We start from the raw sequence: 57,671 nt of genomic DNA, 5'->3' as shown, positions 1-57,671 counted from the left end.
TTTCTAAAAAAATCAGATGTGATTTTCCAAACGCAGGTTGGTACTGTGTTTTAGAAAGTGAAGAATTTTTTCCCGAAGAGAAATACGCACTTCGCTTATTAAAAGAAAAAAAAATATACGTTCACCCCGGAGAAATGTTCGGTTTCCCGGAAGAAAAAGATCTAGGAAGAATCGTTCTCAGTCTTTTAACGCCAACGGAAATATTTGAGTTCGGCATCAAAGAAATTCTTTAGTAATTTTATTGAAGAAACATTTTTATTTTTACGCAGTTTCAACTGCTTTTCTATTAACCCACAAACTTAAAACTCGCTTTCATAATACACTCTGGCAAGAGCCGCCCAAAGTCGAACGAACATTATGTAAATTCGTATTATATTACGTTTCTTGTATGCAATTTATTGACCAGAGCTAAAGAGCTCGATCTGGTTTTCTTACGCCCTGCTCACGTTAATTAAACTTTTCAAAAACAACAGAATGAATTTTTGAAACTACCACATATCTTTCGGTTTCATAGATCCCAAACGAACAAAGTCCCGGAGAAAACCTCTATATCTTCCTATCGTTTCAATTTTGTTAAACGAAGCCGGATTAAAAATCCCTCGTTTACGAAACAGCTTAGAAGGATCTTCTCTAAGATCCGACCAAGTTCCCACTTCCAAGGTCAAAGGAAGAAATTTAGAATTCCAGTTCAAAGAATTTTTGTGATAGTCCCTATATTGGTCATAGAGTTTATCCCAAAGATCTCCATGTGTAGTGTAGGTTTCACTTTGAGGGCCGTATTGAAAATGAATATGTCCACAATGATGTCTTAAATGTTCTCCGATGTTTTGATACAAAGAAGTATCTGGACAAGGATATTTTGTATATGCGTAAGGCCACCACACGTTATCGATCGTTCCAAAACCAGAATGTAAATCTAAAATCGGAAGTATCGCATTTTTTACTTCGAAAAAAAATTCATGAACCAGTCGTATCAAAGCCCTGGATTCCGGCTCCAATCCGTTTCCGCGAAAGTAAGGCAAACGTTTGGAAATTTTTTGTCCGCCAAAAAAAGGAATCGGTTTTACCGCTTCAATCCCAGAGTTCCTCATCAAGTCTACTCCCGCGGGATTGGATCTTTGTTTTAACGCAACTCCTCCTGGATTCAAAATTGGTAATACAATAATTCCTAATTTACCTTTTTTTAATTCTGGAAGATACCCGGTCGAATTGGGGTGTAGAATGTATTCTAAAAAATCGAGAAGGATCAAAATACCAATCGTCTCTAAACCATGAACTCCCGCAACGATCCCAACCGGATGTTCTTTGATTCCTTTTTCAGTTCCAATTTTCAACGCATGAATCGGAAACCGAAATCCTTCCAAAGTTTTTCTGGAAAACCCAATTTGACTAAAAGAAGCGAGTTTGCCTCCTAATTTCAAAATCTTTAATATTTTCTTATCGTATCGGTTGAGCCTTTTAAGACCGCGTAACATATGTTATTTGGACTGAATCGCTTGAAGCAGCTTACAATCTTCGGAAAGGTCTAGAATTCCTTTTTGAATTTTATCGCAACTTTCTTTAATTACGGTTTGAAAGCACCCTCTTACCGTTTTTTTTACGGTTTCTGGATCTTCATTTGCAAGCAAATACGCGTTTGACTTACGAAATTTTTCCGCACAATTGGCCGGATTTAATCTTTCCTGAATCAACGTTTTCGAAGATTCTTTCAATTCTTTCAAAGACGGTTTCGCACAAATTGAAATTTTTTGGCAATAAACGGAAACCAGTTCGGAAGATTCTTCCCTCCATACTTCGTCTTGTATTCCTTGCGGGAGAGTTTTTTTCTTACAGCCCGATACATTCAAAAATAAGAATATTCCAAAAATTAAAAACAATTTGTTTCGTTCCATAACTTTTCTGATCAGTGTCCCGATTTTTTACGAATAAAAATTTCCACCCTTTCGCCGGAAGCCTTTCCTTCCGGAGTAGAAGAGGAATTCTCCACCGGCTTATACAAACTAGAAGCTTGGATGGAAATTTTTTCCTTGGGAATTTTATAATTTTTAGACAATAAATCCGCAATAAGTTCGGCTCTATAAGAATTGTATTCCCAAACGTTTCTAAATCCTTTTCGAGAGGCTTCGTTTTCATATGGGATTTGTACTTTTAGAATGATGTCCACATCCATCGCAGATGACAATTCAGAGATTCTTTGAAACGCAAATATCATGTCTTCATCCGGTTGGAACCGACCCTCTCCCAAAGAAGAGCCGAACAGTACAATTTTAATTTCTTCCGTTTCTTGTATTCCGATGTTGAGTTTTGCTTTTTCTTTTAACTTTTTTAAAGTATAACTGATACGTTCCCAAAAACGATAAAGCTGAGTTCTAGGTTGGAGCAAAGGATCATTTTCTAATGCAGCCGTACTTCCTTGAAAAAAAGATTCTCCTAAACCAAAACCTCCTCGGATTACATCCGCCACCTGTTTGAGTTTTGTCTGATCTACTTGAGAAATTGAATACATGATGATGAACAAACCCAAAAGAAGGGTAATCATATCAGCATAAGTCAAAAGCCAACGTTCTCTGTTCTCATGTGACTCTTCCTTGCGATGTCCTTTCTCCAAAAGTTGTCTGCGAAGTCGGCTCATGCTTCTTTTCTACTTTCTCCGAGTAACGTTTGAATATATTCCGTTTCCCTTTTTTTCACTTCTTCATAAAAAGAATTGAATATATTGGACGAAACAGGAAGAGTCGCGTTATACGCCTCTTCCACACTTTGAAATAAAGCAGAAACTCCTAACAAAGAAGCCATAAATTTCGCCGGTTTGATCAAATACGCGCTGATGGGTTTATGAGCCAATTCGTAAAAAACTTTCAAATTTCTTAAAACGATTTCCAATTGCCTCATCCTTTCTTCATAATGACCCATTTGACCGTAATAAAAATCGTATTCTTCTCTACTGAGTCTTTTACCGTCCCAACCTCCGTCTACAAGATGTTTGGCGAAAATCGTATCCATTTCCTCAGTAAGATTATTGAGTTCGATCAAATATTCTATGTTTTCTCGTGAAGTCTCCTTCAACATACCTTTCACCTTTTGGTATGTGTCCATCGCAAGATGAAGCCAGACTTCTCTTCCTTCTAAGTTATAAATTTTTTCAAAAAAATATTCCACCATCGGAATCGTTTCTTCCAAATGAAAATAACTCGCATAAAAAACACGGAACCGTTCTACTTGAGCCCGAACGACTTCCGCTCTTGCAGCTTTTAGTTTTTTATTGCCGAGATCGCTCATTCTTGCTTGGAAACCAAACCCAATTTGTAAGAAACGAATCCTTGTTGATCCGTCTGTTTTTGAATCGATCCAAACTGATTTGGAAGATTGACCACTTCTCTTCCCATTCGAGTCGAAGAACGAAATAATACGCTAGGAATTCCATCCTTATCCGGAGTTAAAGTAAATCGAATTCCATATTTATGATTTCTTCCCCAACCTTCCTTTGTAATTTCAACAAGAGGAACCGTAGAACTGATATATTTACCAGAAGATGAAAACACACTCGAACCGGGAGAATACATTCTCTGCCCTTCTTTAGTAGTATCTATGTTTATCTTTCCTCCGTCCGGAAACGAAATCGAAAGATACGTGACCGCAGAATAAGAGCCTCTATTTTTAAACCAAATTACCACTTCTCCCGGAACTCCTTTTTTCCATTCTTTAGGAGCTTCTAAAGAAAGAAGAGAAGGCACAGCCACTCTTGCAATATCCGGAACCATTTCCCAGCCGTTAAAAATAAAGTTTTGCGCATAATTTCTGTTAGATGGAAAGATCGTAATATTTTTTTCGGTTTTATTATATTCAAAATCGATCCGCTTGGACTTAATTAGAAATTCGTGATCTTTTAAAGCCATAAGTCCGTCTAAAATTTTGTGGTCCTTACGAATCACATAAGGCACAGAAAAAAGTCCAAGAGGAGGTTCTTCGCTTAACACTTCCAAAAATAGGGAATTGAATCCGTCTCCCGGAAGTTCATCCATTAGAATTCTCTTAACTATAAAACCAGCTTCTTTTTTTTGGGAATCGGGTTCCCCGGGAAGCCAAGAAGATTTAGAAACATCGTAATGAAGCGGACCTATGTTCAATAAAGAAAAGGAAAATTTTCCGAGTAAATGCCATTCTCCTTTTTGCTTTTTAAATATTCCAAGAACCTCTTCCGTTCCGTTTCTTACCAACGAAAAAGATTCAAGCTCCGGATCTTCATCCAGATTTCCAGCCTTTTTTAATAGAACATCTGGATTCTTTTTTTCATCGGCTGAAAATAAAAGTTCAATGATTTTAGAATCGGGAGGTATTTTAGAAGAACAAACAACAAATAGCGTCTGTATCAAAACGAATATAAGGAAACGTGCTAAAAATGTTGTGTGGAATCGATCAAGTTTAAGCCGAGAAATTTGGACTTTGAAACCAACAACAAAAGAGCCGGGAAAGATCTCCCTTAACAGAAATAAAAGTGGATTCATGATTCAATAACAGAATTCGAGACTGAAAAAAGTTGTCTATGATTTTCCTACACTCTTACTATACAACAAAGTAACTAATATTTTGCGTTCAAACCGTGTTTTCTGACAAACATGGCAGAAAACGGAGAACAGATGAACTTCATTTTGCTCCTTCCTAGTCAAAAGAAACGGCTTTCTTGTGGGAAAAACATGAGGAAAGAATCTTAATCATATTTTTTAGAAATACAATTCAATTCATTATATCGTAATTCTTTTAAATACATAGAAAGAGTGGACTCAGTTATTTTACGCCTGATTGATTACGAAGACGTCTGTAAGTAATAGGGATATTTGTCCGTCATTGGGTTTGGTTCGAACTTTAATTCTCTTGATATGAGATTTTGTCTCCTGTTGATCTTCCAAGTCATTTCGTAAGTCCAGTGAAAGCTAGGAACTCCCCGGTTCAAAGTTTTCACAAAAAAATCACCTTGCTCCTCCAGCCAGAGCATATAATTAAAAAGATAACACCTAGAAACCCCATGAGCAGCAGCTAACACACCTAAGGTCGCCCAAACACCTGTATGAACCCGAATACTAAATTTTTTCATTTTACCTACACCCAGATTATATTTGATTTTCCCAGCTTTATCATGAAGCCGCGTCATAGACGCAATTTGTTTTGAATATTTTCTCAGTAAAAAGGGAAGCCGATTCCTAAGAACCTTTCTTTCTTGAGGACTCAACCGATTCCAATAAACTTCTGGAACCAAAAGGGAATCCGTTCCAACAACACCTTCTATCAAAGTAGATTCAATTTTTTGACCGTCATCGAATAAAAGTATATCCATACTAGAAAACGGTTCTCTCTACCTATCTAAACGGAGCGGTTTATAAAAAAATTTTAGAAAGAAAACATTATATTTTAACGTGAATTTGGGTCCGGGTCTTGAAAACGGAGGGATTGACCCGGAGAAGGGGTAGCGGAAGCCTATTCGGCTGCAGCGAGGGGAAGGCTTTCCCCTTCAGAAAACTGAATTGAAAAACAATATTCCCCAGATTCAATAATAAAGTATATCATAATACTCTAAAATATAAATCCCACAACTCCTGCAAGAAACGCAGAGAACGGTCCAGCCGGTTCCCTATTTCAAACCCTCTAAACTGAAACGAGTGAAAGAACGATTTAAACCAAATTCGAATTTTATGAGGTTTTCTTTTGTTAATTAGAGTTATTGAAAAATTAATTCTCCATCCGTTTGATGGAAACAGTCGTCTGAAACAGTTCTGTTAATCACCACTTGCAACAACTCTAATATTTAAATCCAAAACTTCCTTTAAAATTCTAGAATTAACTCTACTGGTAAGTTCGTCTTCGTATTGTTCTAATTTTTTTACAAACTCTTGCGAAAATCCAGCCCGAATCCTAGTCTCCGGAAAATAATGATACCCTTTTGCTCTTCTAGGGGTAAAGGGAAACTCTATCAAAGAAAGATAATAATCCCATTCATTTTCCGAATTCGGAATTCTCTTTTTGATATAATGATAACCTCTCCTTACATGTTTGATCTCGTCTTCATAAATCTTTTGCATAATTTCCGCTTTCTGAAAATCGCCGAAACGTTTAAATGCCATCGTATAAATTTTGGAAAAATCAAGATTGGCTCCTTCAAAAGAAACCGCCATAATCGCGTAAAACTTTTCGAGGGTTTGCATTTTAGGAATCTGTTTCCAAAAAATATAATTAAGAGGCCGATCCCCTAATTCCATTCCACCTTTTTGCATTTCGGAAAGATACATTCTCAAATGAGTTTGTTCTTCTAAAAGAGTTCTATATAAACCAAACCGAACAGACGAAGGCGCATCCTGAAATTTAAGAATAGCCCAAGCAAAAAGTTCGATCGCCATCAACTCATGATTCGCAAAATGATGTAGAGTGACTATACGATTCTCTTGGTTAAACAATTGTTCCAGTCTAGGAATTTTACTTTTTTGCTCCGAAATTTGGATTTTTTTCTCTCGAGCGGGCAAGGAAGGCACATTCAAAAAATCGAATGAACGAATATCGACCGGATGTAACGATGGTGAAAATAATTTATCTTCCAGCCTAGGACCGAAAAGTACATTTTTGGCGAACTCGTTTAGAGTCATGTTAAATGAGATGTTTGGAAGGATCGAAACCTAGTTCTATGATAGAGCCTTGTATATTTTTTTCTTCCGGGTTGGAGGAAATACTACCACATCCACAATGATACGTAATTTTAAAAGTATCCATCAAAGACTTGATAATCTGTAATCCCCTACCTACGTTTCTGTGTTGAACCTTAGAACCTTTCCAAGGAAGAATCTCGCATTTTTTTTCTTGGTGGCGTTTAACGCAGGTTATATAATCGTCAAGATTGGTAACTCTAATATCAGCGGGTAAAGAATCTAACTTTTTGGATTTAAGTCCAGAACCATAATCCACAATCCACATTTTAAACTTACAATCTTTAATTACCCAACGACAAATGATTGTTTCTTCGGAACCCATTTTTACGTTAGCCGAAATTGAATTTGTAAGCGCCTCGTCCGCCGCAAGTTCTATGTTAGTAATATCTTTTATGAGAAAAGAATTTTCAATCAGAGAATTTTTAAGAGCGCATCTAAGTTCTTTAATGCTAGTTAAATCGACCGGAAGAAACATAACGTAAGAACCTTCATTATGTTTGACTAGCATTGATTCCCTAGAATCTCTCATTTTTGTTCCCGCAAGCGTCTCCAGACTAACAAACTAAAACCAAACGATTTGAACGAAAATACATCTGATTTTTCAATTCGACAACGAAATTCCGGTTTCTTTTGAAGTTTTTTCAATTCTTTGGAGTAGCTTTTCCTTCCCTAAAAGAGGAAATAAAATCGGTAACTCCAATCCGGCCGACTTTCCGGTAGTAGCCGCCCGAATCGGCATATAAAGAGTTTTTCCTTTCTGCCCGGTCGTTTCTCCAACTTTAGACATTAAGTTCTTATAATCCTCATCGGTTTTTGGATCGGAATTCTTCAATGTTTCATAAAATTCCTTTACAACTTTAGGACCTTCTCCGTCTTTTAAAAACCCGATCGCTTCTTCAGACTGGATCCTTAAGTCAGTAACAAAAAATTCCGCAACATAATCCGGGGCTTGTGTTAGATTATCTAAATATACTCTTACAGATTCGACGATAGAAGTAAGGATTGGATTGTTTATATTTTTAACTTCGGAAGGAATATCGTTTCTATCCTTCAAGAAAGGAAGAAGTCCTTCCAGTACTTTGGATATATTCAAATCTCGAATGGTTCGATTGGACAACCAATTGAGTTTAGATTTAGGATTCATCGCTTCCGCGATTTGAATTAAATCCGAAAAGTTAGTAACAACTTCTTCATCATTACCTTTCGGCTTTTTAAATACGTCAAACGTAGAAGGAGATTTAGAACAACGATGAACGTCGAAAATTTTTTCGAGTTCATCTCCAGGAAGAAACTCTCTTCCGTCTGCAGAAGTCCATCCTAGAAGAGCCATATAATTTCGAAACGTTTCAGGTAAATAACCTAAATCCCTAAACGCTAAAATCGAAGTAGCTCCAGCTCTTTTAGAAAGTTTTTTTCCATCCATCCCAACGATTTCGGAAGCATGTGCAAATTCCGGAATATCATAACCGAGCGCTTCATATAATAATATCTGTCTCGGAGTATTAGAAAGATGACCTACTCCTCGGATCACGTGAGTAATTTTCATAAGAGCGTCGTCTACTACAACCGCATAGTTATAAGAAGGAAATCCGTCGGACTTAACGATGATAAAATCGCCGATCAACTTTGTTTCGAATTTCACTTTTCCTTGAATGATGTCGTTGATGATCAAAGTTTTAGAAGGAGTTTTAAATCGAACCGAATAAGGAATTCCTTGTCTGAGTTTTTCTTCCACCTCTTCGTCGGACATATTCGCGTGAAGTCCGTCATAGACGTAGGGAACTCCCATCGCTTCCGATTGTTTTTTTTTGGCTTCTAATTCCTCTTGAGTGCAAAAACAACGATAGGCCTTTTTTTCCTTCAGAAGTTTTTCAGTATATTCTTTATAAATATTCAAACGTTGGCTTTGAATATAAGGACCGTATTCTCCCCCAACCTCAGGACCTTCGTCCCAATGTACTCCCAACCATTTCAAAGATTCTAATATGATTTTAAAAGAATCTTCCGTAGATCTGTTTTGATCCGTATCTTCGATTCTTAAAATGAATTTTCCGCCTTGAGACTTTGCGTATAAATAATTAAAAAGAGCGGTTCGCGCTCCACCTACGTGTAAAAATCCGCTAGGAGACGGTGCAAATCGGGTACGAACTTCTTTGCTTTGATTCATGGGAATTGATTCTTCTCGTTGGAAATTCTTATGATAGGATAATTTTTGAAATTGGCCGCTATGGTAAATGGTTTATTTGCAATTAGATCGTAAAATGAAACGGATTTTTTGATTTCATTCTTAGTCAAAACTGACAAATCAACCTCGGAAGGAAAATCCAAACAATAATATTCCGTATAAATTTCCGTTTTTCGAATGGGAAGAATCGGAATTGTTCCGTTCAATCCAATTCCGAGAGGATACTCAAGAGAATCGTAATCATAATCTCCCGAAGAACTTACCGTTCCGTCTGCGGAAACAAATTCGGTCCGCATCACCTTGACTAAAATTCCTTTCAAACTATGTTTCCACTGCAAAGTTCCAATTCCGGGAATTACCCTCACTTCTTCGGTTTCTCTAAGTCCTACTTTTTCATCCATGACGAATTCTTTTTTTACGTCCTCAAAAACTTCCTCTTTCGATTGAAACGTTTCCGATTTTACGGAAAAAGCCTTCATTCGTTTAGTCACAAACTTAGGAGAAAAACGAATCTTTTGATGATCTCTTGGATTTCGAACCATGGAACCTTTCCATTCGAAAACTTCTAATAAAGCGTTTTCCGGTTCATTTCTTTCGGAGAATTCCAAGTATTTTAAATTTCCTTGAATCATTTCATCTTCACTTCCAGATTCAGATTTTAAAATGATATAACGGACTTGAAAACTAGAAGATTTGTAATACGAAGATACAAATGGAGACAATACGAAAAAAATTCGAGACGTATAACGATCAGAAACAGATTTCGTCCATAAGATCTCTTGCATACTCCCACACTGCAACAGAATCAAAGAAAAACATCCGATAAGTACTTGAACTTTTAAAATCTTGAAGGAACTCAAAAGCAGTTGCAAAAATTTGAAAACGGTTTTCATTGAATTGTAAATCTTGATTTTTCAAAAAACGTGCAAGGAAAATCCCAAAAACGAAACTTTCTTTACAAAAACGAGGGGTCCGATAAGCAAAGTGACCGAAAGCGAATTGTTCAAATATTCGTTTCAAAAATACTGTAATTTAATCCGGTCAATTTTTTATCGTTGACAGGATAGTCTTGTAGAATTTCGTTGGCCAAAACCGTATGAAGAATTCCAATCCACCAAAATCAAAAGAATCGTTTCCAAAACGCCCTTTTGAAGATCAAGTTAATGACGATCAAAGAAAATATTCTCGTTATGTATGTGATTCCCGGGCAATTCCGCACGAAATTGACGGTCTGAAACCAGTTCAGAGAAGAATTCTCTGGGCAATGTGGAACTCGGACGCAAGAAACCGTTATACAAAAACCGTAAAAGTTGCAGGTCTCGCGATGGGATACCATCCTCACGGTGATAAATCCATTCAAGACGCACTTTCTCAAATGGCGCAAGACTTCACTTTTGCGAACAACATTCCACTCGTTTCAGGCGAAGGAACTTTCGGAGACGTCTTAGATCCAAGTGCAATCGCTTCTCCTCGTTATACGGAAGTAAAACTTTCGGACTTTGTAAAAGATTTAGGATTCTTCGAAAGTTTACCGGATATTGATTACGTTAAAAACTACGACGAGACAGAAGAGGAACCGATTCACTTTGTTGGAAAAGTTCCGATTGTTCTTCTCAATAATATTCAAGGAATTGCAACTGGTTTTCGTTGTTTTATTCCGGGTCACAGGCTTGCAGATATTGTTAAGTCTCAAATCAATTATCTCAAAAGTAAAAAACCTCTTTCTCTAAAACCTTGGTATAAAGATTTCAAAGGCGAGGTAAAGATGGCCGAAACCGAGGCGGGCAATATCACGATGTCCACCACATTCGCGTTTAAATGGGAAGGAGACATTCTTTATCTTACCGATTCTCCAATGAACTGGAACCGAGAAAAAGTGGTTTCCTTACTCGATGACATTTTAGAAAGAAAAGATTCCTGGTTAAAGGACTATGTGGATTATTCCAGTGAGACCTTTCGAATTGAACTTCAATATAAAAAAGGCGAAAAACCGAGCCAAAAAGAAATCATGGCTCTTTTCAACAAAGAAGACGTTCAAACTCTTGCGATGAACGTAATCACCTACGACGGTAAGTTAAAAAATTTCAAACCGGAAGAAATCATCAAACGTTTCTGCGATTTCCGCAAAACACATCTTATACGAAGATTCAAACGTCTTTCCGGTTTAGAAGAAGAAAAAATCGAAAGAAACTCAGAACTAATTCGTTTTATTAAAGAGAAATGGAACGAAAAAGTAATCGGGATCAAATCCAAAAAAGATTTTGAGGAAAAACTCAAAACTTCTAAATTCAAATACTTTGAATGGTTATCTACAATCCCAGTCTACAGAATGACCATCGAAGAAGTCAAAAAATGTGAAGAAGCAATCGTAGAAGCGAAAACTACTCTGGCCCGTTATCAAGGACTGGTCAAAGAAGATAAAAAATTGACCGAGTTTATGATCACCGAGTTGGAAGAACTTCAAAACAAATGGGATAAAGTATGAGCAACGATAAAACCAAAGTTAAAGAAAAATCATCCCAAGAAAGAAATTTTAAAAAGTTATCTAATGTAGAACACGTTCGAATGAGAACGGGTATGTGGTTGGGACAAAATTCCGCTTCCACATTTGAACAACATTTCTTTCGTAAAAACAATGAAGATAAATACGAGATCGTTCACGAAGAATTAGAAGACGTTCCTGCCAAACTGAAATGTTTGGATGAAGCTTGTATGAACGCGGTAGACGAATACCGTAAAAATCAAAAAGACAAATCGATTCCAGAAAAAGATAAGATGTCCAAGTTGATCGTTCAACTTTCCTCCGATCGCAAATGTGTAACGATCGCGGATAACGGACGTGGGATTCCAGCCGCAAACGCGGAAGGCGTTTATCTTCATTTAATGTATGGTGAAAATTTTGACGATCACGTTAAACAAGATCACGTAGCAGGTCAAAACGGTGTTGGTATTTCTCTCGTAAGAATGGTTTCCAACTACTTCAAAGTAAAAACGGTGAACAACGGAAGTTCATTCAAAAAACTTTTTACAGTTCATGACGACGTCAAAAAACAAATCCGTTCCTACAAACTTTCTAAAGAAGATACAGAACGTGTATTTCTCTATTTTGACGAACACGGAAAATTCACGGATTGTAATCTCCTTACCAAGGATCAAATTGACAAACTCGCGCCTTTATTAAAGAAAACGAATATGCAGGAATTGATCGAAAAGGCTTCTAAAGAAGACCATGGAACCTCTGTAGAATTCGAACTCAATCCTAAATATTTCAACAACTTAGATATTTCGTTTAACGTAGATTTAATGAAACAATATCTTCAGGATATTGCAATGACCAATCCGGGTCTAGAAGTTCAATTTGTTTTTAAAGGTAAAAAAGAAAAGTATAAGTTCAAAAAAGGACTCGATGAGATTTTTTCCCATTCTGATCTTGTTTATTACAAAATGGACTATGTCGCTCCGGGTTCTGCTTCTCAACTTCATCTTGAAACTTATCTTGTAATCGGTCAGAATAAAAATCTAACTTGGGTAAATTCTATTTTTGCACCTCAAGGTGGTTCTGCGATCGAATATTTAGAAAATAGAATTTGTGACGAAGTCCGTAAAAAAAGTCAGATCGTAGCCCTTGAGAAAAAACTCAAAACTAGCTCCACTCGCAACGATGTTAGAAATTGTTTTCATATGTATGTGAACGCGAGACTTTTAAATCCACGTTTTAAATCTCAGGATAAATCGTATCTGATCAACGACCTAAACGAAGACATTCGAAACGCGGTGGATAAACATCTGGATAAGTTTATCAAAAAGACTGGGCTTTTGGAAGAAATCAAACTTCAGATGGAAAAACGCACTCAACTCAAAGCTTTTGAAGACGCTCAAAAAGGTCTCAAAAAAGCGAGCAGGATGAACATTCCAAAACTTATGCCACCTACTGGAAAACAAGGCGATCCTGGAAGAGTATTGTTCGTTGCAGAAGGAGATTCTGCAATCGCAGGTCTTCGTCCTGCCAGAAATCCTAAATTGCACGGTTTGTTTCCTTTACGAGGGAAACCTCTCAACTGTAAAGGTTTGAGCATTGCAAAAGCAATCGCAAACGAAGAGTTGAAAAACATAGTCGCAATCGTTGGACTTCCTTTAGATCAAAAAGTAAAGTCTTTAGATGAACTGAATTACGAAAAGGTAAGTATTATCACAGATGCGGATTTTGATGGTTATGCAATTCGTTCTTTAATGCTTTCTTTCTTTTATGAATACTGGCCGGAACTTTTTGAACTTGGTTTTATTCATATTTCCAGCGCTCCTCTTTACGAAGTAGATGTTAAATTCGGGGATAAGAAAAAAGAAACCATCTTCTGCATTGATGACAAAGATTACGAAGATCTAATCAAACGAGTGGAAAAAGGTGGCGGAGAAATCACTCGTAAAAAAAGAAACAAGGGTCTTGGTGAAACCGGTAAAGAAGCGATGAAGTTTGCGGTCGAAGAATGTATGACTAAAATCACGATCGGAAACAAAAAAGAAGCCTCTAAAATCCAAAGCCTTTGGTTTCATAAGGATTATGCAGAACAAAGAAGGGACGCAATTTCAGAATATGCGATGAGCGTAATCGAAGACTGATTTCTTGTGCGAATTTAAAAGTATATTCAAATATTTTAATTTATAGAAAGACCTTACTCAATCTATTTTTTTGTATCTAGTTTTTAGGACAGCGTAAGAAAGCTCGGGCGAATCAGGCTTTGTGCCGGACCGCGCTTTCAGCTCCCAATCAAATCTGATTGACCACACGAATCGCAGAGGCAAGAGCGCCTTCGACAGTTCCGTTTAATTCTGCTGTGTGTTCCCCTGCAAAAAAAATACGATCCATCAGTTTTAAAAGCGAAATGATCGATCCGTAACTTCCTGGTGGAAACGTTGCAATTCCAGTTGGAACAAATTTTGATTGAGAAGTTTCACTACTTTGAATCCTAAGAACTTGTAGTTCTTTACCTTGTCCTAAAGATTCCAATGCAAGACGGATGTATTCTACTTTCATCGCGTCGGTAGAAGAAGCTAATACGTCGTATCGATCCCCGGTTGAGATCATTCCTAAAATCTTATCTTCCGAGTTAACCTTGGTTCCAGCGTCGTAGACAAAACCGGCGACAGAATCTGAATACGCAGAAAAATTTCCCCTGATCCAAGGAGCCTCTCGAAGCATTAAAAAAATCTTATATATTCTGGAATATCGAATCCGCAAAGCGGATAATTTTTTTTCCTTATCTAACTCCGGGTCCCATTGAATTGTTGTTAGTTGATTTGCGGGTAACGTAGAAATACAGGCGTTCCCTTCTATTTTTTTTCCGGAGACGGTAGTCACGGTCACCTTACCTTCCCCTTGAGAAACAGAAACTACCGGATCCGAAAAAATGATTTCCGTATTTTCCAGAGAAGACACTAAAGCCCTTGTCAACGCCTCCATTCCACCTTCTACACGAGTATTGTATTTCGGAAAGTTGACTAGATCCGATAAAACCTTTTGCGCTGATAAAGAACGGAGAGAATCCCCATAATATAAAGAATATTTAAAATTTAAAATATTCAAATCTTCTAAACTCATTCCTTGATAATTTAAGAAATTATAAAAACTAATTCGATCTAACTCTTGTTGTTGAGTGGAATTGATTTTAGAATTCATTTGAACGAGTTTGTTTAAAATTTCCTGAGACTTAAGGGATATGTCCCAAGTTCCGAACTTGCGATAAGACCCAAAGAACAAATCCGACTGAACTTCAAATTCGGTCGTTTTTAACCCAAGTTCTCGAATTAAACTTTTTGCAGTTCTATGTTCCGCCTGAATCCATTCGGCGCCTAAATCCAAAAAGTTTCCGCTTACATCTCTTACGGTTCTGATCCTTCCGCCGAGTCGATCGGTTGCTTCGATAAGTTGAACCTTGATTCCGGTTTTACTCAAAAGATAAGAAGCATATAAACCGGAAATCCCGCCTCCCATTACGATTACTGTTTTGCGAGACGATGTTCCTTGAGCACTTAATTTTATTCCTGGAAGGCCGGAGATTCCAGCCGCAGTTAAAACTCCGAGTTTGATAAACTCCGATCTGCTTAGTTTCATTGTTTTGTCCGATTTGAGTGTCGATTCCTTATTTATCTTCGGTCAAAAATTTGTTTTTTTAGGAAAGATTTTAAGAACCTATTCTAAAACTTCAAAATGTAGGAACTACTACAACTACGAATAAATCTTCTCAAAATCAAAACCATTTGAAACTTGTGGGAACTACCACTCCGTTTGATTTAAAACTACAGGATAATTTTTAACAAAATTCATTTTTTTTTAAAGGTTTTGAGACAAACTTTAAATTTTTCAATCCCATAAAGTACATTTTGTCCAACAGATTTTGTTTCAGGATTGTTCGGAATGTAGGAACTGCTGTGATAAATCAAGACCTTAAGAAATTGTGGGAACTCATACATTTCATTAAAAACTCAAAAATGATTTTGATTCTAAAATTTTGGAACAGACTCTTAGTGAAGTTTAGTTATTCTCTTTGAAGTTATTTTAAGTCAATTTCTCAGAAAAAACCTTGCATAGAAAAAGCTTCCATTTTCCTTTGGTCCTTAAAGCTTTCAGGGAGGAAGTTGGGTGTAATTCCCACGCTGACCCGCAACTGTGAATTCGATTCTAAATTGAATCGATCAGCCAGATCTTCCCCGCGAACACGTCCTCGAGGTAGGGACCGTTCGATACTCGCTTCTGCATTTTCTTGCATCCGCGATGGGGCCCCGAAAGACGAAATCGGAGGGGTCCGAGCGGAAATATCCATCATAAAAAAAATCGTTTTCGCTTAGACTGGTTCTAAATTGAATTTGAATATTCTAAATTTAGAATCCGTTTTCTTTTCTACAAAAAAAATTATAGGTGATTACATGAAACGTAAACCATATTGGAAACTTTTAATTTCAACTTTTCTTATTTTAGGATTGTTGAATTGTTCTCAATCAAAAGAAAACAATGACGACGAATTGCTTCTTTTTCTTGGAATTTCAATTCAAAATTATTGGGAAATCGAAGGGACTTGGAAATACTTCAATGGAACCAAGAGTTATGCCGGAGACCTTTTTAACGAAAACGGAACTGTCTTAGTAGGACAATACACTATCACTAAAACTAAAATGACTCGAGAAATAAGAGATACCGGTTTTGGAGCAAGTAAACTAATCGGTGATGTCATCGAAATCGATCGTTCTAAAAAAGTAGTCTATGTTCAATTCACTCAAGATTCTTCTTTTTCAAAAGGAAAATTCGCTTGGTATCGTTGGACTTCAAAAGATGGTTATTACTATATCTGCCCTGATCTTTCCGGTGTAAATAATCAGAATACATTAGAACAAGCTAAAGCAGATAATTTGGATTACTTCTCCGATACCACCAACATTAATGCTGGATGTGGTTTGAACAGTGGATTTGACCCTGCTCCTTGGAGTCGTTTAGAAATTCAAACTAACTAAAGTTTTTAGACAAATGCGAACGATCCGAGGTCGTTCGCATATATTAAATATTAATTTTATCTTTTAAACCTATGAAAAAAAATATCTTCATTTGTAATCTTATTCTGTTCCTACTTTTCTATTCGTGTAAAGAAAGTTCATCTGACGATTCAGAAAAACTTGCCGCTTTACTTTTACTCACTCAAGCCCAACAACAAACTCCTGAAGTAAGCCCTTGCAAAGATAGATTTGCAATCGACCAAGTTGGAATTTATAATGCAAAAGAAATCATAAGTGCGTTAGCACATACTGGTACAGGTTTTCAAGATTCTCACTGCGCGGTCGACGGAGTTCTAGGACTTGGAAATTTTAATGGTTCCCTTGACGTTTTTACTTTGGATACAAGCGGCGCTGGAGCTTCATTAATTTTAGGTTGGAACGGTAAAAAAGTTCAGAACACGGTCGGAACAGATTTTATCGTTTTTGAAAACCCATTCCAACAAGGTGGAAATCCAAACACTGTCTTTTTAGAACCTGTCATTGTGGAAGTAAGTAACGATCAAACTAATTGGTGTGGTTGGAATCCTATTTATACCGGAGGTGGCGCGTTTTCTAGTGATCCGGCTAATTGGTTACGTTTTGCCGGATTGAAATATGTAGATTATAATCAAATTACAAACCCTATGAATTCCGCTTCCTTGTTTAACATAGGAGGAGGAGACGGCTTTGATCTAGGAGATGCAAACTTCGGAAACTCTGGAACAGGCTGTAGTGTAGCGCTCAGAGCAGATATTCAGAACAACGGATTTTTATACGTAAAGTTAACCTCGGCAAAAATAATTCTTCCTGCTCTTCCAATTCCTGGAGCCAATGAAAATCCAGACATCGATGGAGTCATAGCAAAACAACTAAACTAACAATATTAAAAAAATAGGAGTTCCCTTTGAATCAAAACCAACTTTCTACAAAATTACAAAATAAAATTGATCTAAAAACAAAACCTCCAGGTTCTTTAGGAACGCTTGAATCAATTGCACTTCAAATCGGCCTGATTCAAAATACCGATTCCCCAGAATTAAGAAATCCTCATATTCTCGTTTTCGCAGGTGATCATGGTCTTGCCGAATCCGGAGTTAGCGCTTTTCCAAAAGAAGTCACTTATCAAATGGTATTCAATTTTTTGAATGGAGGAGCAGGCATCAACGCATTCTGCAAACAAAATTCCATCCAACTCAAAGTGGTGGACGCGGGAGTGGATTTCAAATTTCCTCCTGATACCGTTTCTCTTAATTCTGATTTTATAGACGCTAAAGTAGGATTCGGAACTAAAAACATACTAATAGAACCGGCCATGACAAAAGAAGAATGTAATCAAGCTTTAGAAAACGGAGCCAGAATTTCCACAAAATCAGTATCAGAAAATTGTAATGTAATTGGGTTTGGAGAAATGGGAATTGGAAATACTTCTTCAGCAAGTCTGATTACTGCAAGTATTTTGAAAAAAGACTTAAAAGAAGTTACCGGAAAAGGAACCGGGTTAAACGATCAGGGATTTCAGAGAAAAATTGAAATTTTAAAAGAATGTTTTGAAAAACATAAAACCAATTTAAAAACCGCTTTTGACGTTTTACAAACGTTCGGAGGTTTTGAAATCGCCATGATGGTAGGGGCTATGATCGATTCCGCAAAAAAAGGAAGAATCATCTTAGTCGACGGATTTATCTCAACTTCGGCTTTTTTAATCGCCCAGAAAATGGAACCCTCCATTCTACAAAATGCGGTCTTTTGTCATAAATCCGTCGAACCCGGTCATTCCTATTTATTAGAAGAATGGAATATAAAACCTCTTCTTGATTTAGGTCTCAGACTCGGAGAAGGAACTGGATGTGCAATCGCGTTTCCGATCCTTGTATCCGCAGTAACTTTCTTAAAAGAAATGGCTTCTTTCGAATCCGCAAAAGTGGATCAAAAACTTTGAATAAATTCCAAGAAGAATGGAACCGTTTCTGTGCTTCTTGGATGTTCAATACGAGACTTCCAGTTCTTCCATTTTACGTTTATTCTGAATCTACACTTTCTAGATCTTCACGTTATTTTCCTTTGATCGGTTGGATCGTTTCTGCGGGAACATCTTATACTACCTATTTTCTTTCTTGGATTTTACCGATCGAAATTTCCATAATCCTTGGAATGATCCTCAGTATTTTGATTACAGGGGGTTTTCATGAAGACGGACTTGCAGACGTTTGCGACGCCTTTGGCGGAGGTTGGAGTAAGGAAAAAATTTTAGAGATTATGAAAGACAGCAGAATCGGAACGTTTGGTTCCATAGGTTTGATTCTATCCTTAGGTCTTAAATATTCATTACTCGTAAATCTCTTTCAAATCTCTCCTGAGATCTTTTTATTTACCTCTTGGTTTTCGCACTCCGCAAGCCGATGGTTTGCCTTACTCTTGATGATGTTAATCCCTTACGCAAGAGACAACTATCTATCTAAATCTAAACCGATGATTAAAAAATTACCTCCTTTTGACTTTGCCCTTTCTACATTTTTTGGATGTTTCCCTGCCATTTATTTTTCGTACCGATTCCAAAACCAAATCCCAAATATACTTTTGGGATTTTTTCTTTCTTCTATATTCGTTTTTTATTTTAAAAACTATTTTAATAAATGGATCGGGGGTTTTACGGGAGATTGTCTTGGATTTATGCAACAAGGAACCGAACTTTTATTCTATTTAGGAATTACAGTTTCATGGAACTTTATTTAATCCGACATACCACTCCAGAAATTCCACAAGGAATCTGTTACGGCCAAACGGACGTCCCTTTAATCTCCGACTTTCATTTAGAATTCCGATCCGTTCTTCAAAAAATTAATGTCGTTTTCGACCAAATTTATTCTAGTCCGAGTATTCGTTGCCGAAAATTAGCCGAATTCCTAAACGACCATTATACAATTAAATTAGAATATTCAAATCTATTGATGGAATTGAATTTTGGCTCTTGGGAAGGGAAGTTTTGGTCCGAAATTCCAAAAAACGAATATTCTTATTGGGCAAAGGATTTTGTAAATTTTAGAGTTCCCGACGGAGAAAGTTATCAAGGGTTATACGAAAGGGTTTCTAAATTCTTAGATAAAATTTTACATTCTTTTTCGGACGAAAAAATCGGGATCGTTACCCACGCAGGAGTCATTAGAACCGTTCTTTGCAAACTTTTAAATATACCGTTAGAACGCGGATTTTATTTTGATCTGAACTACGGTTCCATAAACAAAATTCTCGTAGAAAGAGACGGAATGAATTTTTTTTCCAAATTAATCTTCTGGAATGTTTAAGTCGGCTATAGTTTTTTTTCGAATTACCGATACAATTCTTAAAGTCTGTTCATAAAATTTTAATACCCTTTACCAGTTTACTAAAAAAGTATGACGAACAGAACGAACTTTCGAATTTTAAGATTTTTTATTGATTTTAGATAGAATTTATCTTTTAAATACAAAATTAATGATATTATAATATATTTATTAATAGAGTTGTTGAACGATTAGTTCTTCTTATGTTTCATGGAAACAGTTTTGTCAATCGCCACTATGGAATTTTTTAACAATTCTAATAAAAACTTACAAAACAATTACTTCTGAGATATAGAATAGATGAATTTTTTAACATATAATTTTTTCAAAATTTAGGTTCGATCCATTTTATGACTAAAATACATTTTAAAATTTTGTTCTATTTTTTAGACAAGATCATCTGCCGTAACTCTAAATTCTTAAATTTGATAAAGAAAATCTTACATTTTGCGTTTTTACAAAGGTTACCGAATTTTATCGGATTTATATTTTTTATTTTAGTAACTGGAACAAACATATCTCCAGAAAATCAAACACCGTCCCAATTGTTCATAATAGATGCTTCTGGATCTATGAACGAATACTTGGGAATTTATCAAAAAATACATTTAGCGAAGAAACACGTTAGTCGCTATATCTCTACTCTCCCGCAAGAAACTGAAATCGGTTTTTTAGCCTATGGAAATAGGCTTCCAGGATGTTCGTCCTCAAGATTGTATCAGCCTTTAGAAGTGGGAAATCACGACACTTTCAAAAACCGACTATTTAGTCTGACTCCTTCAGGCGCTACCCCTCTCGCGGAATCAATTCGAATCGCAGGAAACTTGATTTCGCAGAGAAAAAAGGAAACCGAAATTATCTTAGTGACGGACGGAGTGGAAAGTTGTTACGGAGATCCTAAAAAAGAACTTCAAACGCTCAAACAAAAAGGAATCCCATTTCGATTTCATGTCCTCGGTCTCGGGCTCAAGCCCCATGAGGAATTGCAGATGAAAGCTCTCACAGAAGACGGGAAGTATTTCAGTATCGAAGACGATTCTTCTTTTTATACCGCTTTAGATTCTCTTAAGAATCCCTCCTCTACAATTACAAAGGAAACGTTTCAAAGACCGGACGATCCGAACACAAAACCTAACAATGATTTAATGGTATGGTTTGAAAAGATTCATAAAAACCAAGAATCAGATTCGATGATAGAATATACGATCGACTTCGGTTTTAAAGCCAAAAACAATCCAAACAATTGTGTAATATTCAACCTAAAACAGAAAAAGAATTTTTCCCATCAAAGTTTAGGCCCAAAAAGAATCTCCTCTCCCGAAACCCTGATCCTAAATAAAAGTGCGTGTTTTGACGTTTCCGAAAGTAAAGGAACGATTACGATTGAAATTCCGAAACAAAATTCTCTTATCGGAGTTTTAGAACTTTGGGATATGACAGGAATTCCTTCTCCTCTCGAAATTTCAAAAGAAGAAGAAATACGTTAGTCGTCATAGGTTTAAGTCAAATTCCGCTGGAAAACTTACCTTGTACTTAAGTTTAATTTCTTGTTTTTGATTCGGTTTTAAGTCCAGTCTCCATTCTAAAATTCCGGAATCCTTTCTTATTTCCGAATGGCCCGACGTGGTATTAGAATCGATAAAAACCTTTACACTTTCTACTCCGGAAACCGGAATCGATTCTTGAAATGAGATCATCCTGGATTCTTTTCCGAAGTTTTCTAACTCCACTCGGATCGACTTTTCAATCACTTTAGTGCCAGAAAGAATTCCTTCTTTGGTTTGATTAGATTCTTTTCTATAGATCGCTCTAATTTCGTTTTCAGAACCGAATGAAATTTCAGCTTTTTCTCCGGGACTAACATAACCAAAGTTAGACGTTCCCACCATACCAGCTTGACGAAATACTACAACTTCTCCGGGAAGAATAGGAAATCCGGATACGTTTTTAAAAATTCCTTTAATGAGCGGATAACGTTTTAAAGAGGGTACGTATAAAGTTGTAAATGTCGCCTCTGTCATAAATGAAGCCAAGGATATTTTTTTGGATTCTTTCCTTGAAAGAAGAGTAACCGGTTTAGAATAACGAAATAAAAAACCACTTCCAGATTCTTCACTACGTCCGGTCATCTCGGCTTCGGGAGATTCCACTTCCGGCGCTACGTTCAATTCTTCCGTTAAATTTTGACTTTGGACGGCGACAATCCCATCCTTGTTGGTTTGTTTTTTTTGATCGTATAACCTTTGACTGGAAAGACGAGGTCTCCTTCCACTTACGTCTGGACTGGAAGTAGATAATAAAAGATTAATATTCTTCCAATCTTCTCCGCTTTCTTGATTGATTTCTGCGAGATATTCAAATTCGATCTTTTCTTTTCCATCCATACTAACCGAATAAAATGGTTTCCAAGAAACCTTTCCAGATTGATACGTAAGGTTCAATTTTCCTTCCTTTTTTTCAGTTCCTGTAAAACTAACTAGGATCTTAGTAATCCTGGAGGATTTTTCGGATAAGGAGAGAACCACGTTCATCTTATCTTGCAACTCTGAAAGTTTTTTCTTAAGATCTTTGATTGTACGACTTACTTCTTGATTAGAACTCAACAGAGTTTGAATGGCTTGTCGATTTCCGGAAAAAGTCTGAAACCATTTTTTAGAATCGGATTCGTTCTTTTTGTAAAATAGATTTTTGGAAATCATTTCCGTTAGTTTTAATCTAGTATCTATAAGTATCTTTTTCAAATTTTTAAGATTAGAATCGTTGCTTTCGTAAACTTCGATTTCCTTTTCCAAAGCACGTATTTTTTTTTGTAACTCCAAAGCTTCTTCGTTGTGAATGATAGATCCGGTTTCTACCCAAGTACTGGAACCGACAACGGAGGCTCCTGGGACTTCCACCGAAGCAACCAAAGATTCATCTTGAAGCGCAATTGGTAAGTTTCTGATTACGAATTCGTTCATTCCAGGTTCTAAATCTATTTTACCACTTCTTAAAATTCCAGCAGAAGACTCGTATAAGGTTACGTCCTGGATTTTTAATTCTATTTCTTTTGCATTTAAGGAAAAATTTATAAAAATCAAGAACAAAGAAAACAAGAACTTATCTCGAAAAAATTCAATGTTACAACTTCTTGATAAAATAAAACTGAATTTAAAGACAGGAATTTTAAATGTTTTATATATTAAATCTTTCATATTAATATCCTCCGGAGCCAGGAGTTTTAATGAGTCTATTTTCTGACGGATGACCTACAGAATATTCAAATTCTATAATTTTCTTCCCTCCAGAAGGAAGTTCTATATTGTAAGTCAAAATTCCTTCTTCATTTTTTATTGGAATATCCTTTCCAAATTCAAACTTGATTTCAACACTGTCGTCCACCGTGTAAGGAATACGATCGATCAGAGTTAACGTAACATTTCTTTTTTTACGATTTCTAACTTCAATACTCACTTTATATTTAATTTTTGTGCGGGATGAAATCATCCCTTCCTTTTGTTCAAAAGAGGTTTCTCTTCGATTTACAAGAATATCTCGATCCTGACCGAGTTCCATTCGAATCCTTTCACCTGGTTTACTCGTGTTAAGAACAGTATTCCCCAAAAGAGTGTTTCCGGAAAAAACTTCCATAGGACCCGTAAGCAAAGGTTCTCCTTCCGAATTTGAAGTTTCTACCGTCAGATAAGCTCCAGAACCAGAAAGTGGAGATGTGAAATAACCAGGACTTAAAACAAAAGATTTTTTCTTTAGAAAAACCTTATTAAAAGATCGGTCCGAGGGAATTGTCTCTGAGATACCGGAAGTGTATTGATAATCAAAACCTTCTAAAAGAGTAGGTGGAATCAAACCACCCGGAACTTTTTGGGAAGAAAGAATTAGACTTCCTTTGCGAAGAAGTTCTTCTGTATATGTCTCGATCGAACTGAGTTCTTTGCGCGAAAAATCTGAAAGTTTAGAAAATTTTTTCAGGGCTTCTTGTCCGTAGTAGTTTGCTTGATCATATCTACCATCATTGAAGTTATCTTGTTGATTTGCTAAATCGTTTTTAAGTTGATTGAGATTATCTTCAGTTTTAATTGAATTTTGCCGATTGGAATAATTATCTTGAAGGATCTGACGTGATTGTTTAATCGGAGCCTGAACGTTTTTAGCGGATGTATTGTGCGTATAACCGTCCGCTTTGGAAGCGGCTCGTTTGCTTTTTTTCCTAGGGACCTCCTCTTTTTTATATTCACCGCTTTCCTTTGCAGCCGCTATATTTATATCTTCGTTTGAGTAGTCCTGAGCTTCTTGTTGTTTTTCATCTTCAACGGAAACCTGGGTTCGAATTCTCCATTCTCTTACGATCGGAAGATCAATATCTAAATCCGGATTAGAGGCTGTAAAAAAAAGTTTCACCTTTTCCCAATCTTCACCCGTATCATTTCGAACGAGTGCAAACCAACTCAATTGACCGTTTTTGGATTCATCCGTAAGTTGAAGAGAATATTTAGGATACCAACTTGCCCCTGAAATTAAATATTTATATTCGATTGAAGTTTCAGTATCTTCGGAAGTTTCCACTTCTAAATAGATTTCCTTTTTTTGTTTCACTTCCAATCGACCAAGATAATCTAAACGAGCGTCCACTACCAAACCTTCTTCACGAACCCTATCTAAAACTTCTAATTTTTTTTGACGCATTAGAGATAATTGATTTAGATATTCATGATATTGTTTTTGAAATCCGGATAAGAACTCCGGATCAGCAATTTCTTCTTGAGGAGAAGATCCGTTTCTAATTATAGGAGAAATTTTTATGATCGTTTTTTCTTCTGCGATTAACTCTTGAATTTCGAGACTCAGAAGTTCAATTTGATCATTAAGAGTTTCTTGTCTTTTTAAAAGAGAAGCGATTTCCTTCGTTCTTGCTTTTCTTTCGATTCGAATTTTACTCCGAATTCCAAGTATCTTAATTTTTTTAGAAGAATCCGGAAAACGAACCGAAACCGTTCTTTCCGCAACTCTACCTGGAATTTCTCCTAGATAAATTTCGGAACTTCCCGCTTTTATCTTGGTTCTGAGGTTTTTAGTAACGTAAGCAAAGCTGGAATATAAGGTCACGGATTGAATTCGAGAAGGTTCCGTTTTTTCGATAGTCTCAGCGATAGTAGTTCGATCTTCACTTTCTTCCTCACTTTTCACTGAAGAAACCGTTAAGATGAAAAAGACTAAGATCAGATTTAAAAATATTTTTTTTCCAATCGAAGTTTGTAAAATCAATCTTAGCATACTGTTTTCATCTCCTGAAAACGATTTAGAGTTTGTCCTAAAACTTCAAAGAATTTAAACGATCATTCTTTAGAAATTTTTAATAAAATGTAGCGTTCCTAAAAAACCGTCACATTTGGTAATTTGCGAAATTTCAAGCAATTCTAAGATCGTTAAATTTTCGTATGAGTTCCCACATTGGACGGTTTTTGGGACAAGTTTTTATTTTTTATTTTCACAACAACGAGCAAACAAAGTTTACCTGCTTTTGAGCGTTTTTTCAATAGAGTTGTTGAAAAATTAATTCTCTATCTGCTTCTGTTTCATAGAAACGGTCGATTGAAGCAGTTTTGTTAATTTAAACTAAAAAATTTTTCAAAAACTCTGATTATTAAAAGTTATCGCCGAGAACTTCTACAGATTTCGAGTTCGCTCCGGTCTTTCGTAAAAGAAAATTGTTCCTACAAACTTAAAGACTAAGGTTATATCTTTCGAAAAAGAATTTTAGGATTTTATACTTTTCGGAAATATATTTTCAAAATATATTTTCATGAGGTCTGCAAAACGAAAATACCCGATAAACCGATCCCTTTCCACGATCGCAATTTTATCCATATCTCGATCGATTAAAATTTTTAAAATAGAGGTTAACGTATCTTCTGGTTTTCCAAAAGGTACAGATATATCCGTAACGTCTCCTACCGTAATCAAGTTAGAGATAACGTCTCTCGATTCTAAAGTGTGTCTTACTTTTCTAAGAGATAAAATTCCCAAATATCGGTCATTTCGATCTATAACCACATAATCGCTCGCTTGAATCTTCAACGCCTCTTCTTCTATTTTAGAAAGTAAAATATGATCGTGGGTCACCGCAATCGTACGCAATCTACTCTTCCAAGTTTTAACCTGAATTTCTTCTAAAAAGTCCCGATTCATATCCCAAAAATGTGCGGGAGATTGAAATCTATTTTCTTTTTGCGCCCGATATAGACTTAATTTATGACTCAATACGAACGTTAAAATCGAAACCACCATCAAAGGAGGAAGCAACACATAACTTCCAATCATTTCGCATATCATAATCATTCCCGCAATCGGAGCACTTGCCACACCCGCATAAAAAGCTCCCATACCGACTAAAATAAACGAAGTAACCGAAAGATCCGGATAAACGTATATTTTGGCAAGAGTCCCCACACCTCCGCCTAACATCCCACCTATGAACAAAGAAGGTCCAAACATTCCAGCGGAACCTCCGGTGCCGATCGTAAACGACGTGGTGAGAATTTTCATTCCAGCCAAAATAAAAAATAACGCGACCAACCAAAGACCCTTACTTTCAAACATAGAAGAAAGAATTCCCTGATTTCCGACCGGATCTTTTCCATCTAAAACGACTTGAAGTACTCCCGCTCCGCTTCCGATTGTCTCTGGCAAAAAAAGTCCGACCGTTCCTACAAAAATACCACCTAATGCGGGTTTGATGATAGGAGAAATTTTCAAACGTGCAGAGAAATACTGGACCTTCCTAAAAATTCGGATAAAAACGTCTCCGCACAAAAAACAGAGAACCCCTAAACCTAAATAAAAAATTAGATCCGTATATCTTGAAAACTCAGTGTTCGTAACCCGATATACAGTATTAAAACCGTTCAAGGCAGAATATACTAAGTAAGCCGAAACCGAAGAGATGATACAAGGAATCAAAGAATCACTTTCTATATCTTCCCTATAAATCATTTCCACCGAAGTCAAAGCTCCACCCAATGGAGCATGAAATATTGCACCTAAACCTCCCGCGGTTCCGGCAAGTAAAAGAGTTCGTCTCGCTCTTGCTCCCGCTTTTAAGAGAGTTGCAAGCAAAGACCCAAAACCTGCTCCAATCTGAGAAATCGGACCTTCCTTCCCTCCACTCCCCCCACTTGCAAGAGTGAAGACGGTAGCAATCGATTTGATCAATGAAACAACTGGATTCATTCTTCCTTCTAAATTATGAAAAGAATCAATCATTGCATCCGAACCGGTTCCCCCGGACTCGGGTGAAAAACGATTTACGATCCAACCTGTAAGTAGGCCTCCTATGATCGGAAGAAAAAATAAAAGCCAAGGTCTATAATCATCCGAAAAAGGAATTTCCCAATAAGAAACATCGTTTGAATCGATTAAAAATTCTCCTGAAGCGTGTGGAAGAGAAAGACCGGCCGCCCTATCTAAAAATAAATATTCGCATACGGCTAGAATTCTGGAAAAAAGAAACGCCCCCAATCCAGAAACAATCCCTGTAATGATACAGTAAAAGTATAAGGATCTTCTTCCACTGATTTGAAAAATGGGTCGTTTTATTTTGTTCATCGGTAGGCGTCCTATAAAATCAAAAAAACGGTTCCAATATAAAAAAAGAACATTCTAAATTTCTAAAGTATTTTCTAAAATTTAACTGTATTTCAAAACGCCGTTTTAAGACATCATAAAAATTTTTAGTAGAAAACACTCTTTCTCAATTAGGAGACTTGGAAAAATCTTATTTCTAGAGTGCTACGTATAAATCCATACAGATTACGTCGCTTAGTAGACTTATTGACTTTTTGAACCGTTCTTTCACAATTAAAAATTGTAGTAGTTCCCACAAAAACCATCACATTGTATGAATTTACAAGTTTTTAGTATTATAGTTTGTGTATGAGTTCCCACATTTTTGTGATAATCGTAAACTGAGGTTTATACAAAAATTTGATTGGATAACGGATTCTTCTTGGATTTATAGAAGTTTCTTTTTTTTAAGCTGTATTTACTTTTATAAACTTTTTAATATTTAAAAGTATAAGATAATTCTAATAAACGATTGTGAGTGGTAGTATCTTCTATGGCGCCCGTCATACGATACAACCTCGGAATTACAAGAGCTGCGATCACAACCCCTCCGTACTTAGTTTCGAAAACGTTTCCGCTAGGACCTTCCTTGTTTAAAAGATTGTCCATCATACTTTTTTTATCATTATTATTCATCGCAAAATAATAAGCAAGTCCTCCGATCAACAAATCGCTAAGAAGATAAAAAGAAGCCCTCATCAACGTATCGCTCGAAGTATAAATGGGAGACTTGTGGGAATTATAAATTACGGACAATGCAGGAGAAATTAAATTCAATCCCTGAGATATGATATGAGATTTTTTTTCTAATTTTTCGATTTTATCTTCGGATGTCGTAGTTGTCGCGGAACCAACTCCCATGGCGTCTTTTTTTTGTAATTCTTCTTTAAAATAATTTCGAAACGATTTCTCCATTCCGTATTTCGGAGCTTCTATTCTTATGATACTTACGTTATCCCGTTTTGCAAACTCTCCCAAATAAATATCAAAGGAATATCTGGAATACCAAAGATTTGTATAATGATATTTGAATCCTTTTGTCTTCTTGCTGAATTTTACGGAACCTTCCGCGAATTTGTTTAACGCGGCCAAAATTTTCATATTATTCTCTTCTATATTTCCCTCGAGTTCAATTACTTCGGACGCAAAAACAGAATGATACGTTAGTAAAAACGGGACCGTTATCAAAAGGAATCGATGATACCGATTCACTGAATTTCACCACCTTTAATATAAGCGATCAATAACATGATGGAATTGTAACTAACGTGCGCTGATATGGAATACCATATATTTCCGGTTTTCAGATAAAAAAGTCCGAAAAACATTCCTACAAAACTAAGAAGAATCGGAACACTAACCGAAGTCTGTTCACTGTAATGAACCAATCCGAAAACAACCGAAGTAAAAAGAAGACCTGGAATTTCCAATCCTCTTCCTTGAAATTGTCTCAGACAAAATCCTCGAAAGAAAACCTCTTCCACGATTCCAGTAATCAAACCGACGCTATAAATAGACCAAAGCAATAAAGAACGATTTCCTTGCATTTCCTTAAACAGAGCTTCTTGAAATTCGTTTGGAGTTTGTTTTCCAAAAATTTTAGTAAGAAAAAAACCGAAGACGATCACAAATAAAAACACTAAGGCCCCAAGGCCCGCACCGGTAAACATAGTCTTGAGATTGAAAGGATCGCTGAGGTTGGTGTATTCTGCTTTAAAAAATCGAACCAAAATGAAATAAGCAGGAAGTATAAAACAAAGAGCCCAAATCAATCGATCCACAATCAAAAGCCACGGTTTTTCCTTTACCATCACTTTTATATAACTCTGATGAATTTGTTTAGTATTGGTTTGAATTTCTTTCTGAAGTTTTTCGATCTTCTCTTTATAAATCTCAGCTCTTGTCTCACCATCCAAGTAAGGAAAATCATCCGGTAATTCTTTCGAAACTAAAACGGTAATGACGATCGAAGTTGCAATTAAAGGAAGGAACACATACGTTCCAAGAATCAAAACGAGAAGTTGTTGAAAGGCGATTAAAATCGGTTCGAAAGGTTTCTTTTGCGAATTGCCAATATTTTCTAAGGATTCCATTGGATCGGGAGTCTCGGTTACAAGCATTTCTGTCTCTTTTTTTGCGTCATTGTTTTTTTAGAATCAGCCGATTCTACACGTATAAGACCATGAAACCTTCTCTCAGGTATCCAATTGAAATCGTACTATTTCTTTTCACGGTTCTTTTTTTTAACAATCGAATCGATTCCAGTCAAAAATCGGAACTTTTGAAAAACTTAGACTATAACAATCAATCCGTAAAACGACTTAGGGAAGACATTAAAAATAATCTGAAAATTTCTATTTCCAATTTAGAAAGATCAGAATTAACTTCTCTCGAATTTTATAGATACGTCGTAAAAAAAGAAGACAACTTCTTTAAAATCATGGCTAGAACCGGAATGGATATAGATACGATTTCATCGGTAAATAGCCTCGCTTCACCTTATGATATTTATACCGGAATGGAACTTTTGATTCCTAATATGCGCGGCATTTATGATTCGAATGAAACAGAAAACTCTCTTTTAGTTCGGAAAAAACTTTCCAAAAAATACAAACTTGCGGAGAAGTTCATTTCTTTTGATGAAGATAAAAAACTTTGGTTTATCCCAGGAAAAGGACTTCCCAAAGAAGAAAGATCTTTTTTTTACGGAGTGGCATTTTATCGCCCATTAGGAGACGAAGGAATTATCTCTTCTCGTTTCGGAAAAAGGAAAGATCCATTTACTAGAAAAGAAACCTTTCACGGTGGATTGGACATGGCGGCAGAAGAAGGAACTCCGGTTTATGCTTCCGCTGACGGAGAAGTTTCTTTCTCCGATAAAAAAGGAGGTTATGGAAATTTGATCATACTAGGTCATAAACTAGGATACGAAACTTTATACGGACATCTAAGTTCTATATCTGTTCGTCCGGGCGAAAAAGTACGTAAAGGTCAAAAGATCGGAGAAGTCGGACAAACCGGAAGAGCAACAGGAAATCATTTACACTTTGAAGTCAGAAGATTCAATCAAAGACAAAAACCAATTTTTAGAGATCATGCTTAAAAGAATTATAATATTCCTTTTCGTTCTAATTTTTCTTTCCTTATCCCTCTTGGTTTTTTTATTTTCACATTCGAGAGAAAATACAAACGAATCTATCACGGATTCTCCTTTTGATCCTGGAAAAAATAATTATCTTTTGGAATCGGAATGGATTCATAAGGAAAATCTAAACCAACCTTACGCAATCGCAATAGACACCCGCGGTTATGTTTATACTGGAACCGCAGATCATAAAATCGTACAAATCCGTACCAACGAAAAGATAGAAACCTTCGCCATTCTTTCAGGAAGACCTTTAGGAATGGTATTTGATTCCCATGGAAATCTTTTGGTTTGTGTGGAAGAAGTCGGAATTGTAGAAATTCGCAAAGACGGATCGCAAAAAACTCTCATCTCTAAACTTCCAGACGGTTCACCTCTTCGATTTCCACATGGGATTGACATCTCTAAAAACGGAAAAATATATTTCACAGTTTCTAGCCAATCGTATTCATTGCGGGAATCTTTTTTAGAGGAACTTTTTTCTCGCCCCAATGGAATGATAGTAACAGCGGATAAAAATCTTACATTAGAAATTTTGAATCAAGATTTGTATTATCCTACTGGAATTGCATTGTCTTCCAACGAAGAATTTTTACTCGTGTCGGAGCCGTTTCGACATAGAATTTCCTCGGTTCCGTTATACGGTTCAAAAAGAGGTGCGGAAAAATTTTTTCTTACAAATATTCCCGGAATTCCCGCTTTGATCAGCGGAAACGGCGGTTTTTTCTGGGTCGGAATTCCATATCATAGAAATGAAATTTTAGATAAAACCCAAGAATATCCCGAAATTAAAAATCTGCTGACTGGTTTACCTGTTTTTCTTTTTGGAAAAAACATTCCGCGAGGTTTGGTATTTGCTCTAAACGATTTTGGGGATATTACAGCCAATTATCAAGATTTTTCGGATTCTTCAGTTGCAGGTATTACCGCGGTTTTAAACCACGCCGGAAATATTTATTTAGTATCTTCGACCACCGGAAAAATCGCAAAAATGAAACCGATAATCGAAGAAATTCAATTTTTCTAATATTATAATTTTTACATGGATCCAAGTGCTTCTCTAAATCTTTCAAGAGGAAATCTGTTTACAAAGTCTCCGAATTTTTCGTCGGAGTCTCCTTCGTTTTTCCAAAGTAAAAAGGCCTTTTCCAATTGAGCAGGAATATCTGCGAGTGCAACTTTTTTTGCAACATACTCCCCTACTTTGGTTCCTTCCGAATCGGCTCCGAAAAACAAAGAATATTTTCCTCCGGCTTGTTGACCTACAATTCCAACTTCTGCGGAATAAGGTCTTGCACATCCGTTCGGGCATCCGGTCATACGAACCACAGGAGCTCGGTCGCTGAGTCCCAGTTTATCCAAAACTTTTTGAATTCCGTTTAAAACTTCCGGAAAAGAACGTTCCGACTCCGTTAAAGCAAGCGCACAGGTAGGAAGTGCAGGACAAGCGAGCGCACGATCGTAAAGACGAGAAGGACTTTTCCAGGATACATTCAATTCTTCTAATCTTCTTTCTATCTTCTCTTGATCCGATTTTTGAATTCCGATCAAAATCAAATCCTGATCGGCAGTAATTTGAACCGATAATTTATAAGTACCGACAATTTCCTTTAAAGCGGATTTCAAAGGTTTACCTGGAAAATCTTTGATTCTTCCAGCAAGAGTATGAAATCCTAAAGAAAGAGTTCCATCTTGTCTTTCATTCCAACCTAAATAAGAAGGAGTTTCCCAATTCGGTAAAGGTTTATCCTTATCTAGTTTTACGTTGGAACGAGATTCGACTTCCGATTGAAACCACTCCACTCCTTTTTCCGCAAGGACATATTTTAAACGAGCGTGTTTACGATTGGTCCTATCTCCAAAATCTCTATGTGCAGTTACGATCGCTTCCGCCACCGGTATCAACGCGTTTTCAGGAATCCAACCTAAAAGACTTGCAGCACGAGCAAAAGTTTCCGGTTTGTTGTGAGTCATTCCGAAACCGCCTCCGGCAAACACAAAATAACCGTCGATTCTGTTTCCATCCGAAGAAAGAGTCGCCGCAAATCCCATATCGTTTGCATAAATATCCACGGTATTATTTCCAGCAAGAGTAACCGCAATTTTAAATTTTCTAGGTAGATACGTTTTACCGTAAATTGGATCTTCTTCGTCCTTGTTGAGTTGTTTGTCGCCTAACCATACTTCTGCGTAAGCGTTAGTCTTATATTTAAAATGATCGGATAAAATTTGGGAAACTCCGTCTAACAGTTGTAATTCTTTTTTACCGAGAGGATTTACAGCTTGAGTCACGTTACGCACAACGTCTCCACAAGCTCCCATACTGGAAAGATTCACTTCGTGGATCGCTTTCATAACGTCTCTAAGATGAAAAATTCTTAATGTATGAAGTTGAACCGATTGTCTGGTCGTTAGACGAATGGCCCCACCTCCGAATTTATCCCCCAACTCGTCCCAAACCAAGTACTGTTCCGAAGTCAACCTTCCTCCTGGAATTCTTCCTCGAATCATAAAACTAGTAGGAGCTTCTATATCGTTTCCGTTTTCATCTTTTTTTCGATCTCTATCTTTTTGCTGATAAAGTCCGTGAAACTTAAGTAGTTGTTTCTCGTCTTCATCATAAGTATCTATGTTTTGGTCTAAACCTTCTGCGATTTTTCCTCTTAGATTATTTGAGTTTAACTTTATATCTTCGACGGGTGATAGTTCTTTTGCTTCTGACATGATTTGGATTTTTCCTTTTTCGAGTTTATAATTTCATTATATTCTTTTTGAATCGGCTGGAATTTTAAAATAATCATCCTTGAGAGTTTGTAATAATTCTTTAAGAACTTTTCTTCTACGTTCCGGATTTGGTAAAATCGATTTTAATTCTTTTCTTAATAGCATAAGTTCTTTAAATTCTTCTTCGTGTTCATCCGGGATCAATTCCTCCAAAGTAGTTTTTACAACCCCGGAGATTCCCGCAAAATTTCCTTCCGTAGAAATTGCGACACGAATCGGACCTCTATCCAAAACCGCAGCGGAATAAAAATCGCAGTTAGTGGGATCGTCGGAACAGTTAATCCAAATTTTCCAAGAATGAGCATAATCGCTCAGTCTCCGATTTAAATCCGTATCGTTGGTCGCGGAAAAAACGAGGGCTCTCCCCTGAAGATCCGCAAATTCTACAGATCTATATTCTACCTTAATTTCCGGATGTTTTTCTAAAATTTGCGCAACTTCCCTACAAGTTTCCAAAGCGATCAGAGTAATTTTCGCACCGGAATCGATCAAATGAGGAAGTTTTTCTAAGGCGACTTTTCCTCCACCAATTAACAGAATATTCTTATTTTCTAAATTAAGAAAAGCTGGATATTTACGGCTCATTCTTTCCCCCTTGGATTTCGGAAGAAATTTGCCCTAAAAAAGATTCTTTCGAAAACTGAGAAAAGGTCAAAGTCGGTTTTTCATTTTCCAAAAATCGAACCACTTTTCCGATGTAGATAATTCCGGGCCCCTTGGTCTTTTTTTCTAAATAAGAATTTGCGGCTTCTTTTAAAGAACAAACTTGAATATTACAATTTTCTAAAGAAGCGTTTTCGACAAGTGCGACGGGTAAATCGGCCGAACTACCGTGTTTTAAAAGTAGGTCCGCAATTTTCGGAAGGGAAGAAGTTCCCATAAAAAGCGCAATGGTTCCTTGAAACTTCGCAAACCATTCCCAATCGGTATTTTCGTTTAAAACGGTATGACCGTCCATGATCAAAACCTGGCGGGACAAACCTCTATGAGTCAAAGGAAAACCCGCAAAAGAAGAGCCTGCGTTTAAAGAACTTACGCCTGGAACGATTTCATATTTTATATTATGATTAACTAATGTAATTAATTCTTCACCGCCTCTTCCAAAGACGAAAGGATCTCCGCCTTTCAGACGAACCACATTTTTCCCTTGAAGTGCATAGGAAAGAAGAAGTTCGTTGATCTCTTGTTGAGTCGCGGAATGTGCTCCGGATCTTTTTCCTACGTAGTGAACGATTGCGGACTTTGGAAAAATTTCGAGAAAAGAAGGATCCAAAAGCGCGTCATATAAAATGACTTCGGCCTTGGTCAAAATCCGATACGCACGCAAGGTCAGATCTTCCGGATTTCCTGGTCCTGCACCGACAAGATAAACCTTACCCAGACAAAAATTTTTGTTCGTATCGGCGTTTAACATAAATTAGGTTCCAACCCCGGTAATCATTCCAGCACCCACGGTAGAATTAGTCCCTTCGTCCACCAAGATAAAACTTCCCGTAGAACGATTGATTCTATATTCGTCGAAACTCACAGGTTTTGCAGTGCGGATTTTGATTTTTCCGATTTCGTTTAATGTAAGTCCTTTGGAAGCGTCTAATTTTTCGTGAGTATCCGGAGCAATTTTAAATTCTATTTCTTTTACGATCGCCTTTACAGCGTTAGTCGTTTGACGCAGAATATATTTATTTCCGGATAAAAGAGCTTTAGAGTCCATCCAACAAATATTTGCTTCTAGATCTTGGGAAACAATTGGAAGACCTTCCGATAAAACGATCATATCACCGCGAGAAATATCAATCTCATCTTTTAAACGGATTGTAACAGACATAGGAGGAAACGCTTCTTTTACTTCTCCGTCATACGTATCGATAGATTCGATTGTGCTCGTAAAACCACTTGGAAGAACCGTGATAGAATCACCCTTTCTAAAAATACCACTTCGAACCTGACCTGCGTAACCTCTATAATCGTGATGTTCATCGGAAAGAGGACGAATTACATATTGAACGGGAAAACGTGCGTCTTCTATATTCTCGTCGCTTTCGATATAAACTTCTTCAAGATGATTGAGAAGAGTACGCCCATCATACCAGGAAAGATTTTCAGACTTGTCGACTACGTTGTCTCCGTTGAGAGCACTGATCGGAATAAATTCAATATCCTTAATATCTAAACGAGATGCGAAATTTAGATAATCCGCTTTAATCTCTTCGTAACGCGTCTGTGAAAATTCCACAAGGTCCATTTTATTGACACAAACCACAAGATGAGGAATTCTTAACATAGATGTAATGTAAGAATGACGATAGGTTTGTTCGATTACACCTTTTCGAGCGTCTATCAAAATAATCGCCAAATTAGAGTTAGACGCTCCAGTCACCATATTCCGTGTGTATTGAACGTGTCCAGGTGCATCCGCGATGATGAACTTTCTTTTAGGAGTGGAGAAATATTTATAAGCGACGTCGATCGTAATTCCCTGTTCTCTTTCGGCTTTGAGACCATCCGTTAAAAGAGCCAAATTGATCTGGCCGTTGTTTCCACGGGCGTTTTTTTCAATCGCTTCGAGCTGATCTTCAAAGATCGATTTGCTATCATAAAGAAGTCTTCCGATCAAAGTGGATTTACCATCGTCCACACTTCCTGCAGTGATAAAACGCAATAAATCCATCAGAAGTATCCCCCTCTTTTTCTATCTTCCATAGCGGCTTCGGAACGTTTATCGTCTAGTCTAGAACCTCTTTCGGTGGTCCGAGTCGTTTGGATTTCGAGGATAATATCATCTATGTTATCCGCTCGAGAATCGACCGCAGCAGTACAAGTCATATCGCCGACCGTACGAAAACGAACGATCTTGTCTTCCACACGATCGTTCGAGTCGATCGTGATGAATTTTGAAACCGGGAAGAGTAGATTCTCGCGGTATATGATTTGCCGTTTATGAGAAAAATATAATGAAGGAAGGGCGATGTTTTCTTTACGGATGTATTCCCAAACGTCTAACTCCGTCCAGTTGGAAATTGGAAAAACACGAACATTCTCACCTGGACTAATTTTACCGTTATAAATGTTCCAGAGTTCGGGTCTTTGCAGCTTCGGGTCCCACTGACCAAACTCATCGCGAACTGAAAAAACTCTTTCTTTTGCCCTTGCTTTTTCTTCATCTCTGCGAGCGCCTCCGATACAGGCGTCAAATTTGAATTCCGCAATCGTATCTAAAAGGGTCACGGTTTGAATTCCGTTTCTGCTCGGAAATTTTCCTTTTTCCTCAACGGCTTTTCCCTGATCGATAGAATCTTGAACGTAACGAACAATCAATTTTTCGCCGATTTTGGAAGCGAGTTCGTCTCTAAAATCAAGAGCCTCTTGAAAGTTATGGCCGGTGTCAATATGAACGAGTGGAAACGGAAACTTTCCGGGACGAAAAGCTTTTAATGCGAGATGTACAAGCGTGATCGAATCTTTTCCGCCGGAAAAAAGTAGAGCAGGTCTTTCAAACTGAGAAGCAGTTTCTCTAAGAATATAAATTGATTCCGCTTCTAGTTGTTCGAGATGTGTAAGTCTAGATCTATTCATGGTTGAATTCATATTGCTCTTTTAGGACCGGATTTTTGACGAACTAACTTACCGTCGACGACGTGAAGCCCACATTCTTGGTTGGATTCTTCCCACCACCATCTTCCGGCGCGAATATCTTCTCCCGGTTGAATTGCTCTTGTACAGGGAGCACACCCGATGGAAGGAAAACCTTTTTTATGAAGCACGTTAGTCGGAATCCGATAAGTATCTATAAAATCTTGAATACGTTCCAAAGACCAATCTAAAAGAGGATGATACTTGAGTACGTTTCGAGAAGAATCGAGTTCTACTTTTGTGAGAGAATTTCTAGAATCAGATTGTTCAGAACGAATTCCTGTAATCCAAAGTTTGGTTCCGACTAACGCACGATTGAGCGGCTCCACTTTTCGAATATAACAACATTCTTTTCTGTTTTCAACTGAGTCGTAGAAACTATCGGGACCTTTTAAGCTGATTAGATTTTGAACCGCGTTTGTGTCGGGAAAATAAGTTTCGATTTTTTTACCATAACTTGCGTTTGTCAATTTATGTAGATCGTAGGTTTCGTTGAAAAGGCGCCCCGTATCTAAAGTAAAAATTCTAATTTTAAGATTTCGGGAGAATATAACGTGAGTGATGACTTGATCTTCAAGACCCAAACTTGTAGAGAAGGCGGCGGTTTCTCCATATTCTTTATTGATCCATTCTAAGGCGTCTTCCAGATTCAAAGGAGCAAGTTTTTGTTCCAACTCTTGCGCATTCATGTTCGTGATAACCTAAGTCTTGAATGGTAGGTCTACGCATCCAGCTTGATTTTATAATTGATCCAAGAAATATTCAAATTTAAGAAAAAATGGAGCTATTTAACTACCAAAGTTTTATATATTGGATTTTTTGTAAACTATATTTGATATGAAGTCATTTTTCCTTACATTTTCTCAGTCTTACTGGAAATTTATAGATTTGAGGATTCACTTTTTTGAGGTTTATGGAAACTCTTAATTTTTCTCAACATTAGAACCTCTTTAAAACTTGGACCTTTTGTAAGATGTAATAAGTTTTCCAACAAAAACTCTAAATCTAGAAATTGAAGTTTTTCAAACTTAGGGAATATTCCGAGTTTGATTTGAATAGCCTACCAATGGGAACAAAATCAAAATTTTATAAAAGAAAAAGCGAGTCAGGCTTAGCCGCTCCGACTAAAAACCTTCAAGTTACCTCTAACGAGACAACTGCTCGTATCTTTAACTCAGTAAGAGATTTTTCAGATCCATTCGCAAAACAAAAAGTCGCATCTGAACTTTACAGATCGATTCTTAAAATGTGGGAACTACCACCATAACCAACCCACAAGTTGAATAGGATTTTAGAATAAGAAGGCTCAAAAACGCACATTTTTCAAGTGTTCCGACAAGAATGAGTCTTTTTACTTGCAAAAAGCATGTTTTTCTGATAGAGAAAAGTCTTCCGAATTTCTCCACCTCCGCCCCCACCCAAAAATAAGGGCGGGAACTCAGTTTTACAGAGGATTTGTCGTAATTCCCACAGATTTAATATTGAGATCTAAATACTTGTGGGTAAGGTTATGGCTCCCTAAGGGTCGCTCTGCAGGTCACGTTAAAGAACTCAGTTTTACAGAAGATTTGTCGTAATTCCCACAGATTTAATATTGAGATCCAAATACTTGTGGGGTTGGTTATGACCACAAATCGCTATTCTAAAAACAAATTCTAAAATTGTAGGAACTCATACTTTTAGAAAATTCTTTCTCATTTTTTATGTAGAACTTACGTTAACTTACTTTTGATCTTCTTCGAAAACATATCTATCAACTAACACTAAAATAGAACAAATGTAAAATAGTCTAACACAGATTTTTTCTTTACGTTATTCGACACACAATCTTTACTGAAATTTCAAATCTATATATAATTTTGAGTGAAGTCCCCAGTATTGTCCGATTCAAAGTTAAAAAATCGGAGGAACGAACCTGATCATCATTAAAAAGCGGTGTTGTGAAAACCGGCTAACACCGGACACAAGTTCAGTTAGATTGATCAAATCAGGACGTACCGCTAATACAATGTCAGTGCGTTTTTTATTTCATTGAGGGGATTTTATGCGTAAGATAGCCATTATTGGTTCAGGAATAGCAGGATTGATGACCGCCCATGACCTACTGAAACATGGGTATGATGTAACCCTCTATTCAGATCGGAGTCCGGAAGATTGGCTGAACAAAAGTCGTCCAACCGGAATCGCCGCACGTTTTGAATCATCTCTTGCCTATGAAAGGGAATTAGGATTGAATCATTGGGATAAGAACTTCCCACCTATCGAGGGAGTGTATCTTATTTTCTCGATGCAACCTAGGATTCCATTTATCATTTTGGCAGGACGCCTTTCGGAGAATGGCGCGGCGATCGATGTACGTTTGCAATCGTATCACTGGATGAATGATTTAGTAGAACGTGGTGGCAAACTCCGCATCGAAAATATCGATATTCCTCGTTTAGATGCAATCAGTGCTGAAAATGATTTGACGATTGTCGCAGCAGGTAAGGCCGAAATCGCCAATCTGTTTGAGCGGAACGAAGCCCGTAGTGTTTATATGAGACCTCAACGCAAGTTAGCGATGGTAGTTGTTAAAAATACTGGGAATTTTGAGAAAATTCCGTATAACCCGGTTAAATTCAATTTTATTGGGGATCATGGAGAAGCCTTCTGGATTCCTTACTATCATAAGTCGGTCGGCATGACGTGGAACCTGCTCTTCGAGGCGAAGGCAGATGGTAAGATGGATAAATTCGCCAATGCAAAATCAGGCGATGAAGTTCTTGGTATTGCCAAAAATGTGATCAAGGAACTGTTTCCCTGGGATTATGATTGGTTTAAGAACGCCGAATTGGCGGATGAAAATGGCTGGCTGATTGGCGCATTGACTCCCATCGTGCGTAACCCTGTTGGAAAACTTCCATCGGGACGTATCGTAACTGGTGTAGGAGATACCCTCACAACACTTGATCCCATCGCAGGGCAAGGTGCGAACAATGTCTATCGTATGGCAAAGAATCTGGTTCAAAACATTGTGAAGCGCGGTGACGGTACATTTGATGCCGCCTGGATGAATAATACATTCGAGGAATACTACGAGAAATCCGGTAAGGCGACGATTGATTTCACCAATCTATTGCTTGAACCGATCACGGATGCCGGTCGCCAACTACTCATTGCACAGTATGGCAGCAACGGCGTGAATCTTAACGGTCAACAAATTATCGCCAATGCTTTTAGCGACAATTTTGCTGACCCTACTTTCCTCACCAGTTATTTCACCGACAGTGTAAAGGTTCGCTCTTTCATCAGTGAAAAAACAGGACGCCACTGGTTACCACATACGGCAGGTAGTTTATTGAATGTAGTGCGCGATCAAATACGACAAAAAATCGGCATGACTCCCGGTACCGGATATTGGTAGTTTGTTAAATATTATAAACCGAGCATTTAGTTTTCTTACGAGATACATCTAAAATTTCCCACTTAATCGTTTTATTAAATCAGCCGGTTTATGACGTGTAGTCTGGGAATTTTTTGTATAGTTATTCATTGTGTTTTTGGAACTTTATAGTGAATGTGAGAGTTCCCGCAAATTAAGTCTTATTTCATCTACTGTGCGATTTTGTAGATGGTTTTTCTAGGAAATATTGCAGTAGTTCCCACACTTTCAAAGGAACTCGTTTAACTATAAATCCACATTTGTGAGAATTCCCACATCTATTTTTTTTACGAAAAAATTGACCTATGATAAAACGAATTTCTTACACCAAATTCACGTTAATAAGATACTTCATATTCCCAAAAAACCCAAAGAAAGCTTCAATAAAAATAGATCTTCATTTCCTACCATGATCACAAAATTACGATTTCATACTTTCTTTTGGAATTTTATAAAAGTTTTTAAATATAAAAAGTTTACACTTGAATTAACTACTCAAACGCATAAAAATAATACTGCTTTATGTGTTCGAGTAGTAATAAACTTCCAATACAAACCTGTACAAGTTCGAAAATTACCTATTCTATCAATATATTAATAATTTATTATATTAAAACAGCTATTTTTAAATAAAACACAATCTATCAATTACCTTAGTAACCACAACAATCAATATAATGGAAAATTAAAGTGTAAGCAAGTTTAACATTTTGAATTTTTATAACTTCAAAACAAAAATAGTTGAAAAGTATTCCTTATAAATTTGAAATCAGACCATGGAAATCGCATCGATCCTAAAAGGATTTTTTAGAAAGAATTCAAAAATTTATATTTTATTATTCGGTTTTTATGGAAGTTCTTTTTTAGTCTTATTCCTAAACGAAGAATTCGGATTTCCTCTTATTACTTCAAAAAATTTCTGGATAAAAACGGTAAGTACATTAATATTATATGGAATTTTAATGTTCTCTTTTTATCTTCATCTTCCTAAAAACAGGAAAATCAGATTCCGTAAGGCAAAAATTATAGGTTTCTTTTTCGTTTTTTGGATTAGTTTAATGGTACTACATCTATCTAATTTTCCTTATGAAAGATTTCTATCCTATCTTCCAAGAGAATGGATTTTTTGGTCCTGGAAAGTTGTGAAACAATTTACCCACACACTACCTTTATTAGTTTTTCCGTTGTTATACGATTTTTACAGATACAAAACAAATCCGGTTCCGTTTGAAAAAAAGAAAAACCCTTCCTACTATCCGATTTTGATTCTTGCATTGATCATTTCTGCGATCGGTTCTTTTATTCCGGGCTTCAAAGAGTTTTATCCGAGGGCTCCGATTACAGACGAACGGCTCTTATATCATGCAACTTGGATCACTACTCTCGTTTTTGAAATTGTATATCTTTATACCTTTTACTTTACAGAATTCTTTTTTAGAAAATTTCTAATTCGGTATTTGAAAGTGGTAGGTCGTTATCACGCAGTTGGAATGGCTGCTTTAATTTACGGTATGGTACATTTTCAAAAACCAAGGGGAGAAATTTTAAGTTCTTTTTTTGGTGGTTTACTGATGGGTGCTTTGAGTCTTAGAACTCATTCAATTCGGGGCGGTCTTTATGCACATATCATACTCGCTGCGGGTATGGAATTTTTTGCAGGAATTTATATTTGGGATAAATTATTTTGAAAAAAAGAATAGAGTTGTTGAAAAATTCCATAGTTCAGTTTAACAAAACTATTTCAATTGCTCGTTTCCATGAAATAGAAACAGATGGAGAATTCATTTTTCAACAACTCTAATATCGATTTAAATGAAATCCATAAAAATTCAAAATTTTGAATATAAATTCCCGCGTTTGATCAAAATGAAACACGATTAAAAATAGAAAACAAAAAAAGATAAATACGTAAGTGTATTTTGTATGAAACAAAAGATTGGCGCTGATACATAAAAACCAAGGCGAATAATATTTAGAAATAACTGGTTTTTCTAATATAGCTTGATCTTTTTGGGAAGTAAAGTTTTCGTTTTTATAAAAGGATAAAGTCTTTTCTTTATCTAAAAAATATTTTTGAAATTCCCGAAACGCAAGTAAAGCAGTAAGAAACAAAAGTGTTCCCTGAATTTCCAACATTCCGGAAAATGAATAGTGCATAAATCCAGGGAATGATCAAAAAAAGTAAAATCAATTCTATAAACGTAAAGATAGAAACAGGGGTTCCGCCCGGACCGAATAAAAGTATATGATTAGGCCTCGGGAAAATTTCTCAATACGGGCCGAGTAGGAGAATCGAAAGTTAACCTAAGAATTTCAATCAGATCCAAAGACCGAAACGCTTCTGCAAATCGAATTGATGTGACTAGCCTTGCGTTTGGATCCCAAGTTAAAAAATTTTTGATAGGACAAAAAGATAGAAATTTCAGATAAAGTTTATGTAAATAAACTCCTAAAATAACGAATTGAAATAAAAAAAGGATTATAAAAACGTACATTACCGAAAAACCTCATGGCTTTGCAAAAAAATTACTACAATTTATTTCCAGTCAAGTATAAGCATTCAATTGGAATTTATTTTTTACTTTCAATCTTTTTCTCCGTTGGGGCCGAGAACCGGCCTTTCATCTTTCCAAAAGACCACTCCTTTCATCCTCGTTACAAAGTAGAATGGTGTTATTTCGTTGGAGTTCTTAAATCCACAGAAGGAAAACAATACGGTTACGAACTCAGCTTTTTTAAAGGAATTTTCGATAAAAACAGAGAAGCCTTTCCGGTTCATTTTGCAATCTCCGATTTGGAAAATAAAACACATACGATCTCACAGACCGTTGAACGTAAGTTAGGTGGAATGGCCGGTTATGATTCGAAACAAATCTTCAGCGGAGATTTTATTCTTAAAATTGAAAGTAACTCAAAATTTCATCTGATCGCAAAACCAAAACATTCTCCAGAACTTTCTTTGGATCTAATTTTAAACGGAGATGACTCCAAAATACTTTTACACGGAGACAAAGGTAAATCGGTCAAAAGTAGAACCGATCCGAATTTTTATTCTTACTATTATAGTATTCCGCGTCTTTCTACTCAGGGAGAATTGATTTTAAACGGAAAAAAAATCCAAATCAAAAGTGGAAATTCTTGGATGGATCATGAATGGAGTAACCCTTTTCATTCGAATCTAAAAACGGCACTTTCCGATCCATCCAATTCCTGGGATTGGGTCTGCATTCAACTCGAAGACGGAAGCGACATTATGGCTTTTAATTTTAGAAAAACGATACATTCAAACTCTGAAAGTTTTGGAACCATTCGTTTCAGTTCCGGAAAAAAAATATACTTTGAAAAAGAAGGCGAAGTTCGATTCGTTCCTAATTCTTCCTTTTGGATCAGTCCAAGAACAAATCAAAAATATCCGCTCGTTTGGAATCTTTCCACTCAAAAAGATTCGGAACTTCATCTTACAATCGAACCTTTTTTTGAAGATCAAGAATTTGATTCCCGTTCTACTACCGGCTTTAGTTACTGGGAAGGTGCAGTAAAAGTCAAAGGCACTCGTTCAGGAAAGTCAGTTCAAGGCACCGGTTATTTAGAATTAAAAGGAAGCAGAAATTTAAATTGAAAACAAATCGATTGAATTCTCTTAACAATTAAGATTCTTTTTTGAAAAAGGCTTTGTCTTAGGATCCGATTTCTTGAAACTGTTTTCCTGGAAATAAAATAATGAAAAAATATTTCCTTAAACGATTCCTTCTGATCATTCCTACATTATTGGGAATGACATTTATCGTCTTTTTGATTTCTCATTTTGCGCCAGGCGGTCCACTCGAAACCGAAATCGCAAAGATCAGAGGTTATGCGAACTCTCAAGGTGGAAGCGCCAAAACGATTTCAGAAGAAGAAATAAACATCATCAAAAAAAGATTACATTTAGATAAACCAGTAGGAATCGCTTATCTTTACTGGCTCAAAGAAATTCTGACCTTCAATTTGGGAGAATCCAGACTTCACACTCGATCCGTATCCGAACTAATCTTGGAAAAACTTCCGGTATCTCTCACATTCGGTCTTTCCGGATTTTTACTTTCATATCTGATCTGTATTCCTTTAGGAATTTCTAAAGCACTTCGAAATGGAGAACGTTTCGATATAACATCCAGTGGAATCATTTTAATCACGTATTCAATTCCGGTATTTGCGCTTTCAGTTTTACTTCTTTATACGTTCGCTTCCGGTGAATTATTATCTATCTTTCCTCTAGGTCACGAAGTTTCGGACGAATATGAATCTCTATCTTCTTGGGAAAAAGTAATCGATCGAATCGAACATATGTTTCTTCCGGTAATCTGTTACGTTTCCGGTTCGTTTGCAGTTCTCACTTTGCTTATGAAAAATTCGCTTTTAGATCAAATTTCGAAAGAGTATGTTCGTACAGCTCTTTCTAAAGGTTTTAGTTTTCAAGAAGCCATCTTTAAACACGCGCTTCGTAATTCTTTAATTCCAATTGCGACGGGTTTTGGAAACAACCTCAGTCTGATTTTTGCGGGATCTTTGGTGATAGAACTCGTATTTAACATAGACGGGATGGGGCTTTTAAGTTTTCAAGCGGTTACTGAAAGGGATACAGATCTGATGATGGGACTCTTATTTGTACAAAGCCTTCTTTCTTTAGTAGGAAATATTCTATCAGATTTTTGTTATATACTTATAGATCCGAGGATTCAATTCGAATGATCTTAAGCCCGATCCTAAAAAAAAGATTCCAAAAATTTAGGGCAAACAAAAGGGCTTGGTACGCTCTAAACATATTAATGATTTCTTATATAATTTCGTTATTTGCGCCACTCATAACGACCAACCAACCTTTGGTCATAAGTTATCAAAACAAATTGTATTTTCCAATTTTTTCTTTTTATCCTGAAACGAAGTTCGGAGGAGAAAATCTAACCTCTCCAAACTATAAAAAACTTTCTAAAAGAGAAGATTTTAAATCGGGTTCCAATTGGATTCTTTTTGCCCCGATTCCATACGGATATAACGAAGATAATTTGGAAAGTTTAGAAGAAGGAGAAACACCTCCATCTTCCCCAAACCGTAAACACTGGCTTGGAACCGACGATCGAGGGAGGGACGTCTTTACTCGAATTTTTTACGCGTATAGAAACGCTTTGAGTTTCGGACTTATATTAGTTTTTCTTGAACTATTCATGGGAACTTTGATCGGAGGGATTCAAGGATATTTCGGAGGAAAGACCGACATTCTGATGCAAAGAATGATCGAAATCCTTTCTGCGATTCCTTTCTTATATCTAATTTTGATCGTAGGAGCATTTTTCGGAAGAGGATTTACGGTTCTTTTGATCACTTATGGTGCGCTCAGTTGGATCGGAATTTCGTATTATATGAGAGGAGAATTTTACAAACTCAAACAATTGACCTATGTGGATTCCGCAAAGGCTTTAGGAGTTGGTTCCTTTCGAATCATGCTTCGACACATTCTACCAAACGCAATTACACCGTTAGTCACCTTTTTGCCGTTCACTTTGATAGGTTCCATTTCTATCTTAAGCGCGTTAGACTTTCTTGGTTACGGAATCCCCGCCCCGAATCCGTCTTGGGGTGAAATGATAGGACAAGGAAGAGAACGTCTCAGTGCTTGGTGGTTGATTACATTTCCATCTATAGCGCTTTTTTTGACAATCTTATTGACCTCGTTTATAGGAGAAGGTTTACGAGATTCCTTCGATTCCAGAGAAAAGGCGGTGTATGAATGACCGATTCTTCTATTCTCCAAGTTAAAAATTTTTCACTCGATCTTTTTTCCGAAAATCGATGGCTTCCCGTGTTACAAGATTTAAATTTCGAAGTAAAATCCGGAGAAATTTTATCTTTGATTGGAGAGTCCGGCTGCGGTAAATCTCTCACTTCTCTTGCACTGACTAAATTAATTCCTTCTAATATTTCTAAAGTAAAGTCTGGAGAAATTTTATATCAAGGAAAGGATCTTTTAAAACTTTCTTCGGAAGAATTGAGAAAATTCAGAGGAAAAGAAATCGCGTACATCTTTCAAGAGCCTTTTGCCGCTCTCAATCCTTTATTAAAAATCCAAGATCAAATGATCGAAGCGTATCTGATGCACGTTTCGCAAAACCGAAAAGAAGCCGTTGAAAAAGCAGAGTTTTTACTTTCTTCGGTTGGAATTACAGACATTCAACAAAGATTATATTCTTATCCGAATCAGATGAGCGGTGGAATTTTACAAAGAATCAGCATTGCGATGGCACTTATGTGTGATCCGTCTCTTCTTATTGCGGATGAACCCACGAGTGCAATCGACGTAACCATTCAAGCACAACTGGTTGAACTTCTTTTAAGTCTTCAAAAACAAAATCGGATGTCTATATTATTCATCTCACATGACTTCGGACTTGTAGGAACAATCGCGGATAGAATCGTAGTAATGTATGCGGGAAGAATCGCCGAAATCGGAGACACCGATTCGGTCATTGATTCACCTAATCACCCTTATACGAAAGACCTACTAAAATCAATTCCATCTCTTGCAAAATCCGTAGAAGATCTACAACCGATTCAGGGAATTGTTCCTTCTCCGGATCAATATCCCTTAGGATGTCATTATTCCACTCGTTGCCAAATAGCGATCAATTCGTGCAAAGAAAGTAAGCCTGATTTATTTCCCATACTACGATCCGATTTAAAACCACATCTTTCGGCTTGTTTTTTGGCAAAAGACTCGGATAAAAGTTCATGATTAGAATTGAAAATCTTACAATCTGTTATTATACGAAGTCCGGATTTGGTTTAAAAAAAAATCGAATTGTCGCAGTAGACGAAGTTAATCTTGAAATCGGAAACAACGAAATTATAGGGCTCGTGGGAGAATCCGGCTGTGGTAAATCCACATTAGGAAGAGGTCTTGTAAAATTATTAAAACCAGAATCCGGATCAATTTATTTTGAAGGTAAGGAAATCACTTCTTTATCTTCCTCCGAGTTTTTTCCTTTTAGAAAAAATATTCAGATCATATTTCAAGATCCTTATTCTTCTCTCAATCCTAGAATGACAATTGCAGAAATTCTAATGGAAGGTTTGGAAATTCACGAAAGAACATCCAGGGAAGAATCAGAAACCAAGATCAAAGAAATATTAGAAAAAGTGAATTTATCCTCCGATATTCTTTCTAGATTTCCACACGAATTCTCCGGAGGACAAAGACAAAGAATCGCGATCGCACGCGCCCTCGTTTTAAAACCTAAGTTTGTCATTTGTGACGAATCGGTTTCCGCCTTAGACGTTTCTACAGGCACACAAGTATTAAAACTTTTAGTCGAATTAAAAAACGAATTCGGCCTTTCCTATTTATTCATCTCTCACGACCTAGGTGTGGTAAAATCGATTTCAGATAGAATTGTAGTTATGTATTTAGGAAAAATCGTAGAACTCGGTAATACAAAAGACATCGTATCTTCTCCCTCACATCCTTATACAAAAGCGCTTTTTCAATCCACGTTTGACGTATATGATCGAAAAAAAAATAGAATTCCTCTCAAAGGAGAAATTCCAAGTATAGTCAATAAACCTACGGGTTGTCATTTCCATACTCGGTGTCCAATTGCTCAAGATTTATGCAAATCCGAGGTTCCAATTTGGAAAGAAATTAGAAACGGTCAAAAAGTATTGTGTCATTTTCCAACAGATTAAATTTGATGAAATTTTTCAAACGCATTCAAGAATTCTTATATACCTATCGAATTAGATTTCTTGTGATAATTTTGATTCAAACAATTGCGATCATTTCCTTTACGTTAGTTCCTCTTCTAATTCGTCAGGACTTTTACAAGGATTTTATTCTTACTGCAATCGAACAAAAAACAGGTTTAGAAGTCAAAGTAGGTTCTTCGGATTTAGTTTTGTTTCCGTTTCCGGGAATCGAGTTGAAAGAAGTTCAGATTCGTAAAGAAGAATTGATCATTGGAATCAGCGATCGTATTAAAGTAGACATTTCCTGGTTTGGTTTATTAGGTCAGAAAGTAGAAATTAGAGACGTTTATATTTCCGGTGGAAAAATCAATCTTCATAAAAACAAAGATGGCTCCGTGGATCTGATCGAGTTTTTTCAGCAAGATACAGAAGATTCCGAAAACTCAAATCACATTCATACTATTAGAATTTTTGATCCCTCTTCCACTGTCGAAAGTTCTTCGTTCAATCTGAAAGAAGTTTTTAAAGTCGGATTAAAAAACGTTGAGATCGAAAATTTTTACGTTCACTATCAAGACGATACTCATCAAAAAACGTATGAAATTTATCTTTCAAATTCCGCATTGAATATTTCTTTTTACGGAAACAATTTCGCTCTAACCTTACAGGGCAAATTAGACAGTCAAAGTTTTCAAATTTATGGAAGTGCTAACTTAGACGAGTTTCCTACAACTTACGAAAATTCTAAATTTCAGTCTACGATTACTTTAGATAAATGTTCTCTTTCGATTTTTAGAGACTTATTGACTATTTTTCCAAACGCCGATTTTTCAAAAACGATCCTAAATGGGACGATCAAAATCGATAAAGTTCCTAATCGATCTATTTACTTCAATGTTATCGCACAAGCGAAAAACTTTGCTTATAAAGGAGGAAATCCATTCGGAGACATTAAGGTAAATATGGAATTCAGGTTGGATCTTCCAAATAAAAAATTAGAATTTCCTTATATATCGATTCTCTGGCCTGGAATCGCAGAAGGAAATGCAAAGGGGACGGTTTTATGGAACTACAAAACGAACGTTTCCTTTCAAGTCACAGCAAACTATCTGGATTATCACAGTGCACTTCGGTTAGGAAAACTTTTTGAATTCACTAAAAAATTCGACGATCCAAATAGACCCAATGGTGTTTTTTATTTCAGTGCGGATCTCAAAAATGTATACGCGTTAAAACATAGAATTCCAGTTTTAAAAGCGGAATTAAAATATAGTTATCCTTGGATTCATATACCTAGTTTTCATGCATATATATATAACGGAGAAATATTAGGAAAATCTAAAATTGATCCTTTCAAATCCAGGTTCGAAGTGCAAGGTGAAGTTTATAGAATCCAATCCGATCGAATTCTAATGCCTTACGTAAACGATCAAATCATCAACGGAGATATGTTCAGTAAGTTCAACTTTGTTACGGAAGTACATAATCGTTCTTCTGATTTTACTACCGAATTTTTCAGGAATATGGAAGGTTCCGGAAACCTCCAAATTCTCAACGGAGAATTATTCGGTTATGCAAACTTCACGATTCCGGTTTTAAACACTCTTGGAAAGATCATCTCATTTAACGGAATCGATGGTAGAAAAGTAGAATTTTCTTCTTTAAAATCTGATTTTACAATCGAAAACAATCATCTTTATTTTCAAAATCTAAAACTACAAGGTAAGGGTTTAGAAGCGGACGGAAAAGGAAATATCAGTTTTGAAAAAAACATAGACGTACTTATCAATTTAAGACTCGGTGGAAATATAGTTGGCAGGGCTTTAAAAATTCCTATCATTTATAAAGGAATTTTTAAACAATCGATTCCTTATATAGATCCAATCTGGTTGGGTTCGGTTTTTGCGGGAAGTACAATTCTAGCTCCGTTTTTTACTTTCGCAGGTGGACCATACGGAGGAGGAATCGCTGGTTCGGTCGTATCGGAATACGTTAGAGACGCTTGGGAAGGGTTTAAAAGTTTATTTTCATCTAAAGAAGAGAAAAAGAAAAAATAGCTTAAAAACATTAAGGAAAATTTATGAAAGCAAAATTATTCATTCGGATTGCATCGGCGTTGATGTTCGTTTTCGCTTTGGGTCATTCGTTCGGTCATTTTACAAGATACGAAACTTCTGATTCTCAAGCCTTAAATGCAATTTCTATAATGCAACAAACTAAAATTCCTATGGAAGGAGTTACAAAAACGTACGACCAATTTTATACAGGAATGAGTTTGAATTTAAGCATCGTATTGATTTCATTGACCTTACTTCTTTGGATTTTATCCAATTTTTCGGAATCGAATCCCCAAACCGTGCAAAAACTTTTGATTCCGATTTTATTTTGTATTTTCTGTTTTGGTATCACTGGTTTTACCTATTTCTTTTTTGTACCCGCCGTAGTAGCATCGTTAGGTGCTATTTCCGTTTTAGTTGGGATTATTCTTTTAGGAAAGGGTTAACTACGAATTTTGAATTTTTACATTCATAACCTTAGATTTTAGAAAATCCAATTTTTATCTATAAAACTGAATTATGTTTTTTACACTGACTCAGTTTAAAACGTTTTGTTTTTTCCGAAAAATTTTTCTATAAACCGTTCCGCTTAGAAAGTTCGCAGAACCGTTTCTGGTATGGACATTCTTTTATTGGATGACGGTCAAAAAATTGAGTCTGCTTTGGTAGAAGGTTCCGTTGAAACGGATTCTCTTTTGGTTCCAGATGTTTATTGGAATCGTTTGAATCTCCAGGAAAGAAAAGCGCTTCGTAACAAACTCCCTCTTTTACTGAGAAAATATTCTAAACAGATCGCCTCTATGAAGCGGCTTCATAACCGGGCGGGTAAAATCAAATACAATCGGGACGTTGGTAAAATGAAAAAGTTTAGTATTCGGGTTCATACTGGTGTTTGGGCTACTTTAGGTGTTTTAGCGGCGGCTCATGGAGTTTCGAGGTGTTATCTTTTTAATTATATGCTTTGGTTGGAGGAGCTTGGTGGAAAGGAAGATTTTTTTGTAAAAAGTTTAAACCGGGGAGTTCCTAACTTTCACTGGACTTACAAAATGATCTGGAAAATTGACAGGAGACAGAATCTAATTTCAAGAGAATTACAATTCGAACCGAACCCTATAACGAACAAATATCCGTACTATTTAACGTGAGTTCGGTATAACTAATGTGTAATAGTTCCTACATTGAATTTTATGTAAAATCTAGATCCAATCCTTCTTGAACTAAAATTCGAAGAGCATTGCTGGTTTCTACTAGTCCTTCACGGATTTTATAATCGAAATACATGGTTCCATCTAAAACTTCCTCTTGAAAATGTTTTAAGATAACACCTTCCACTTTTGCAAGCTCAAGGTCGTGGCTCGTTACAAAAACGATCGTACGATTTTTTTTCAGTTCTTTTAAAATTCCCTTACAAGCAAGAGAACGCTCTCTCGTATTAGTCCCTTTTAAAATCTCATCAAGTAAGATAAGATGAGACGAATTTTTATCTCTAATCTTTTTTATGATCTCAGAAAGTCTTCTCACTTCCGCATAAAAGAAAGAAATTCCTTCTTCTAGGTTATCTTCATTTCTCATACTCGTATGAATTTTTAAAACAGGTAATGAAAATTTAGACGCAGGAGCCGGACCACCTGCCATGGCAAGAATAGAAGCTACGCCGATTGTACGCAGATAAGTAGTTTTTCCAGACATATTCGAACCCGTAATCAGCACTATATCTTGTTCTTCAATAAAATCCAATGGATTAGAAACTCTGGAGTCAGAAGGGATCAAAGGATGAAAAAGGTCCTTACCTGAAATTCCTTCTTTAGAATTTTCAGAAAGAATTTCCGGAAAACAATAATCAGGAAACATCCATTTCAAATTCGCAAAAGGAAATAGAGAATCGAATAAAGTCAAATCCTCGATCGATTTTTCCAAAAGGACGGAATGTTTTTCTCTCCATTTCGAAATTTTCTGCAAAACCCAAAGATCATAAAGAAACAGATTATTTAGGATCAGATGCAAAAGAGGAGCTTCGGTCAGAGAAACACGTTTTAAAATCAGATCCAAATCCTTATAAGCGGATCTTAATTCATCCTTGGAAGTATCCTCTAAAAGAAACCTACCGTTTTTATCACTAATTTTCAATCCTTTTAAGTATATTAGAATTTTTTGAAGTCCTGAAATACTTCCGGAAATAGAATAATACTGTCTAAAAATATCTAAAGAACGGGAACGATACAACCCAAATAAGATCAAATTTAAAAACAAAACGGAAGCAGGAAAAGGAACTCCCAAAAACACGTTTGCGGGAATGAACGCAAGCACCAAAATTGTAATCGGTCTATAAATCTTTTTCAGCCAAGGATAACTTCCCCAAAGTTTGGATGCGCTATCATCCCGAATCGATTTTGTTTCGGTTTTAGTATGGGTTTGAAAAACCTCCTGATCTTCCTTTAGATAAGAGGCGAGTCTAAGTATTTTAGGAATTGCTAATGTTTTTTCAGAAATAGATCGAACAATGGACTGACGTAAAAGTACATTCTCCCGATTACTATATGGAGAAGAATCTTCCAGATCCAAAAGGGAAATCAATTTCTGTTCTGCATTAGAGATAAACGTAGTATCTAACCAGGAAAATAAACCGTTCTCTCGGAATAGATCTAAATCTCTGGCTAAGGGAGAAACTTTTTCTAAAACAATTTTAGTTCCGAATTTTTTGCCAAAACCCTTGATTGAAATTCTCGCGGATTCCCTTTCCAAAACGAAAATCCAAAGTTCAATTTTTTTCCGAGTCAAAAGAGTCTTTTTATATCTCCGAACAAAAAAGAAAAAAAGAAAAAGAAAAATTAGAGAAGGAAGGTGATAAAAAACTGAAGAACGTAAATAGTAAAAAATAGAAATCCAAAGTAAAAAGATGGAAAAGAAAACGAGACGAAATAGTGAAAGTCTGGAAAGAAGGACGGAAATTTTATCGTAAAGTTTATTTAACTTTTCAGCTCTGCGTTTAAGCCGATCGATCCGTGTAGAAGAAGTCATCCAATAACGGAACTTATATTTTCGTAGTGTTCATTCTCTCGTTTATAAATTTCAAAATCCAATAAACGAACTAATGATCCTAGATCCGGCATTACCCAACGCGAAACTAATTTACCTCGATCCTTACCTTTGATCTTATCCACGTATACGTAACCGAATAAATCCGTGCCATATTCGTAAGCGACGAATCTTCCAATCCTTTTACCCGTATTATTGATCATTCGGATCTGCATTTTTTTGCAATTTTATCGTTTTGAGAAAATTAGTACAAGAAAAAAATACTCAAGGATTTTCCAATTTCTTCGATAGATAGTTCTGGGAGTCAATTGCTTTCTCAAGGATGAGAACAAGCGGGATTCCTGATAAAAAACAAAACTTAAAACCAAACCAGAAAGTCGCACGGAGGCGCATATGTTTTATCCAGAAATGGACCCGGATCTAAAAAGTTCCTTTCTTTCAATCAACAAAACGGTAGCAAACCTAATCAACAATACCATTCTTCCAGAAGCCGGTTTAAAGGCAGGAAATCTTCTCAATACAAATCAGATGAAAAAATTAAAGGAAATCCGCAAACGTAGATTTAGATCCAACGAATGGAAAAACTTTTTGAAAGACTAAATTAGAGTTGTTGAAAAACTCCATAGTGAAGATTCACAAAATTGCTTCAATTGTCTATTTCAATACAACGGAAATGGATCAAGAATTAATTTTAAAACAAAAAGCCCGCTGCTCTGCGGGCTTTTTCATTTCATCGAAAAACGAAATATGATACTTTAGTATTTCGTTTTGGTGGAAGGCATCTTCACATTCAAAATAACATCCACTTTAGTTACGTCTCCTTCTCTTACGTTAATCATTGAATTGTTAAGATTCAAATCCTCTGCAAAAGAAGCTTTAATTTCATAATCTCCCGGTTTGAGATTTGTGAACCAGAAATTTCCTTCGTTGTCCGTATTCAATTTTTGAATTCCGGTAACACTCGAAATCGTAGGCATAAAAATCGGCTGATTACTTACAGGATTATCCAAGGTTTTGTAAAAAACTTTTCCTTGAATAGCGCCAAAACCGCTCATAGAAACATTGATTGGAAGTTCGTTCTTCTTATTTGGAAGAACCGCAAACGTTTCCTGAATTTCTGGATAGTCGTCTGCCTTAATTGTAATTTTATGAACTCCGGCTGGAACCTTGTTCAGCGTGATCGTGTAGATGTTACCAGGAATCAACTGTCCTTGTCTTTTAACAGCACCCCAAAAATTGGAAGAAGTAGCGGTTACAGTAGAAGAAAATTCTTGATCGTCTATATAAACCTTAACGTTTCGATTCCCTTTTCTTTTCTTTTTAGCGAAGATTAAAATATCTGGAGGAAGATCCGAAAGTCCATAAGCACGATCTTGAATAATCGTTGTCTTTAAAACTAAATCCCCTCTTTCGTTTGTAGGAACCACAGGAGGTTCTTCCGGAGTTACCACCGGTTGTGAAGGATCAGGTTTGACTGGATCCGGTTCAGGTTCTACAGAAGGAGCGGGAGGTTTTGGAGGATCAACCGGCTTGGGAGGTTCCGGACTTTTTTTACCCGAAAGAAAAATACCAGAAGCGTTTCCAGAAATCTGAGGCACTTGTTCATGCTGAAATTTCTTTGCCATCTGAACGGTTTCTTCTCTTGATTTAAAAAATGCTTCTAGAGCCGTAACGACGTTATCTTTATTTAAATCTGCAGAACCTAAGGCTTTTCCAAAGTTATAAGTAAAAATTCCGTGATTGATACTTCCACCGACTTCAATTGCAGTTTGATTATCGTCTGCAGAAGAAATGATCGCTTTATCTTGAAAGAAAAAATCTTCTGCGTCTTGTTTTACGGTTCCGTTGCTTCCTTCGGGAATCGGAACATCAGCGGAACCTCGAGTTGATTTTCCTTTTTTAGCGATCCCGCCCGAAAAACAGCAATCGAAGATAAATACCGTCTTAGGAGATTTTATTTTTTCCAAGTATTTATTCAGTTCATCGTCCGGAAGGTGAGGCCTGTCATAACAAATAATAAGATTTCTCATCCCATTTTTTGCAGACGCGTCTCTTTGAAAAGCACCGTGTCCGGAAAAATAAAGCAGAACGGTATCGTTATCACCCGCTTTTTTTGCTAAGGCCTTAATTTCTTTTTCTATGTTATCTTTTGTAACTTCTTTTCCGAGAACGACTTTAACTTCGTCGAAGTTTCCCACTTTTCGAATTTCATCATTCAGATAACTTGCATCTGCTTCACAAAGATTGAGTTCCGGAATTCCGGCCTTATTACTCGTATAGTTAGTTCCGAAAATAAGTCCGTATCTCTTTTGTGCAAATGCATCCGTTGCAAAAAATAAAATCAAACAGATGACGATTGCCGATAACTTGGATTTCAAATCTGGCCTCCTAAGGATTCATTTAGAATGGAATCAAGGTAACAAAAGAAATCCTTTTGTCATTATTTTTTTAAGTTAAGAATCGAGACTCTTAAATTTAAGAAAGAATTATCCAAAATTTATTTGGCCGAATTGGAACCGAAAAGGATATACTTAAGGTTAGACTCTTTGTGAGGTAAAGATAAGGCCGTTTCTTATGTTTAAAATTTATTATCTTGTTTCCAAAAATGATCCTTTGAAGTTTTGGAATTTAGAAATCATAGGAAATTCATTTACAGTAATTTACTGTGATATGGTTGATTTACATACAGAAACGGAGGAAACCCAAGTTTTTGAAACTGATGAAATATGTTTTCAAAAAGCTGAGAAATTACTTTGTGAAAAATTAAATAGCGAATACCAAGAAGCGAATCCTAAAACTTTACAAAGAATTGATCAACTTGAAGATCGACTTGGTAGTTTGGCGATGAAATATAGAGCTTGTGATCTTGAGTCCGAAGAAGAAAAGAAGATCATTTCAGAGTATCATAAAGTTCTAAATATCTTGTTTGGAAGAGATTTGATTCATTTTTGGTCTCAGAGGCCGGATCATGACAGTTGTCTTCCGGATGAACTTATGCCCAAATTCTATCGCGATCACCGAGATCGACAAATTAGAAGGCGGAACGCGAATCTACAAGACTAATTCTATCACGTGTGTAAGAACTCAGTGTATAACTTGAAATTACAAAAACTCTTATTTTAACATGAGTTCGGCATAAGAAATCCAGATTCTGAAAAAAGTTGAAATCTAAACTTTATAGATCGATTCTTTAAATGTGGGAACTACCACAATTGAATAGAAGTTTTATAAAACTTGAATTTGTCGTATTCAAGTGCGGGAACTTCCACAAAATTTAGGTTTGTCTGTAAAATGATGTGAGAACTATTACAAATCCACGATTTGTGAGAGTTCCTACAGATTAAGTCGCATTACGGGCTTAAATATCCATTTTTCGTGATTGAAAATTGTATGAATCCCTACATTTTCAAAATCTAACCGTAAAATATAGACATGTGGTAGTTCCTACATTTTATTTTTTACGGCAATTTCAAGGTTTTGTAAGAGTTCCTACATACATTTTTTCAGGTAAAACAAACTTTAGGAAACAGATTCCTTACACCAAACTCGCGTTAATTAACATGAACTCGACATAAGAAAACGAGAAAGAATTTTCTAAAAAGTAATAGTTACTACAATTTTAGGATTCGTTCGTAAAATCGTGATTTGCAGTAGTTCCCACATTTTAGGAATCAAGATCACAACTTTTTTTAGAAAAATGAACCATGGATTCCTTATACAGAAATTCACGTTAATTGAAACTTTTTCCATTTCAATCGTTGAATCGAGAAAAAATAAAAAACCCGGAAGATAAACTCCACCGGGTTTCCTTTGCAAATGAATTTTAGATGAAATTATTTAGATAACCATTTCATCATACTTCTTAATTTTTTACCCACAGACTCGATCGGATGAGATGCGTTTTTATCTCTCATATTTTTAAAGTTCGGATAACCTGCTTTTGTTTCGGCCATCCAATTGGTGGCAAATTTTGCCCCTTTATCTTTTTGAATATCGTTGAGAACTTCTTTCATTCTCTGTTTTACGCCTGGGTCAATCACACGAGGACCACTTACATAATCTCCGTATTCCGCAGTATCAGAGATGGAAAATCTCATTCTTGCCAATCCACCTTCGTAAATTAAATCTGTAATCAGCTTCACTTCGTGAAGACATTCAAAGTATGCGATTTCAGGATCATATCCTGCTTCGGTCAAGGTTTCAAAACCCGCCATGATCAAATTGGAAAGTCCTCCGCAAAGAACTACTTGTTCTCCAAAAAGGTCCGTTTCGGTTTCTTCACGGAACGACGTTTCTAAAATTCCAGCACGACCCCCGCCCACTCCTGCCGCGTGTGCAAGAGCTCTTTTTTTTGCTTCGCCGGATGAATCCTGATGGATCGCAATCAAACAAGGGACTCCTCCTCCTTCCGTATAAACTCTACGAACGAGATGGCCTGGACCTTTAGGAGCAACCATATACACGTCTACTTCTTTTGGAGGTTTTATAAAATCATAATGAATGTTAAACCCATGAGAAAAAACGAGTGCATCCCCTTTTTT

At 36.5% G+C, this 57,671-nt stretch carries 53 protein-coding genes (2 of these 53 cut by a window edge); 24 read left to right on the top strand and 29 right to left on the bottom strand.

The window, feature by feature from the left end; all coding sequences use genetic code 11:
• Positions 1-233, top strand: partial view of a pyridoxal phosphate-dependent aminotransferase gene (locus tag LEP1GSC049_RS211095; protein WP_004758460.1) — the final stretch only. It extends 946 nt beyond the left edge of the window; the window shows 233 of its 1,179 coding nt (coding positions 947-1,179); the start codon falls outside the window, past its left edge; the stop codon is at positions 231-233.
• Positions 234-488: 255 nt separating this feature from the next.
• On the opposite strand, the gene LEP1GSC049_RS211100 is transcribed toward LEP1GSC049_RS211095, so the two are convergent.
• The 11 genes from LEP1GSC049_RS211100 to LEP1GSC049_RS211150 all read right to left on the bottom strand — a co-directional run bounded on the left by LEP1GSC049_RS211100 (position 489) and on the right by LEP1GSC049_RS211150 (position 9,897).
• Positions 489-1,475, bottom strand: a complete 987-nt coding sequence (locus LEP1GSC049_RS211100; RefSeq protein ID WP_004756524.1) for a M14 family zinc carboxypeptidase — start codon at positions 1,473-1,475, stop codon at positions 489-491.
• Positions 1,476-1,478: 3 nt separating this feature from the next.
• Positions 1,479-1,892 (bottom strand): LA_2478/LA_2722/LA_4182 family protein, encoded by a 414-nt coding sequence (locus LEP1GSC049_RS211105; RefSeq protein ID WP_004760312.1) that lies wholly within the window; start codon positions 1,890-1,892, stop codon positions 1,479-1,481.
• 11 nt (positions 1,893-1,903) lie between these two features.
• Complete coding sequence (locus tag LEP1GSC049_RS211110) at positions 1,904-2,632, bottom strand: OmpA/MotB family protein (RefSeq protein ID WP_004756523.1); 729 nt, start codon at positions 2,630-2,632, stop codon at positions 1,904-1,906.
• Complete coding sequence (locus LEP1GSC049_RS211115) at positions 2,629-3,279, bottom strand: FFLEELY motif protein (protein WP_004758482.1); 651 nt, start codon at positions 3,277-3,279, stop codon at positions 2,629-2,631. The genes LEP1GSC049_RS211110 and LEP1GSC049_RS211115 overlap by 4 nt, the downstream gene beginning before the upstream one ends.
• Positions 3,276-4,505 carry an LIC13341 family surface-exposed protein gene (locus tag LEP1GSC049_RS211120; RefSeq protein WP_016748325.1) on the bottom strand — a complete coding sequence of 410 codons (1,230 nt, stop codon included), beginning with the start codon at positions 4,503-4,505 and terminating at the stop codon, positions 3,276-3,278. The genes LEP1GSC049_RS211115 and LEP1GSC049_RS211120 overlap by 4 nt, the downstream gene beginning before the upstream one ends.
• Positions 4,506-4,804: 299 nt before the next feature.
• Complete coding sequence (locus LEP1GSC049_RS211125; protein WP_004751391.1) at positions 4,805-5,332, bottom strand: DUF1564 domain-containing protein; 528 nt, start codon at positions 5,330-5,332, stop codon at positions 4,805-4,807.
• 439 nt (positions 5,333-5,771) lie between these two features.
• Positions 5,772-6,632 (bottom strand): ferritin-like domain-containing protein, encoded by an 861-nt coding sequence (locus LEP1GSC049_RS211130; RefSeq protein WP_004758468.1) that lies wholly within the window; start codon positions 6,630-6,632, stop codon positions 5,772-5,774.
• A gap of 1 nt (position 6,633) precedes the next feature.
• Positions 6,634-7,221, bottom strand: a complete 588-nt coding sequence (locus LEP1GSC049_RS211135; protein ID WP_016748324.1) for an ATP-binding protein — start codon at positions 7,219-7,221, stop codon at positions 6,634-6,636.
• Positions 7,222-7,293: 72 nt separating this feature from the next.
• On the bottom strand, positions 7,294-8,859 hold the full coding sequence (gltX, locus tag LEP1GSC049_RS211140; RefSeq protein WP_004751399.1) for a glutamate--tRNA ligase: 1,566 nt from the start codon (positions 8,857-8,859) through the stop codon (positions 7,294-7,296).
• Positions 8,856-9,737, bottom strand: a complete 882-nt coding sequence (locus tag LEP1GSC049_RS211145) for an LIC_13346 family putative lipoprotein (protein WP_411773724.1) — start codon at positions 9,735-9,737, stop codon at positions 8,856-8,858. Before LEP1GSC049_RS211145 ends, gltX begins: the two co-directional genes overlap by 4 nt.
• Entirely contained in the window at positions 9,628-9,897 is a 270-nt protein-coding gene (locus LEP1GSC049_RS211150) for a hypothetical protein (RefSeq protein WP_004751635.1), read from the bottom strand. The genes LEP1GSC049_RS211145 and LEP1GSC049_RS211150 overlap by 110 nt, the downstream gene beginning before the upstream one ends.
• 76 nt (positions 9,898-9,973) lie before the next feature.
• Here LEP1GSC049_RS211150 and LEP1GSC049_RS211155 point away from each other — a divergent pair, with 76 nt between their 5' ends.
• Positions 9,974-11,362 (top strand): DNA gyrase subunit A, encoded by a 1,389-nt coding sequence (locus LEP1GSC049_RS211155; RefSeq protein WP_004751627.1) that lies wholly within the window; start codon positions 9,974-9,976, stop codon positions 11,360-11,362.
• Complete coding sequence (locus LEP1GSC049_RS211160; RefSeq protein ID WP_004751551.1) at positions 11,359-13,494, top strand: toprim domain-containing protein; 2,136 nt, start codon at positions 11,359-11,361, stop codon at positions 13,492-13,494. Before LEP1GSC049_RS211155 ends, LEP1GSC049_RS211160 begins: the two co-directional genes overlap by 4 nt.
• A 148-nt stretch (positions 13,495-13,642) precedes the next feature.
• On the opposite strand, the gene LEP1GSC049_RS211165 is transcribed toward LEP1GSC049_RS211160, so the two are convergent.
• Positions 13,643-14,986, bottom strand: coding sequence for a flavin monoamine oxidase family protein (locus LEP1GSC049_RS211165; protein WP_016561010.1), 1,344 nt, complete (start codon positions 14,984-14,986; stop codon positions 13,643-13,645).
• A gap of 746 nt (positions 14,987-15,732) precedes the next feature.
• Here LEP1GSC049_RS211165 and LEP1GSC049_RS211170 point away from each other — a divergent pair.
• The 6 genes from LEP1GSC049_RS211170 to LEP1GSC049_RS211195 all read left to right on the top strand — a co-directional run bounded on the left by LEP1GSC049_RS211170 (position 15,733) and on the right by LEP1GSC049_RS211195 (position 21,205).
• The gene (locus tag LEP1GSC049_RS211170) at positions 15,733-16,380 is read left to right on the top strand and encodes an LIC13354 family exoprotein (RefSeq protein WP_004758467.1); all 648 of its coding nucleotides are present in this window, start codon (positions 15,733-15,735) and stop codon (positions 16,378-16,380) included.
• Between the two features lie 71 nt (positions 16,381-16,451).
• The gene (locus LEP1GSC049_RS211175; protein ID WP_004751460.1) at positions 16,452-17,276 is read left to right on the top strand and encodes an LIC_13355 family lipoprotein; all 825 of its coding nucleotides are present in this window, start codon (positions 16,452-16,454) and stop codon (positions 17,274-17,276) included.
• 26 nt (positions 17,277-17,302) lie between these two features.
• Positions 17,303-18,337 carry a nicotinate-nucleotide--dimethylbenzimidazole phosphoribosyltransferase gene (cobT, locus tag LEP1GSC049_RS211180; protein ID WP_004751407.1) on the top strand — a complete coding sequence of 345 codons (1,035 nt, stop codon included), beginning with the start codon at positions 17,303-17,305 and terminating at the stop codon, positions 18,335-18,337.
• On the top strand, positions 18,334-19,131 hold the full coding sequence (locus LEP1GSC049_RS211185) for an adenosylcobinamide-GDP ribazoletransferase (protein ID WP_004762244.1): 798 nt from the start codon (positions 18,334-18,336) through the stop codon (positions 19,129-19,131). The genes cobT and LEP1GSC049_RS211185 overlap by 4 nt, the downstream gene beginning before the upstream one ends.
• Positions 19,116-19,700, top strand: coding sequence for an alpha-ribazole phosphatase (gene cobC / locus LEP1GSC049_RS211190; protein ID WP_004771873.1), 585 nt, complete (start codon positions 19,116-19,118; stop codon positions 19,698-19,700). The genes LEP1GSC049_RS211185 and cobC overlap by 16 nt, the downstream gene beginning before the upstream one ends.
• Positions 19,701-20,068: 368 nt before the next feature.
• Positions 20,069-21,205, top strand: coding sequence for a vWA domain-containing protein (locus LEP1GSC049_RS211195; RefSeq protein ID WP_004762268.1), 1,137 nt, complete (start codon positions 20,069-20,071; stop codon positions 21,203-21,205).
• 3 nt (positions 21,206-21,208) lie between these two features.
• Here the strand turns inward: LEP1GSC049_RS211195 and LEP1GSC049_RS211200 are convergent, their stop codons facing one another.
• The 5 genes from LEP1GSC049_RS211200 to LEP1GSC049_RS211220 form a co-directional block, all read right to left on the bottom strand.
• Positions 21,209-22,912 (bottom strand): mucoidy inhibitor MuiA family protein, encoded by a 1,704-nt coding sequence (locus LEP1GSC049_RS211200; protein ID WP_004751494.1) that lies wholly within the window; start codon positions 22,910-22,912, stop codon positions 21,209-21,211.
• Position 22,913: 1 nt separating this feature from the next.
• The gene (locus LEP1GSC049_RS211205) at positions 22,914-24,989 is read right to left on the bottom strand and encodes a DUF4139 domain-containing protein (protein WP_016561068.1); all 2,076 of its coding nucleotides are present in this window, start codon (positions 24,987-24,989) and stop codon (positions 22,914-22,916) included.
• Positions 24,990-25,472: 483 nt separating this feature from the next.
• Positions 25,473-27,320: a chloride channel protein gene (locus tag LEP1GSC049_RS211210; RefSeq protein WP_004767782.1), complete on the bottom strand. Its 1,848-nt coding sequence runs from the start codon at positions 27,318-27,320 to the stop codon at positions 25,473-25,475.
• A 453-nt stretch (positions 27,321-27,773) separates the two neighbouring features.
• Complete coding sequence (locus tag LEP1GSC049_RS211215) at positions 27,774-28,550, bottom strand: hypothetical protein (protein ID WP_004751629.1); 777 nt, start codon at positions 28,548-28,550, stop codon at positions 27,774-27,776.
• Positions 28,547-29,458: a CPBP family intramembrane glutamic endopeptidase gene (locus LEP1GSC049_RS211220; RefSeq protein ID WP_004751521.1), complete on the bottom strand. Its 912-nt coding sequence runs from the start codon at positions 29,456-29,458 to the stop codon at positions 28,547-28,549. The genes LEP1GSC049_RS211215 and LEP1GSC049_RS211220 overlap by 4 nt, the downstream gene beginning before the upstream one ends.
• A 62-nt stretch (positions 29,459-29,520) precedes the next feature.
• Here LEP1GSC049_RS211220 and LEP1GSC049_RS211225 point away from each other — a divergent pair, with 62 nt between their 5' ends.
• Together LEP1GSC049_RS211225 and LEP1GSC049_RS211230 are read left to right on the top strand one after the other, a co-directional pair.
• A complete protein-coding gene (locus LEP1GSC049_RS211225) occupies positions 29,521-30,441 on the top strand; it encodes a LysM peptidoglycan-binding domain-containing M23 family metallopeptidase (RefSeq protein WP_004751383.1) in 921 nt (306 codons plus the stop codon).
• Entirely contained in the window at positions 30,434-31,510 is a 1,077-nt protein-coding gene (locus LEP1GSC049_RS211230) for an SMP-30/gluconolactonase/LRE family protein (RefSeq protein ID WP_004751557.1), read from the top strand. Before LEP1GSC049_RS211225 ends, LEP1GSC049_RS211230 begins: the two co-directional genes overlap by 8 nt.
• Before the next feature lie 11 nt (positions 31,511-31,521).
• On the opposite strand, the gene LEP1GSC049_RS211235 is transcribed toward LEP1GSC049_RS211230, so the two are convergent.
• From LEP1GSC049_RS211235 to LEP1GSC049_RS211260, 6 genes are read right to left on the bottom strand one after another with little or no spacing between them, the layout of a single operon-like run.
• Positions 31,522-33,207 (bottom strand): NADPH-dependent assimilatory sulfite reductase hemoprotein subunit, encoded by a 1,686-nt coding sequence (locus tag LEP1GSC049_RS211235; protein WP_004751389.1) that lies wholly within the window; start codon positions 33,205-33,207, stop codon positions 31,522-31,524.
• Between the two features lie 36 nt (positions 33,208-33,243).
• A complete protein-coding gene (locus LEP1GSC049_RS211240; protein WP_004751525.1) occupies positions 33,244-33,852 on the bottom strand; it encodes a precorrin-2 dehydrogenase/sirohydrochlorin ferrochelatase family protein in 609 nt (202 codons plus the stop codon).
• On the bottom strand, positions 33,842-34,681 hold the full coding sequence (cobA, locus tag LEP1GSC049_RS211245; RefSeq protein ID WP_004751501.1) for a uroporphyrinogen-III C-methyltransferase: 840 nt from the start codon (positions 34,679-34,681) through the stop codon (positions 33,842-33,844). Before cobA ends, LEP1GSC049_RS211240 begins: the two co-directional genes overlap by 11 nt.
• Positions 34,682-34,684: 3 nt before the next feature.
• Complete coding sequence (locus LEP1GSC049_RS211250) at positions 34,685-35,935, bottom strand: sulfate adenylyltransferase subunit 1 (RefSeq protein ID WP_004762253.1); 1,251 nt, start codon at positions 35,933-35,935, stop codon at positions 34,685-34,687.
• On the bottom strand, positions 35,935-36,840 hold the full coding sequence (gene cysD, locus LEP1GSC049_RS211255) for a sulfate adenylyltransferase subunit CysD (RefSeq protein WP_016561004.1): 906 nt from the start codon (positions 36,838-36,840) through the stop codon (positions 35,935-35,937). The genes LEP1GSC049_RS211250 and cysD overlap by 1 nt, the downstream gene beginning before the upstream one ends.
• Before the next feature lie 8 nt (positions 36,841-36,848).
• Positions 36,849-37,586, bottom strand: a complete 738-nt coding sequence (locus tag LEP1GSC049_RS211260) for a phosphoadenylyl-sulfate reductase (RefSeq protein WP_004762277.1) — start codon at positions 37,584-37,586, stop codon at positions 36,849-36,851.
• Between the two features lie 323 nt (positions 37,587-37,909).
• Between LEP1GSC049_RS211260 and LEP1GSC049_RS211265 the strand changes: the two genes are divergently transcribed.
• From LEP1GSC049_RS211265 to LEP1GSC049_RS211275, 3 genes are all read left to right on the top strand, one after another.
• Positions 37,910-38,164, top strand: coding sequence for a hypothetical protein (locus LEP1GSC049_RS211265; protein ID WP_016748319.1), 255 nt, complete (start codon positions 37,910-37,912; stop codon positions 38,162-38,164).
• Between the two features lie 777 nt (positions 38,165-38,941).
• Positions 38,942-40,300: an FAD-dependent oxidoreductase gene (locus LEP1GSC049_RS211270; RefSeq protein ID WP_016748318.1), complete on the top strand. Its 1,359-nt coding sequence runs from the start codon at positions 38,942-38,944 to the stop codon at positions 40,298-40,300.
• Between the two features lie 794 nt (positions 40,301-41,094).
• Positions 41,095-42,006 carry a CPBP family glutamic-type intramembrane protease gene (locus tag LEP1GSC049_RS211275; RefSeq protein WP_004751471.1) on the top strand — a complete coding sequence of 304 codons (912 nt, stop codon included), beginning with the start codon at positions 41,095-41,097 and terminating at the stop codon, positions 42,004-42,006.
• 109 nt (positions 42,007-42,115) lie between these two features.
• Here the strand turns inward: LEP1GSC049_RS211275 and LEP1GSC049_RS211280 are convergent, their stop codons facing one another.
• Both LEP1GSC049_RS211280 and LEP1GSC049_RS2000000228855 read right to left on the bottom strand, forming a co-directional pair.
• Entirely contained in the window at positions 42,116-42,475 is a 360-nt protein-coding gene (locus LEP1GSC049_RS211280) for a hypothetical protein (RefSeq protein ID WP_004751427.1), read from the bottom strand.
• A gap of 92 nt (positions 42,476-42,567) precedes the next feature.
• Complete coding sequence (locus LEP1GSC049_RS2000000228855; RefSeq protein ID WP_004767792.1) at positions 42,568-42,813, bottom strand: hypothetical protein; 246 nt, start codon at positions 42,811-42,813, stop codon at positions 42,568-42,570.
• Between the two features lie 14 nt (positions 42,814-42,827).
• On the opposite strand from LEP1GSC049_RS2000000228855, the gene LEP1GSC049_RS211290 reads away from it, so the two are divergent.
• From LEP1GSC049_RS211290 to LEP1GSC049_RS211325, 8 genes are all read left to right on the top strand, one after another.
• Positions 42,828-43,937: a lipocalin-like domain-containing protein gene (locus tag LEP1GSC049_RS211290; protein WP_004758466.1), complete on the top strand. Its 1,110-nt coding sequence runs from the start codon at positions 42,828-42,830 to the stop codon at positions 43,935-43,937.
• 101 nt (positions 43,938-44,038) lie between these two features.
• Entirely contained in the window at positions 44,039-45,049 is a 1,011-nt protein-coding gene (locus LEP1GSC049_RS211295; protein ID WP_004758483.1) for an ABC transporter permease subunit, read from the top strand.
• On the top strand, positions 45,046-46,089 hold the full coding sequence (locus LEP1GSC049_RS211300; RefSeq protein WP_004751488.1) for an ABC transporter permease: 1,044 nt from the start codon (positions 45,046-45,048) through the stop codon (positions 46,087-46,089). The genes LEP1GSC049_RS211295 and LEP1GSC049_RS211300 overlap by 4 nt, the downstream gene beginning before the upstream one ends.
• The gene (locus tag LEP1GSC049_RS211305; RefSeq protein WP_004751619.1) at positions 46,086-47,087 is read left to right on the top strand and encodes an ABC transporter ATP-binding protein; all 1,002 of its coding nucleotides are present in this window, start codon (positions 46,086-46,088) and stop codon (positions 47,085-47,087) included. Before LEP1GSC049_RS211300 ends, LEP1GSC049_RS211305 begins: the two co-directional genes overlap by 4 nt.
• Positions 47,084-48,037, top strand: coding sequence for an ABC transporter ATP-binding protein (locus LEP1GSC049_RS211310; protein ID WP_004751633.1), 954 nt, complete (start codon positions 47,084-47,086; stop codon positions 48,035-48,037). Before LEP1GSC049_RS211305 ends, LEP1GSC049_RS211310 begins: the two co-directional genes overlap by 4 nt.
• Positions 48,016-50,094 (top strand): AsmA family protein, encoded by a 2,079-nt coding sequence (locus tag LEP1GSC049_RS211315; RefSeq protein WP_016750575.1) that lies wholly within the window; start codon positions 48,016-48,018, stop codon positions 50,092-50,094. The genes LEP1GSC049_RS211310 and LEP1GSC049_RS211315 overlap by 22 nt, the downstream gene beginning before the upstream one ends.
• Positions 50,095-50,117: 23 nt before the next feature.
• A complete protein-coding gene (locus tag LEP1GSC049_RS211320) occupies positions 50,118-50,540 on the top strand; it encodes an LIC_13387 family protein (protein ID WP_004751617.1) in 423 nt (140 codons plus the stop codon).
• A gap of 171 nt (positions 50,541-50,711) precedes the next feature.
• On the top strand, positions 50,712-51,239 hold the full coding sequence (locus tag LEP1GSC049_RS211325; RefSeq protein ID WP_004758485.1) for a DUF1564 domain-containing protein: 528 nt from the start codon (positions 50,712-50,714) through the stop codon (positions 51,237-51,239).
• A gap of 40 nt (positions 51,240-51,279) precedes the next feature.
• On the opposite strand, the gene LEP1GSC049_RS211330 is transcribed toward LEP1GSC049_RS211325, so the two are convergent.
• Entirely contained in the window at positions 51,280-53,112 is a 1,833-nt protein-coding gene (locus LEP1GSC049_RS211330; protein ID WP_016561056.1) for a MutS family DNA mismatch repair protein, read from the bottom strand.
• Entirely contained in the window at positions 53,109-53,345 is a 237-nt protein-coding gene (locus tag LEP1GSC049_RS211335; protein WP_004751534.1) for a hypothetical protein, read from the bottom strand. Before LEP1GSC049_RS211335 ends, LEP1GSC049_RS211330 begins: the two co-directional genes overlap by 4 nt.
• Before the next feature lie 178 nt (positions 53,346-53,523).
• Here LEP1GSC049_RS211335 and LEP1GSC049_RS211340 point away from each other — a divergent pair, with 178 nt between their 5' ends.
• Positions 53,524-53,730, top strand: a complete 207-nt coding sequence (locus LEP1GSC049_RS211340; RefSeq protein ID WP_004751474.1) for a hypothetical protein — start codon at positions 53,524-53,526, stop codon at positions 53,728-53,730.
• Positions 53,731-53,885: 155 nt separating this feature from the next.
• Here the strand turns inward: LEP1GSC049_RS211340 and LEP1GSC049_RS211345 are convergent, their stop codons facing one another.
• Positions 53,886-55,508, bottom strand: a complete 1,623-nt coding sequence (locus LEP1GSC049_RS211345) for a caspase family protein (protein ID WP_004751652.1) — start codon at positions 55,506-55,508, stop codon at positions 53,886-53,888.
• 196 nt (positions 55,509-55,704) lie between these two features.
• On the opposite strand from LEP1GSC049_RS211345, the gene LEP1GSC049_RS211350 reads away from it, so the two are divergent.
• Positions 55,705-56,193: a hypothetical protein gene (locus LEP1GSC049_RS211350; RefSeq protein WP_004760971.1), complete on the top strand. Its 489-nt coding sequence runs from the start codon at positions 55,705-55,707 to the stop codon at positions 56,191-56,193.
• Positions 56,194-56,963: 770 nt separating this feature from the next.
• Here the strand turns inward: LEP1GSC049_RS211350 and ilvC are convergent.
• Positions 56,964-57,671 carry the 3' portion of a ketol-acid reductoisomerase gene (gene ilvC / locus LEP1GSC049_RS211355; RefSeq protein ID WP_002176822.1) on the bottom strand. The gene runs 294 nt beyond the window's last position, so only the last 708 of its 1,002 coding nucleotides appear in the window; its start codon lies beyond the right edge, outside the window; it ends in the stop codon at positions 56,964-56,966.

Source organism: Leptospira kirschneri serovar Cynopteri str. 3522 CT (assembly GCF_000243695.2).
GTDB lineage: Bacteria > Spirochaetota > Leptospiria > Leptospirales > Leptospiraceae > Leptospira > Leptospira kirschneri.
The sequence above is the reverse complement of the archived record's forward strand: the minus strand, read 5'-3'. Positions and strand labels throughout refer to the sequence as shown.

Excerpts from the sequence above, each read along its gene's own strand:
- LEP1GSC049_RS211320 (WP_004751617.1), top strand. The coding sequence starts at position 50,118 with ATGAAAGCAAAATTATTCATTCGGATTGCATCGGCGTTGATGTTCGTT.
- LEP1GSC049_RS211200 (WP_004751494.1), bottom strand. The coding sequence starts at position 22,912 with ATGAAAGATTTAATATATAAAACATTTAAAATTCCTGTCTTTAAATTC.
- LEP1GSC049_RS211310 (WP_004751633.1), top strand. The coding sequence starts at position 47,084 with ATGATTAGAATTGAAAATCTTACAATCTGTTATTATACGAAGTCCGGA.
- LEP1GSC049_RS211290 (WP_004758466.1), top strand. The coding sequence starts at position 42,828 with ATGGCTTTGCAAAAAAATTACTACAATTTATTTCCAGTCAAGTATAAG.
- LEP1GSC049_RS211300 (WP_004751488.1), top strand. The coding sequence starts at position 45,046 with ATGATCTTAAGCCCGATCCTAAAAAAAAGATTCCAAAAATTTAGGGCA.
- LEP1GSC049_RS211195 (WP_004762268.1), top strand. The coding sequence starts at position 20,069 with ATGACTAAAATACATTTTAAAATTTTGTTCTATTTTTTAGACAAGATC.
- LEP1GSC049_RS2000000228855 (WP_004767792.1), bottom strand. The coding sequence starts at position 42,813 with ATGTACGTTTTTATAATCCTTTTTTTATTTCAATTCGTTATTTTAGGA.
- LEP1GSC049_RS211270 (WP_016748318.1), top strand. The coding sequence starts at position 38,942 with ATGCGTAAGATAGCCATTATTGGTTCAGGAATAGCAGGATTGATGACC.
- LEP1GSC049_RS211130 (WP_004758468.1), bottom strand. The coding sequence starts at position 6,632 with ATGACTCTAAACGAGTTCGCCAAAAATGTACTTTTCGGTCCTAGGCTG.
- LEP1GSC049_RS211220 (WP_004751521.1), bottom strand. The coding sequence starts at position 29,458 with ATGCTTGTAACCGAGACTCCCGATCCAATGGAATCCTTAGAAAATATT.
- LEP1GSC049_RS211115 (WP_004758482.1), bottom strand. The coding sequence starts at position 3,279 with ATGAGCGATCTCGGCAATAAAAAACTAAAAGCTGCAAGAGCGGAAGTC.
- gltX (WP_004751399.1), bottom strand. The coding sequence starts at position 8,859 with ATGAATCAAAGCAAAGAAGTTCGTACCCGATTTGCACCGTCTCCTAGC.
- cobC (WP_004771873.1), top strand. The coding sequence starts at position 19,116 with ATGGAACTTTATTTAATCCGACATACCACTCCAGAAATTCCACAAGGA.
- LEP1GSC049_RS211120 (WP_016748325.1), bottom strand. The coding sequence starts at position 4,505 with ATGAATCCACTTTTATTTCTGTTAAGGGAGATCTTTCCCGGCTCTTTT.
- LEP1GSC049_RS211105 (WP_004760312.1), bottom strand. The coding sequence starts at position 1,892 with ATGGAACGAAACAAATTGTTTTTAATTTTTGGAATATTCTTATTTTTG.
- LEP1GSC049_RS211235 (WP_004751389.1), bottom strand. The coding sequence starts at position 33,207 with ATGTCAGAAGCAAAAGAACTATCACCCGTCGAAGATATAAAGTTAAAC.
- LEP1GSC049_RS211240 (WP_004751525.1), bottom strand. The coding sequence starts at position 33,852 with ATGAGCCGTAAATATCCAGCTTTTCTTAATTTAGAAAATAAGAATATT.
- LEP1GSC049_RS211135 (WP_016748324.1), bottom strand. The coding sequence starts at position 7,221 with ATGAGAGATTCTAGGGAATCAATGCTAGTCAAACATAATGAAGGTTCT.
- LEP1GSC049_RS211335 (WP_004751534.1), bottom strand. The coding sequence starts at position 53,345 with ATGCAGATCCGAATGATCAATAATACGGGTAAAAGGATTGGAAGATTC.
- LEP1GSC049_RS211250 (WP_004762253.1), bottom strand. The coding sequence starts at position 35,935 with ATGGATTTATTGCGTTTTATCACTGCAGGAAGTGTGGACGATGGTAAA.
- LEP1GSC049_RS211155 (WP_004751627.1), top strand. The coding sequence starts at position 9,974 with ATGAAGAATTCCAATCCACCAAAATCAAAAGAATCGTTTCCAAAACGC.
- LEP1GSC049_RS211165 (WP_016561010.1), bottom strand. The coding sequence starts at position 14,986 with ATGAAACTAAGCAGATCGGAGTTTATCAAACTCGGAGTTTTAACTGCG.
- LEP1GSC049_RS211295 (WP_004758483.1), top strand. The coding sequence starts at position 44,039 with ATGAAAAAATATTTCCTTAAACGATTCCTTCTGATCATTCCTACATTA.
- LEP1GSC049_RS211225 (WP_004751383.1), top strand. The coding sequence starts at position 29,521 with ATGAAACCTTCTCTCAGGTATCCAATTGAAATCGTACTATTTCTTTTC.
- cysD (WP_016561004.1), bottom strand. The coding sequence starts at position 36,840 with ATGAATAGATCTAGACTTACACATCTCGAACAACTAGAAGCGGAATCA.
- LEP1GSC049_RS211175 (WP_004751460.1), top strand. The coding sequence starts at position 16,452 with ATGAAAAAAAATATCTTCATTTGTAATCTTATTCTGTTCCTACTTTTC.
- LEP1GSC049_RS211205 (WP_016561068.1), bottom strand. The coding sequence starts at position 24,989 with ATGCTAAGATTGATTTTACAAACTTCGATTGGAAAAAAAATATTTTTA.
- LEP1GSC049_RS211110 (WP_004756523.1), bottom strand. The coding sequence starts at position 2,632 with ATGAGCCGACTTCGCAGACAACTTTTGGAGAAAGGACATCGCAAGGAA.
- LEP1GSC049_RS211305 (WP_004751619.1), top strand. The coding sequence starts at position 46,086 with ATGACCGATTCTTCTATTCTCCAAGTTAAAAATTTTTCACTCGATCTT.
- cobA (WP_004751501.1), bottom strand. The coding sequence starts at position 34,681 with ATGTTAAACGCCGATACGAACAAAAATTTTTGTCTGGGTAAGGTTTAT.
- LEP1GSC049_RS211230 (WP_004751557.1), top strand. The coding sequence starts at position 30,434 with ATGCTTAAAAGAATTATAATATTCCTTTTCGTTCTAATTTTTCTTTCC.
- LEP1GSC049_RS211100 (WP_004756524.1), bottom strand. The coding sequence starts at position 1,475 with ATGTTACGCGGTCTTAAAAGGCTCAACCGATACGATAAGAAAATATTA.
- LEP1GSC049_RS211280 (WP_004751427.1), bottom strand. The coding sequence starts at position 42,475 with ATGCACTATTCATTTTCCGGAATGTTGGAAATTCAGGGAACACTTTTG.
- LEP1GSC049_RS211275 (WP_004751471.1), top strand. The coding sequence starts at position 41,095 with ATGGAAATCGCATCGATCCTAAAAGGATTTTTTAGAAAGAATTCAAAA.
- LEP1GSC049_RS211160 (WP_004751551.1), top strand. The coding sequence starts at position 11,359 with ATGAGCAACGATAAAACCAAAGTTAAAGAAAAATCATCCCAAGAAAGA.
- LEP1GSC049_RS211330 (WP_016561056.1), bottom strand. The coding sequence starts at position 53,112 with ATGACTTCTTCTACACGGATCGATCGGCTTAAACGCAGAGCTGAAAAG.
- LEP1GSC049_RS211325 (WP_004758485.1), top strand. The coding sequence starts at position 50,712 with ATGGACATTCTTTTATTGGATGACGGTCAAAAAATTGAGTCTGCTTTG.
- LEP1GSC049_RS211340 (WP_004751474.1), top strand. The coding sequence starts at position 53,524 with ATGTTTTATCCAGAAATGGACCCGGATCTAAAAAGTTCCTTTCTTTCA.
- LEP1GSC049_RS211125 (WP_004751391.1), bottom strand. The coding sequence starts at position 5,332 with ATGGATATACTTTTATTCGATGACGGTCAAAAAATTGAATCTACTTTG.
- LEP1GSC049_RS211210 (WP_004767782.1), bottom strand. The coding sequence starts at position 27,320 with ATGAACAAAATAAAACGACCCATTTTTCAAATCAGTGGAAGAAGATCC.
- LEP1GSC049_RS211260 (WP_004762277.1), bottom strand. The coding sequence starts at position 37,586 with ATGAATGCGCAAGAGTTGGAACAAAAACTTGCTCCTTTGAATCTGGAA.
- LEP1GSC049_RS211350 (WP_004760971.1), top strand. The coding sequence starts at position 55,705 with ATGTTTAAAATTTATTATCTTGTTTCCAAAAATGATCCTTTGAAGTTT.